42 protein-coding genes (1 of these 42 running past the window's edge) are annotated in these 50,128 nt (G+C 71.6%); 26 read left to right on the top strand and 16 right to left on the bottom strand.

The genetic code is table 11. The features are described 5' to 3' along the window. The first annotated feature begins 537 nt into the window (after positions 1-537). Both VF746_02875 and VF746_02870 read left to right on the top strand, forming a co-directional pair. Positions 538-1,131: a metalloregulator ArsR/SmtB family transcription factor gene (locus tag VF746_02875; GenBank protein ID HEX8691361.1), complete on the top strand. Its 594-nt coding sequence runs from the start codon at positions 538-540 to the stop codon at positions 1,129-1,131. Continuing rightward, a complete protein-coding gene (locus VF746_02870; GenBank protein HEX8691360.1) occupies positions 1,128-1,499 on the top strand; it encodes a GIY-YIG nuclease family protein in 372 nt (123 codons plus the stop codon). Before VF746_02875 ends, VF746_02870 begins: the two co-directional genes overlap by 4 nt. Positions 1,500-1,632: 133 nt before the next feature. Here the strand turns inward: VF746_02870 and VF746_02865 are convergent, their stop codons facing one another. Then, positions 1,633-2,889, bottom strand: a complete 1,257-nt coding sequence (locus VF746_02865; protein HEX8691359.1) for a M20/M25/M40 family metallo-hydrolase — start codon at positions 2,887-2,889, stop codon at positions 1,633-1,635. A gap of 137 nt (positions 2,890-3,026) precedes the next feature. After that, positions 3,027-4,049, bottom strand: coding sequence for a D-alanine--D-alanine ligase (locus VF746_02860; protein ID HEX8691358.1), 1,023 nt, complete (start codon positions 4,047-4,049; stop codon positions 3,027-3,029). A 129-nt stretch (positions 4,050-4,178) separates the two neighbouring features. On the opposite strand from VF746_02860, the gene VF746_02855 reads away from it, so the two are divergent. Then, a complete protein-coding gene (locus VF746_02855; protein ID HEX8691357.1) occupies positions 4,179-4,619 on the top strand; it encodes a nuclear transport factor 2 family protein in 441 nt (146 codons plus the stop codon). 65 nt (positions 4,620-4,684) lie between these two features. Continuing rightward, positions 4,685-5,029: a hypothetical protein gene (locus tag VF746_02850; protein ID HEX8691356.1), complete on the top strand. Its 345-nt coding sequence runs from the start codon at positions 4,685-4,687 to the stop codon at positions 5,027-5,029. Positions 5,030-5,356: 327 nt separating this feature from the next. Here the strand turns inward: VF746_02850 and VF746_02845 are convergent, their stop codons facing one another. Next, a complete protein-coding gene (locus VF746_02845) occupies positions 5,357-6,103 on the bottom strand; it encodes an SIMPL domain-containing protein (GenBank protein ID HEX8691355.1) in 747 nt (248 codons plus the stop codon). Positions 6,104-6,630: 527 nt separating this feature from the next. Between VF746_02845 and VF746_02840 the strand changes: the two genes are divergently transcribed. From VF746_02840 to VF746_02790, 11 genes are all read left to right on the top strand, one after another. Next, positions 6,631-7,695 carry a LacI family DNA-binding transcriptional regulator gene (locus tag VF746_02840; protein HEX8691354.1) on the top strand — a complete coding sequence of 355 codons (1,065 nt, stop codon included), beginning with the start codon at positions 6,631-6,633 and terminating at the stop codon, positions 7,693-7,695. A gap of 73 nt (positions 7,696-7,768) precedes the next feature. Continuing rightward, positions 7,769-8,779, top strand: a complete 1,011-nt coding sequence (locus VF746_02835; protein ID HEX8691353.1) for a ketoacyl-ACP synthase III — start codon at positions 7,769-7,771, stop codon at positions 8,777-8,779. Continuing rightward, the gene (locus tag VF746_02830) at positions 8,779-10,572 is read left to right on the top strand and encodes a long-chain fatty acid--CoA ligase (GenBank protein ID HEX8691352.1); all 1,794 of its coding nucleotides are present in this window, start codon (positions 8,779-8,781) and stop codon (positions 10,570-10,572) included. The genes VF746_02835 and VF746_02830 overlap by 1 nt, the downstream gene beginning before the upstream one ends. A gap of 7 nt (positions 10,573-10,579) precedes the next feature. After that, complete coding sequence (locus VF746_02825) at positions 10,580-11,080, top strand: hypothetical protein (protein ID HEX8691351.1); 501 nt, start codon at positions 10,580-10,582, stop codon at positions 11,078-11,080. Further along, entirely contained in the window at positions 11,077-12,582 is a 1,506-nt protein-coding gene (locus VF746_02820) for a hypothetical protein (protein ID HEX8691350.1), read from the top strand. Before VF746_02825 ends, VF746_02820 begins: the two co-directional genes overlap by 4 nt. Before the next feature lie 123 nt (positions 12,583-12,705). Beyond that, positions 12,706-13,110, top strand: a complete 405-nt coding sequence (locus VF746_02815) for a MaoC family dehydratase (GenBank protein HEX8691349.1) — start codon at positions 12,706-12,708, stop codon at positions 13,108-13,110. Between the two features lie 484 nt (positions 13,111-13,594). Next, positions 13,595-16,048 (top strand): TonB-dependent receptor, encoded by a 2,454-nt coding sequence (locus VF746_02810; protein HEX8691348.1) that lies wholly within the window; start codon positions 13,595-13,597, stop codon positions 16,046-16,048. 363 nt (positions 16,049-16,411) lie between these two features. Beyond that, a complete protein-coding gene (locus VF746_02805; protein HEX8691347.1) occupies positions 16,412-17,431 on the top strand; it encodes a PHB depolymerase family esterase in 1,020 nt (339 codons plus the stop codon). Positions 17,432-17,637: 206 nt separating this feature from the next. Beyond that, positions 17,638-18,576, top strand: a complete 939-nt coding sequence (locus tag VF746_02800; protein HEX8691346.1) for a PHB depolymerase family esterase — start codon at positions 17,638-17,640, stop codon at positions 18,574-18,576. Between the two features lie 2 nt (positions 18,577-18,578). After that, a complete protein-coding gene (locus VF746_02795) occupies positions 18,579-20,093 on the top strand; it encodes an AMP-binding protein (protein ID HEX8691345.1) in 1,515 nt (504 codons plus the stop codon). Beyond that, positions 20,090-20,671, top strand: a complete 582-nt coding sequence (locus tag VF746_02790; protein HEX8691344.1) for a hypothetical protein — start codon at positions 20,090-20,092, stop codon at positions 20,669-20,671. The genes VF746_02795 and VF746_02790 overlap by 4 nt, the downstream gene beginning before the upstream one ends. Before the next feature lie 255 nt (positions 20,672-20,926). Here the strand turns inward: VF746_02790 and VF746_02785 are convergent, their stop codons facing one another. The 7 genes from VF746_02785 to VF746_02755 form a co-directional block, all read right to left on the bottom strand. Continuing rightward, positions 20,927-21,631 (bottom strand): class I SAM-dependent methyltransferase, encoded by a 705-nt coding sequence (locus VF746_02785; protein HEX8691343.1) that lies wholly within the window; start codon positions 21,629-21,631, stop codon positions 20,927-20,929. 51 nt (positions 21,632-21,682) lie between these two features. Beyond that, positions 21,683-22,387 (bottom strand): class I SAM-dependent methyltransferase, encoded by a 705-nt coding sequence (locus VF746_02780; protein ID HEX8691342.1) that lies wholly within the window; start codon positions 22,385-22,387, stop codon positions 21,683-21,685. A gap of 85 nt (positions 22,388-22,472) precedes the next feature. Continuing rightward, a complete protein-coding gene (locus VF746_02775; protein ID HEX8691341.1) occupies positions 22,473-23,279 on the bottom strand; it encodes a DUF5995 family protein in 807 nt (268 codons plus the stop codon). Between the two features lie 112 nt (positions 23,280-23,391). Next, complete coding sequence (locus VF746_02770; protein HEX8691340.1) at positions 23,392-26,085, bottom strand: pentapeptide repeat-containing protein; 2,694 nt, start codon at positions 26,083-26,085, stop codon at positions 23,392-23,394. A 70-nt stretch (positions 26,086-26,155) separates the two neighbouring features. After that, on the bottom strand, positions 26,156-27,745 hold the full coding sequence (locus tag VF746_02765) for an ATP-dependent DNA ligase (GenBank protein HEX8691339.1): 1,590 nt from the start codon (positions 27,743-27,745) through the stop codon (positions 26,156-26,158). A 345-nt stretch (positions 27,746-28,090) separates the two neighbouring features. Beyond that, positions 28,091-29,134, bottom strand: a complete 1,044-nt coding sequence (locus VF746_02760; GenBank protein ID HEX8691338.1) for a ligase-associated DNA damage response exonuclease — start codon at positions 29,132-29,134, stop codon at positions 28,091-28,093. Positions 29,135-29,393: 259 nt separating this feature from the next. After that, positions 29,394-29,930, bottom strand: coding sequence for a hypothetical protein (locus VF746_02755; protein ID HEX8691337.1), 537 nt, complete (start codon positions 29,928-29,930; stop codon positions 29,394-29,396). A 409-nt stretch (positions 29,931-30,339) separates the two neighbouring features. Between VF746_02755 and VF746_02750 the strand changes: the two genes are divergently transcribed. Next, complete coding sequence (locus tag VF746_02750; GenBank protein HEX8691336.1) at positions 30,340-31,500, top strand: DUF4157 domain-containing protein; 1,161 nt, start codon at positions 30,340-30,342, stop codon at positions 31,498-31,500. Between the two features lie 91 nt (positions 31,501-31,591). Here VF746_02750 and deoC read toward each other — a convergent pair whose 3' ends face one another. Then, positions 31,592-32,611, bottom strand: coding sequence for a deoxyribose-phosphate aldolase (deoC, locus tag VF746_02745; protein ID HEX8691335.1), 1,020 nt, complete (start codon positions 32,609-32,611; stop codon positions 31,592-31,594). A 433-nt stretch (positions 32,612-33,044) separates the two neighbouring features. Here deoC and VF746_02740 point away from each other — a divergent pair, with 433 nt between their 5' ends. Both VF746_02740 and VF746_02735 read left to right on the top strand, forming a co-directional pair. After that, on the top strand, positions 33,045-33,482 hold the full coding sequence (locus VF746_02740) for a hypothetical protein (protein ID HEX8691334.1): 438 nt from the start codon (positions 33,045-33,047) through the stop codon (positions 33,480-33,482). Positions 33,483-34,172: 690 nt separating this feature from the next. Continuing rightward, positions 34,173-35,462, top strand: a complete 1,290-nt coding sequence (locus VF746_02735; protein ID HEX8691333.1) for a tetratricopeptide repeat protein — start codon at positions 34,173-34,175, stop codon at positions 35,460-35,462. 66 nt (positions 35,463-35,528) lie between these two features. Here the strand turns inward: VF746_02735 and VF746_02730 are convergent, their stop codons facing one another. Next, complete coding sequence (locus VF746_02730) at positions 35,529-35,792, bottom strand: hypothetical protein (protein ID HEX8691332.1); 264 nt, start codon at positions 35,790-35,792, stop codon at positions 35,529-35,531. A 340-nt stretch (positions 35,793-36,132) separates the two neighbouring features. Here VF746_02730 and VF746_02725 point away from each other — a divergent pair, with 340 nt between their 5' ends. The 4 genes from VF746_02725 (at position 36,133) to argR (ending at position 40,998) form a co-directional block, all read left to right on the top strand. Further along, entirely contained in the window at positions 36,133-36,855 is a 723-nt protein-coding gene (locus VF746_02725; GenBank protein HEX8691331.1) for a glycerophosphodiester phosphodiesterase family protein, read from the top strand. 257 nt (positions 36,856-37,112) lie between these two features. After that, positions 37,113-39,467, top strand: a complete 2,355-nt coding sequence (locus tag VF746_02720) for a hypothetical protein (protein HEX8691330.1) — start codon at positions 37,113-37,115, stop codon at positions 39,465-39,467. A gap of 411 nt (positions 39,468-39,878) precedes the next feature. Then, positions 39,879-40,292 (top strand): hypothetical protein, encoded by a 414-nt coding sequence (locus VF746_02715; protein HEX8691329.1) that lies wholly within the window; start codon positions 39,879-39,881, stop codon positions 40,290-40,292. A 241-nt stretch (positions 40,293-40,533) separates the two neighbouring features. Then, positions 40,534-40,998, top strand: coding sequence for an arginine repressor (argR, locus tag VF746_02710; GenBank protein ID HEX8691328.1), 465 nt, complete (start codon positions 40,534-40,536; stop codon positions 40,996-40,998). A gap of 144 nt (positions 40,999-41,142) precedes the next feature. On the opposite strand, the gene VF746_02705 is transcribed toward argR, so the two are convergent. Continuing rightward, the gene (locus VF746_02705) at positions 41,143-41,394 is read right to left on the bottom strand and encodes a hypothetical protein (GenBank protein HEX8691327.1); all 252 of its coding nucleotides are present in this window, start codon (positions 41,392-41,394) and stop codon (positions 41,143-41,145) included. A gap of 167 nt (positions 41,395-41,561) precedes the next feature. Here VF746_02705 and VF746_02700 point away from each other — a divergent pair, with 167 nt between their 5' ends. Together VF746_02700 and VF746_02695 are read left to right on the top strand one after the other, a co-directional pair. Further along, complete coding sequence (locus VF746_02700; GenBank protein HEX8691326.1) at positions 41,562-42,383, top strand: zinc ribbon domain-containing protein; 822 nt, start codon at positions 41,562-41,564, stop codon at positions 42,381-42,383. Positions 42,384-42,495: 112 nt separating this feature from the next. Further along, positions 42,496-42,978, top strand: coding sequence for a hypothetical protein (locus VF746_02695; protein ID HEX8691325.1), 483 nt, complete (start codon positions 42,496-42,498; stop codon positions 42,976-42,978). Between the two features lie 147 nt (positions 42,979-43,125). Here the strand turns inward: VF746_02695 and VF746_02690 are convergent, their stop codons facing one another. Next, positions 43,126-44,454 (bottom strand): DUF1501 domain-containing protein, encoded by a 1,329-nt coding sequence (locus VF746_02690; GenBank protein HEX8691324.1) that lies wholly within the window; start codon positions 44,452-44,454, stop codon positions 43,126-43,128. Positions 44,455-44,803: 349 nt separating this feature from the next. Next, the gene (locus VF746_02685; protein HEX8691323.1) at positions 44,804-46,699 is read right to left on the bottom strand and encodes a DUF1800 domain-containing protein; all 1,896 of its coding nucleotides are present in this window, start codon (positions 46,697-46,699) and stop codon (positions 44,804-44,806) included. A 365-nt stretch (positions 46,700-47,064) separates the two neighbouring features. On the opposite strand from VF746_02685, the gene VF746_02680 reads away from it, so the two are divergent. Together VF746_02680 and VF746_02675 are read left to right on the top strand one after the other, a co-directional pair. Next, a complete protein-coding gene (locus VF746_02680) occupies positions 47,065-49,320 on the top strand; it encodes a VIT and VWA domain-containing protein (GenBank protein ID HEX8691322.1) in 2,256 nt (751 codons plus the stop codon). Between the two features lie 174 nt (positions 49,321-49,494). Further along, positions 49,495-49,989 (top strand): MarR family transcriptional regulator, encoded by a 495-nt coding sequence (locus VF746_02675; protein HEX8691321.1) that lies wholly within the window; start codon positions 49,495-49,497, stop codon positions 49,987-49,989. Positions 49,990-50,066: 77 nt separating this feature from the next. Here VF746_02675 and VF746_02670 read toward each other — a convergent pair whose 3' ends face one another. Further along, positions 50,067-50,128 carry the end of an EamA family transporter gene (locus VF746_02670; GenBank protein HEX8691320.1) on the bottom strand. The gene runs 832 nt beyond the window's last position, so 62 of the gene's 894 nt are visible here — the last part of the coding sequence; the start codon falls outside the window, past its right edge — the gene reads right to left on this strand; it ends in the stop codon at positions 50,067-50,069.

Below are 50,128 nucleotides of genomic sequence, written 5' to 3'. Positions count from 1 at the left end.
CAGGGTGGAGAGCGCGTAGCGCGACGCCTGCAGCGGCGTCTGGAGAGGCTCGGCTACAAGGTGGAACTGCGGAAGGCCGCCTGAAGAGCGCGACCCCGGCTCCGTAGTTTCTATTCAGGGAGCCGCTGCGCCGAACCTGCCTTGCTAACGATGCCTGGCGGCGACCGAAGGATCTACTCACCCCAGAGCGAGGCCGGCTTCTGCACACTGCATCTGGCCACCAGACACGCGGAGTAGATCCTTCGGTCGCGTCCAACCATTGGCGCGGGGGCGAATTCCACGCGGACGCTCCCTCAGGATGACCACGTATGGCATGGGAATGCACAGCCGGTTTCGGAAGGTGGTATCACACAGAGGACACGGAGAACTTCATCTCTGATTTCTTTCCTCTGCGACCTCTGTGGCAACCTCTGTGGCCTCCGTTGAGGTCATCCCCGATCGCCTCCACCGCGACGACCACTGCACCATTGACGAGAATCGATTCCACATTTATCGTTTTATATCGATACGTGTCGAATTGAATCAGAGGTGATAGAAATGACGACCCAGCAGATCACCGAGCACCTGCTCGAGTTCTTCAAGGCGCTGGCGGACGCGAACCGGCTGCGGATCGTGGGCCTGCTGGCGCAGCGGCCGCACACCGTGGAGGAGCTGGCGGCAAACCTGGGGGTGGGCGCCTCGACCGTGTCGCACCACCTGTCGCGGCTCACGAAGGCAGGGCTCACCGAGGCGCGCGCGGAGGGCTACTACAGCGTCTACTCGCTGCGGCTGGACGAGCTGCAGGGGCTCTCGCGCCGGCTGCTGAGCCGCGAGGAGCTGAAGGCGCTGGCGCGTGACGTGGACCTGGACAGCTACGACCGCAAGGTGCTGGAGAGCTTCACCGACGAGCAGGGGCGCTTCCGGCAGTTCCCCGTGCAGGAGAAGAAGCTGCTGGTGCTGCTGCGCCACGCCGCCCGCGCGTTCGAGCCCGGCGTGCGCTACCCCGAGAAGCAGCTGAACGAGATCCTCTCGCGCTTCAGCGACGACACGGCCCGCCTGCGCCGCGAGCTGGTGGGCTACGGCTTCATGGAGCGCGAGGGCGGCGGCGGAGACTACTGGCTCGCCGCGGGCGGGGAAACGGGGGAACGATGAGCGAGCGGGCGAGCCGGAGCGAGATCCGGCGCCGGTACAGGGAGGAGGGCACGCCGATGGGTGTGTTCGCCATCCGCAACACGGCGAACGGGAAGGTGCTGGTGGGCTCGGCGAAGAACCTCCCGGGCGCGCTCAACAGCCACCGCTTCCAGCTGCGGCTGGGGAGCCACCGCAACCGCGAGCTGCAGCGCGAGTGGAACGAGCTGGGCGAGGCGTGCTTCGCCTTCGAGGTGCTGGACGAGCTGGAGCCGTCGAGGGGCGTGGGGGAGGACTACGCGGACGACCTGGCCGCGCTGGAGGCGCTCTGGCTGGAGAAGCTGCGGCCGTACGGAGACGCGGGGTACCACCGCGCGCCGCCCGGCGCGTGATACGGCGCCCGCCGTGACAAAGAAGGCCGGGAGCGACCGCCGCTCCCGGCCTTTTCGCCGTCGCCGTCGAAGCCTCGCGCAGCCTGCGAGGCTTTCTGCCGTGGTTGCCGCGGCTTCAGCCGCCCCTGCGGACCTACCCCACCCCCGCCAGGCTCACCGCCAGCAGCAGGAGCATCTTCGTCGCCGTGAGCGTGCTGGGGACGTCGGCCCACTCGGAGAGGGTGTGCTGGTTGCCGCCGCGCCCGCGCCCCACGGCGATGGCCGGGATGCCGCGGGTGACGGCCACGTTGGCGTCGGTGGAGCCCGACGCTTCGGCGCTGGCCTCCACGCCCACGAAGCGGTGCACGTCCAGCGCGGTCTGCACGATCGGGTGGGCGCGGCGCTCCCGCAGCATCTCGGCGGTGCCGCCCGCGCGCAGCCGCTGCACCTCCTCCTTGCTCCAGCGCACCCGGTGCGCCTCGGCCGCGCGCGCCACGCGGGCTTCGATCTCGGCGTTCAGCGAGTCCAGCAGCGCCGGGTTCACCGAGCGCAGGTCCATGGTGAACGACACGTTTTCGGGGATGGCGTTGAAGATCTTCCCGCCGGCCAGCATCCCCACGTTGTAGACCGCCCCGCCGCGCCCCTCGGGGACCTGGATCTCGTAGATGGAGCGCACCGCGTCGGCCAGGGCGCGCGCCGGGTGCGGCCTGCCGGCCGAGGTGTTGGTGTGGCTCCCCTCCCCGCTGAAGTGGTAGCGCGTCCAGTAGATCCCCAGCGCGCCGTAGTTGACCGGCCCCAGCCCGCCGTCGACGGCCACCACCAGGTCGGGGCGCGGGTTGTGGGCGAGCCAGTAGTCCATCCCCCTGAGGCCCAGCTCCTCCTGCACGGTGCCCACGATCACCAGGTCGCCGCGCGTGCGCACGCCGGCGGCGTTCAGCGCGCGGACCACGTTCAGCAGGTCCACCAGCCCCGCCGTGTCGTCGAAGACGCCCGGGGCGCGCAGGGTGTCGCCCTCGCGCCGCACCCGCACGTCGGTGTCGATCGGGTGCACCGTGTCCATGTGCCCGGCGAAGACCACGGTGGGCCCGCCGCCGGTGCCCCTGCGCCGCCCGGTGACGTTGCCGATGGAGTCGACCGTCACCTCCAGCCCGGCCTTCTCCATCTCCTGGCGCACGTACGCGCCGCGCCGCTGCTCCTGCGTGGAGGGCGCGGGGATCTCGGTCACGCGGATCCACTCCTCCACCTGCGCGGGGAAGTTGCGCTCCAGCCACGCGAGCGCGTCGCGCACCGCCGGCTGCGCGGCCAGGCGCGGCGTGAAGCTGCTCGGGTACTGCTGCTGCGCCGCGACGCCCGAGACGCAGGCGGCGAGCAGGAGCGCGGAGAGCGGGATCGTGCGGAGGATCGTGCGCATGGGCGGTTCGGAGTTGAGTTGGTTTCGAATGCGTATCGCCTGCCCTTACCAGCATCGACGCCGTTCTCCCTCCCACCGCGCAGCGGGGGGAGGGCCGGGGAGGGGGGCTCCCGGCAGCCACGACGGCGACCCGGGCCTCATCGCTCCTGCCTCCGCCGGTGCTTCTCCACCGCCAGGCGGCAGATGCGGTCGCACAGCTCGGGAAAGCTTATCCCGGCGGCGGCCGCGGACTGCGGGAGGAGGCTGGTCGACGTCATCCCCGGGAGCGTGTTGACCTCCAGGCACCAGAGGCCGCCGCCCTCGTCCATGCGGAAGTCGACGCGGCTGAAGCCCTCCAGCTTGAGCGCACGGTGCGCCTCGAGCCCCAGCTCCCGGACCGCGCGCGTCTGCTCCTCGGTCAGGTCGGCCGGGAAGATCTCCTCGGCGCCGCCCGCCTGGTACTTGCTCTCGTAGTCGAAGATCTCCGCCCGCTTGGGGATGATCTCGCCCACCGCAAGCGCCTGGTCTTCGAGGATCCCCACCGTCAGCTCGCGCCCGGGGACGAACGCCTCCAGCATCACCTCGTCGTCGTGACGGAACGCCTCCGCGACCGCCGCCTCCAGCTCTCCCGGTGCCCGGACGATGGTGAGCCCCACCGTGGAGCCCTGCTTGTTCGGCTTGACGACGACGGGCCAGCCGAGCGCCGCCTCCACCTCGGCCGCGCCGGCGGGCGCCATCAGCCAGTCGGGGGTGGGCACGCCCGCCGCGCGGAAGAGGCGCTTGGAGAAGTCCTTGTCCATGGCCACCGCGCTCGCCCGGTGCCCGCTGCCCACGTAGGGGATGCCGGTGAGGTCCAGCAGCGCCTGGATCGTCCCGTCCTCGCCCGTGCCGCCGTGCAGCACCAGGAACACCACGTCGATGTCCTTCAGCTCCGACGCCGCCGGCAGCGGCGACGACGCCCCGGCGCGGATCGCCGCCAGCTCCTCCTCGGGCGGCGGCGCGGGGGCCACGCCGGCGGTGAGCAGGCGCTGCTCCTCGGCGGGGGCCAGCACGCCCCGCGCGGTGTCGACCGGCACCACCTGGTGGCCGGCCTCGCGCAGCGCCTTCACCACCTGCGCGCCGCTGGCCACCGACACGTCGCGCTCCGCGCTGGTGCCGCCGAAGAGGACCGCCACTCGCATTCGAGGTCGTCCGTGGAAGGGGTCTCGTCCGTCCCGGGTGGACGCGCGCGCCGTGACGAGCGGCGCGCGCCGCGTTAGCTTGCGCGCCGGACGACGCGGAGGCAAGCGCCCGGGGAGACGGGATTCGAGATGACCGTGGAATTCAACCGGATCGGCCGCCCGCCCGAGGAGGAGCTGCGGGAGGCGACGGAGGCCCTGGCCCGCGCCGAGCTGGAGCGCGACGTGGCGGCGCTCGACCGCATCATCCACGACGAATTCCTGGGCGTGGACCCCAGCGGCGCGCCGCTCACCAAGGAGCAGGTGGTGGAGACCTACGGCTCGGGGCTCTTCGTGCTGCAGACGCTGGTGGTGGAGGAGCAGAACATCCGCGCCTGCGGCGACACCGGCGTGGTCACCGCCTCGTCCACCATGCGCGGCCGCACCCCCGAGGGCGAGTTCGAGCAGCGCTACCGCTTCACCGACGTATACACGCGCGTGGACGGCGAGTGGAAGCTCTTCGCCTCGCACGTCACCCCGCTGCGCCGCACCGCCGGCTTCCACTCCCTCACGCCCCCGGCGGACGAGGAGTGACGGCGCACGGACGGTCCCCGGCCGCACCCCAGCCATCGGATTCCCCCGGCAACGGAGACGAGCCAATGCAGACCCAGCGTGAACTGCTCGAAGATGCGAGGGAGAGGTTCGCGGCGAAGCTGGAGGGCCTCGCGGCGTACGCGGAGGAGCTGGCGGAGCGGGTCGAGGCGCACGACCCCGAGGAGGCCCACTTCGAGGACGACCTGATGAAGGCGAAGCACGACGCGCAGTTCTACGCGGACCAGGTCGCGTGGATCGATGAGCGGCTGGCCTCGGGTGACGTCGAGCCGCCGCTCGGGGTGGCGGACGCCGGGACGCGCCCCGCAGCGGAGGCGGGTACCGTGTCCCTGGCGTGGTTGCCGCTCGCTTTCCTGGCCGGGGCGCTGCTCGGCTCCCGCCTGAGGCGGTAGGAGACGTCCGGGGAAAATCGTAGAGCCGTGAGGCCCCAATGCTGTCATCCTGAGGAGCCGCCGCGTGGAATCCGCGGAGTGACGAAGACCAGGGCGGCGACGAAGGATCTATAGCCGGCCACACGCGACAGCCGGCTGTCGGCGCGGTCGCTGCCCATAGATCCTTCGGGCGCACAAGCCCTCGTGCGGACATGGCTTCGGTGTGCTGCGCCCTCAGGATGACAGCGTTTGGGGGGGTGGATAGAGGTGGTTTCTCCAGAAAACACGAGCGGCGGGCTCCGCCAGGAACCCACCGCTCGTTTCCATCTCACCCGCGGACCAGCCGTCTCAGTCCACCGCGAAGGTCACGCGGACGACGGCCGTGATGTCCTTCTCCAGCGAAGAGGTGTCGTTGATGCCGTAGTCGCTCACCTCGGTGGAGTTGCGCGGGGTGATCTGGAACACGCCCTGGCGCGCGCTGCGCACCGCGCCGATCCCCGCGCCCGCGCTCTTCGCCACCGCCTCGGCGCGGCGCCTGGCGTCCTCGGTGGCGGCGGCGAGCATCTCCGTGCGCACGTCGGCGAGCTTCGTGTACAGGTACTCGGGCGGCGACGACTGGAGCGGGACTCCCTGGTTGATGAGCCCGGTGGCGCCCTGCGACAGCGCGGTGACGCCGTTCACGTCCGAGGAGCGCACCTCGAACTGCTGCGAGAGGCGGTAGCCCAGCAGCTCGCTGGTCTGCATCCCGTTCTCGGCCACGCGGTAGATGCTCGACGCCTCCACCGGCTTCACGGTGACGAGCGAGTCGGCCACGCCGCTGCGCGACAGGAACTGCCGGAGCGCCTGCCCGTGCTGCGTGACCTCGGCGTAAGCGTCCTGCAGCGTGGGCGACTGCGCGCCGACGCTCACCCGCCACACCGCGTAGTCCGAGCGGATCGAGCGCTTGGCCGAGCCCGTCACCTCGATCTGGTCGTTGGCGCGCCGGGCGGACTTGAACGCCGCGCCGGCCACGATCGCCGAGAGCACCAGCCCCAGGGCGAGCGCCACCATCCCCAGCAGGAGCTGGGGGTACCGTTCCGATCGTACAATCTCCATGGGAGTTGAGGATAGGAGAAACGCCCGTTGGGGGCGTTCCGCGCGAGCCGAGGGAACCGGCCAGGCCCGCGAGAGGCGGTGATTGCACACCGAAGGTTGGACAAAGATCCGAAAGTTCGAAGCGCGAGAGTGCGTGAGTGCGTCAGCGAGACTGCTGGGGCCGCAGATGTCATCCCAAGGGGCGCGGTAGCGACCCGAGGGATCTACTCGATGCGACCGGGGGAGCCGGTAATCCGCGCGTGTGGCCGGCCACCAGCAACGCCGGCTAGATCCCTCAGGCGCCGCCGGACTCCGGTGCGAACGTGGGTCGGGTGCAGCGGCGCCTTCGGGATGACATTGTCTGGTTGACAATGAGAGACCGCATCCCACGTCGCGCGCTAGGCGCCAAGGCGGGGGCTGCCCGCTGCCGCGCCAGAATCTGCCAGGCAGACGAACCCCGATCCTCGTTCGCCCACCCTCTGAATGAAGTCCTTGACATCCACTTTGCCAATACGTATTAACTAATACGTCTTAACAACCCGCCCGGAATGAGCCCAGCGAACGCACCCCGCTCCGTCACCACCCACGACGTCGCCCGGAGGGCGGGGGTCTCGCAGGCCACGGTGTCGCTGGTGCTGGGCGGCAACCCGCGGGCGCGCGTGGCCCCGGCCACCCGCGAGCGGGTGATGCGGGCCGCCGACGAGCTGGGGTACCGCCCCAACATGCTGGCCCGCGGGCTGGTGCGGGGCCGCTCGTACGCGCTGGGGGTGGTGGTGCCGGACCTGTCCAACCCCTTCTTCCTGGACGTGGTGACCGGCGTGCAGCGCGTGGCCGCCGAGGCGGGGTACGCGGTGCTCCCCGGCGACACGCGCGACACCACGCCGGCCCGGCACCTGGAGGCGCTGCGGGCGCGGCTGGTGGACGGGGTGGTGATCGACGGCCTGGGCGCCGCCACGCTCCCCGAGGACTCGCTCGCCGACCTGAAGGTGGTGCTGGTGGACGAGCCGTCGGAGCGCTGGCCCGGGGTGGCGAGCGACGCGCTCTCCGCGGGGCGGCTGGCGGCGGAACACCTGCTGGGGCTGGGCCACCGCCGCATCGCCTTCGTGGGCCCCGCCACGGACGTGCACGGCTTCCGGATGCGCGAGCGCGGCTTCTTCCAGGCGCTCTCCGCCGCCGGAATCCCCCTCCCCACCGGCCTGCTGCGGCGCGTGCCGGCGACGGTGGCCGGGGGGCTGGCCGCGATGAAGCAGCTCCTCGCCGCGGGCGAGCGTCCGACCGCCGTCTTCTGCGCCAACGACCTGATCGCCCTCGGCGCGCTCAAGGCGGCCCTGGCGGCGGGAGTGGCGGTCCCGGGCGGGATGTCGATCGTCGGCTGCGACGACGTGGAGATGGCGCGGGTGGTGACGCCGGAACTGACCACGGTGGCGGTCCCCGCCCGCGAGCTGGGCGCCCGCGCCGCCCGCCTCCTGCTCCGCCTGCTCGACGGCCAGGAGGTCTCCGCCCGCCCCGCCAGGCCCCTCCCCGTGCGGTTGATCACCCGGGGGACGACGGGGAAACCCCAGGGGACAGGGGACAGGGAACAGGGGACATCCCGCGAGACCGGAAGCGCCTGATTCCTGGGCACTGGGCACTTGGGACTGGGCACTTCGCACTTCGCACTTCGCACTTAGGACTTCGCACTCGCAGTTGAGACACGCCACCATCACCGGAACCGGGTCGTTCGTCCCCGCGCGCGTCCTCGCCAACGCCGAGCTGTCGGCGATGCTGGGCGAGGACGTGGACGCGTTCGTGTCGGGGACGCTCGGCATCCGCGAGCGGCGCTGGTGCGGCGCGCACGAGTCCACCGCCGATCTGGCCGAGGAGGCCGCCCGCGCCGCGCTCGCCGACGCGGGCCTCGCGCCGGAGGACGTCGACCTCCTCATCGTCTCCACCGACACGCCCGAATACGTCTCCCCCGCCACCTCCTCGGTCCTGCACGGCCGCCTGGGGCTCCCCGGGCGCACGGGAACCTTCGACGTCAACTCGGCGTGCGCGGGGTTCGCCACGGCGCTCGACGCGGCGTGGAAGTACGTCCGCGCCGACGAGCGCTACGAGCGCGTGCTGGTGGTCGCCGTCTACGCCATGTCGAAGTTCCTCGACCCGAAGGACAAGAAGACGGTCACCATCTTCGCCGACGGGGCGGGAGCCGTGGTCCTCGAGCTGGCCGACGAGCCGGGGCTGCTCGCCTCGGAGCTGTACGCGGACGGGTCGCTTTCCTCCGGGATGGGCGTCTTCGCGGGTGGCACGGCCGAGCCGGTCACCGAGGCGGTGCTGCGCGACGGGGTGCGCAACCGGCTGCGCTTCGTCACCAAGTACCCGAAGGAAGTCAACGAGGAGGGGTGGCCGCGCATCGTCCGCTCCGTCCTCGGCCGCATCGGCAGGCAGGTCGAGGAGGTGGACCTCTGGCTGTGGACGCAGGTCAACCGCTCCACCATCGAGGTCGTGATGGAGAAGCTCGGGCAGCCGATGTCGAAGGCCCACACCATCATGGACAAGTGGGGCTACACCGGCTCGGCGTGCCTGCCGATGGCGCTGGACGACGCGGCGAAGGCGGGCCGCCTCCGGCCGGACGACCTGGTGGTGCTCACCGGCTCGGGGGCGGGGCTGTCGATGGGGTGCGTGGCGATGCGCTGGAACCCGAAGCGGAGCGCGCGCTGATGGACACCGCCGCCCGCCTCTTCCTCGCCCGCGCCGCGCGGCACCCCGAGCGGGCCGCCTACCGCCTGCTCGCCGCCGGCGGCGCGGAGCGCGACGAGACGCTCACCTGGAGCGAGTGGGCCGACGCCTCGCGCCGCTTCGCGGCGGCGCTGATCGCGCACGGGCACCGGCCGGGCGAGACGGTCGCCATCCTCGCCGGGAGCAGCTTCCTCTGGCCGGTCGCGGACCTGGGCGTGCTGCTGGCGGCCGGCGTCTCCGTGGGCCTGTACCCGACCAGCGCGCCCGCGCAGGTCAAGCAGATCCTGGCCGACTGCGGCGCCGCCACCGTCGTCGTCGACACGGTCGACCAGCTGGCGAAGGTCGAGGCGGTGCGCGCGGAGCTGCCGGCGCTGCGCATGGTGGTCGCCCGCGACGTGAACGGCGGCGGGTGCGCGGTGGCGTGGGACGCCTGGCTCGCGCGCGGCGCGGAGGCGCTCGCCTCCACCGGGATCGGCGCGGCGGTCGACGCGCGGGTGCTGCAGGCGCGGCCCGGCGACACGGCGATCCTCATCTACACGTCGGGCTCCACGGGCGAGCCGAAGGGCGCCGAGATCCCGCACCGCTACCTGCTGGCCTCGGCCGAGTCGATCCGCGCGGTGCTGGGGACGCGCGAGGACGACACCACGCTCTCCTTCCTCCCCTTCTGCCACGCCGCCGAGAGGATCTTCGGCCTCTACAGCCGTGTGCTCACCGGGATGGAGGCGGCGCTGGTGCCCGACCACGCGCGGCTGTGGGAGGCGGCGCGAGCGTACGGGCCCACGGTGTTCGGCGGGCTGCCGCGCTTCTACGAGAAGGCGTTCGAGACGCTGCGCGCCGAGCACGAGCGGGCCGCGGGCGGCGAGCGCGCACGCTGGGACCGCGTGGTCTCGCTCGGCGTCACCCGCTCGCGGCTCCGGCAGGCGGGCGAGCCAGTCCCGCCGCAGGTCGAGGCGGCGTGGCGCGAGGCCGGGGAGCCGCTCTTCGCCCGCGTGCGCGGCCTCTTCGGCGGGCGCATCCGGCTGGCGACCTCGGGCGGCGCCGCGCTCCCGGCCGACGTCGCCGAGTACCTCGACGCGCTCGGGCTCACCGTCCTCGGCGCGTACGGGCTCACCGAGCACCTCTGCGTCGCCTTCAACCGGCCCGACCGCTACCGCTTCGACGCCGCCGGCCCGCCGATGCCGGGGACCGAGCTCCGCATCGCCGCCGACGGGGAGATCCTGATCCGCCGCGGACCGCTCACCTTCGCCGGCTACCACGGCCGGCCGGGCGCCACCCGCGACGCGTTCACCCCCGACGGCGGGTGGGTGCTGACGGGCGACCTGGGCGAGCTGGTGGACGGGTCGCTCCGGGTGACGGGGCGCAAGAAGGAGCTGATCGCGCTCTCCACGGGGAAGAAGGTGGCGCCTCTGCCGATCGAGGCGCGCCTGGCCCAGGACCCCTGGATCGGGCAGGCGATGCTCTACGGCGAGGGGCAGAAGTTCGTCTCCGCCCTGCTGTCGCTGCGCCCCGAGATGCTGCGCGCCTGGGCCGCCGAGCGCGCCCTCCCCTGCGACGACCCCACCCTCCTGCGCCACCCCGAGCTGGTGCGGATGGTCCAGCGCGCCGTCGACCGCGTGAACGCCGACCTGTCGCGCACCGAGCAGATCCGCCGCTTCGTGCTGATCGGCCGCGAGCTGACGGCCGAGGACGGCGACCTGACGCCCACGATGAAGCTCCGCCGCGGCGTGGTCGCCGAGAAGTTCCGCGCCGAGCTGGACGCCCTCTACCAGGCCTGAGACCCTGATGGCACGACGCAGCGCCCTCCTCGCCCTCCTGGCCGGCACGCTCGCCATCGCGGCGGCGTACGGCTCCGCCTTCCTCCCCGGCGACCCGCCCGAGTGGTCGCCCTGGGCGATGGGGATCGGCACCGCCGTCGTGATGGTCGCCTCCATGGCGCTCGGCGCGGCCCGGCGCGGCGGGGGGATCGGCCGCCTCAAGCTCCCGTTCGCCTTCACCTTCCTGGTGCTGGCGGGCGGCTTCTGCGCCGTGCTGGCCCTGCCGCCCGAGGCGCCGGGCGCGCCGCTCTTCCTGGGGCTGCCGCTGCGCGCGGCGATCGTCCTGCTGGGGATCGGGCTGCTGCCGCTCCTGGTGCTCCCCGTGGCCTACGCGCTGACCTTCGACGAGATGACGCTCTCCGAGGAAGACCTGGAGCGGGTCCGCCGCGCCGCCCGCGAGCTGCGCCCGGCCGCCGCCCCCGCCGGCGCCGCCCCCCCGCCCGCCGTCGCCGAGGAGGTGGAGGTATGACCGTCCTCCTGCAGACAGGCGAGATGCCGCGCCTGGCGCAGCCCACCATCATCGCCGTCGCCGTCGCCTACTTCGCCGTGGTGGGGGCGATCGGCGCCTGGGCCACGCGGCGGACGAGGACGGCCAGCGACTTCTTCGTGGCCGGCGAGGGGATCGGGCTCTGGGCGCTGACGCTGGCGGCGATGAGCGCCACGCTCAGCGGCTTCGCCTTCATCGGCGGGCCCGGGCTGGTCTACCGCACCGGGCTGGGGGCGATGTTCCTCCTCCTCCCCGCGGCGGTCACGGCCTCGATGACGTCGTGGGTGCTCGCCAAGCGGATGCGGCTGCTGCACGAGGTGCGCGGCCTCATCACCGTCCCCGACGCCATCGGCGCGCGCTACCGCTCGCCCGCCGCGCAGGGGCTCTCGGCGGTGGCGATCATCATCGCCGTGATCGGCTACATGGCGACGAACATCCTGGCGCTGGGGCTGGTGATCGACGCCATCTTCGGCACCGGGCTGGCCGTGGGCGTGTGGGTGGGGATGGCGATCGTGCTGGCGTACTCGGTGGCCGGCGGCATCCTGGCGGGCGTGTACACGGACATGTTCCAGGGGAGCCTGATGGCGCTGGCCTCGGTCCTGGTCTTCCTCTACACGCTGAAGGTGGGCGGGGGGATGGGCGGGATCAGCCGCACCATCATGGCCGCCGACCGGACCTTCCTGGGGCCGTTCGGGGCGATGGGGCCCGTGGCCGCGCTCTCGCTCTTCTTCGTGTTCGGCGTGGGCTCGATGGGCCAGCCGCACGTGATCCACAAGTTCTACATGCTCAAGGACCCGCGGCGGCTCAAGTGGTACCCGCTGCTGGTCACGCTGGCCCTCCTCGTCACCATGCTGCTGTACTTCGGCGTGGGCGTGGCGGTGAAGGCGCTGGTGGTGGAGGGCCGCATGGCGCCGCTGGCGAGCCCCGACGACGCCACCCCGGCGTTCCTGCTGCGCTTCACCCCGGTGCTGCTGGCGGCGCTCGTCTTCTCCGGCGTGGCGGCGGCCATCATGAGCACCGTCAACAGCTTCATGAACATCGGCGCGGCCGCGATCACGCACGACATCCCCGTGGCGCTCGGCCGGCGCGTGAAGAACGAGCTGCTCTGGGGCCGCATCTCCACGGTGGCGATCTCGGTCGCCGCGGCGGCGCTGGCGCTGCTGCCGGGGGCGCTGGTGGCGTTCCTGGGGATCTTCGGCTGGGGGCTCTTCGCCTCCACGCTCGTCCCCGCGCTGGCGATCGGCCTCAACTGGGAGGGGGCGACGAAGGAGGGTGCGGTCGCCTCCATCTCCGTCGGCATCGTGGTGACGCTCCTGTTCGAGACGCTGGCCTACTTCAAGGTCTACGCGTTCCCCACCGGCGTCACCGTCTCCGGCCTCTCGCTCGTCCTGGCGATCCTGGTCTTCTTCGGCGTCTCCTGGCTCACGCGGCGGCGCGCGGGGGAGGAGATCGATGCGGACGTGCGGCTGGTGATGAGTGTTTGAACCGAAAGTGCCCAGTGCCCAGTGCCCAGTGCCCAGGAACGGCACCGGTCGACGGAGCACGATACCCCTGGGCACGCACGGAGCCACTGGGCACTTGGGACTGGGCACTGGGCACTGAAGTCGATGCGCTTCGAGGAGATCGCCGCCGGGCAGGCGGCCGAGTTCAGCAAGACGGTGACGGAGACCGACGTGGTGCTCTACGCCGGGATCACGGGCGACTTCAACCCCGCGCACGTCGACGCCGCCCAGGCCGAGGCGGGGAGGTTCGGCGGGCGGATCGCGCACGGGATGCTCTCGGCCGGCTTCATCTCCACCGTGCTGGCGATGAAGCTCCCCGGCCCCGGCACCATCTACCTCTCGCAGAGCCTGCGCTTCACCCGCCCCGTGCGCATCGGCGACACCGTGACGGCGCGCGTGGAGGTCCTCGAGGTGATCGCCGCCAGGCGCCGCGTGCGCCTGGCCACCACCGTCGCCAACCAGCGCGGCGAGACGGTGATCGAGGGCGAGGCGCTGGTGATGGTGCCGTGACGCCCCCTCCGGCGCCGCTACCGCGTCGCCACCTCCCCCGTGCCGGGAGGTCGCAGGGCCGGGATCGGCGCACGGGGTCGGATCGAGAGGCGAGAGACGCAAGTCTCCAGCGATACCCAACGCTGTCATCCTGAGGAGCCGCCGCGCCGGACCGGCGGAATGAGCGGAAGACCGGCGGCGACGAAGGATCTGCGGGCCGGGTGCGAGCGTGAGGCCGACAGACGTGCGATCCCCACCCGCAGATCCTTCGGGCGCATCGACTTACGTGCTGTCGCAAGGTCCGGTGCAGCGCCCTCAGGATGACAGCCTTGTGGGACGACGTCGAGGTGGTTCCGCCCGCGGATCGCGAGCGGGCGGCGGGTCGGGAGATAGATCGGGTGAAGTGGAAGGGCGGTCGCCGATTGAAAGGACCGCCGAGGGCAGTCCAACCGTGCGGGCGGATCCGCGCCCGCACAGAGAGTCCCCACAACATGGAGATCCTTCCATGAAGAGCAGCGGCACCCCGCGCCGACCGTGGCGCACCCTCCTCGCGGCCGCCGTGCTGGCGCTGTGCCCGGCGCTGGCCGCGGCGCAGACCGGCACCGTGCGGGGGACCGTCTCCGCCCCCGACGGCGACGCCATCCGCGCGGCCCAGGTGACGGTGACGGGCACTCGGCTCCTCACCAGCACCAACTCGCTGGGCCAGTTCACTTTGACCGGCGTGCCGGCGGGCACCCACCAGCTCCGCGTGTCGCGCGCGGGCTTCCTGGCGAAGTCGCAGGAGGTCACCGTGCGCGCCGGCGAGGAGACGCTGGTGGCCGTGGCCCTCGACGAGGCGCCCGTGGAGCTCGACGCCATGGTGGTCTCGGCCTCGCGCCGCGCCGAGCGGCAGTCCGAGGCGCCCGCCACCGTCACCCGCATCGGGCCGCAGGTGCTGGAGAACGTGGCCGGCAACTCGTTCGTCGGCGCCCTCAAGCAGGCCAACGGGCTCGACTACGTGCAGGTGGGGATGACGGCCGTGGCCATCAACGCCCGCGGCTTCAACTCCAGCTTCAACAACCGGATGCTCATGCTCGAGGACGGCCGCATCGCCGTCCTCCCCGAGAACGGGCTCCCGGTGGGCGCCTTCTCCCCGATCCCCAAGGTGGACCTGGCGGGGATCGAGGTGATCGTGGGCCCCGGCTCGGCGCTCTACGGCGCCGACGCCTCCAACGGCGTGCTCACGCTGCAGTCCAAGGACCCGCGCGAGTACCCCGGCACCACGGTGGAGGTGACGGGCGGCAACCGGCAGTACGCCGACGTGCAGTTCCGCCACGCGGGCGTGGCTGGCGGCTGGGGCTACAAGCTGTCCGGCGAGTACAACCGCTTCGACGACTGGGAGAACCGCATCCGCGCCACCGCGGCCGTCACCAGCCCGTGGGAGCGCACGGTGGGCGACACCGCCGGGCTCAACTGGGAGAGCGACGTCATCCGCGGGTACGGCGGCATCGTCCGCTACCTGGGCGAGGGGCAGATCGAGCTCACCGGCGGGTGGAGCCGCAGCAACGGCGTGGGCCAGACCAACGTGGGGCGCAACCAGCTGGTCGACTGGACCTACAACGTGGCCCAGCTGCGCGCCACCTTCCCCAACTTCTACGCCAGCGTCTACCGCACCGAGAGCGACGCGGGCGACAGCTACGCGGTGAACCGCTACACGCTGGCCCGCGTGGCCCCGGCCAACGCCGCCCTCGACGACGAGGCGGTGCGGCAGCTCTCCGACTGGCCCAGCAACGGGCAGCTCTACGCGGCCGAGTTCCAGAACAACTTCCGCCTGCGCCCGCTGCTGAACACGCAGTTCACCTGGGGCGCGCAGTACCGGCACGACGTGGTGAGCAGCGAGCGCGAGTGGCTCACCGACCGGCTGACCGGCGAGGACCTGGAGATCGACCAGTGGGGCGTGTACGGGCAGGCCGAGATCCCGCTGGCGCCGCAGTTCCGCCTGCTCCTGGCCGGCCGCTACGACGACCACGAGAACTACGACCCGCAGTTCAGCCCCAAGGCCGGCTTCCTGTTCACGCCGGTGCCGGGGCAGACGCTGCGCTTCTTCTACAACCGGGCGTTCAAGTCGCCCTCCACGCTGCAGACCAACTTCTACATCCCGAACTTCTCGCCCTTCATCGGCGTGTTCGGCAACCGCGACGGCTTCGAGGTGAGGAACGCCGCCGGCAACCCGGTGCGCACCTACGAGCCGCTGGTGCCCGAGGAGAACCAGACCTTCGAGCTGGGCTACAAGGGGCTCGTGCAGCAGCGCCTGTTCGTGGACGCGGCCGTGTACTACTCGCGCTACGAGCACTTCATGAGCCCGCTCACCGTGATCGCCAACCCGCTGGCCGGCGCCGCCGCCACCACGGCGTACGGGCCCGACGGGCTGCCGGTGACCAGCGAGAGCGGGCAGCCGCAGGTGGTGCTCACCTACTTCAACCTGGGCGAGGCCACCATCTACGGCACCGACCTGGCGGCCAGCTACGTGTTCTCGCCGCGGCTGGACGCCACGGTCACGCTCAGCCTGCTGAAGGTGGACGAGATCACGGGCGTGAACACCAACGTCCCGGGCGAGGTGGAGGCCACGGCCATCAACTCGCCGGTCACCAAGTTCTCGGTGGGCGTCAACGCCCGCGACATGGGGAACTGGCTGGGCGGGCTCACGATGCGCCACGTGATCGGCTACCGCTTCAACTCGGGGATCAACAAGGGGACGATCCCCACCTTCTCCACGGTGGACGTGAACGTGGGCTACCGGCTCCCGAACCTGCGCTCGCAGATCAACCTGGGCGTGGCCAACCTGTTCACCTGCCGCGCGCGGGACAACACGTTCGGCGACACCTCGGGGTGCGGCTTCGGGGTGAAGCACACCGAGATGATCAACATGCCGCGCATCGGCACCATGATCTTCCTCGGGATGCGCTACGACACCAGGTAGCGCGGCGGTCGGAGGGCGGGGTGCCGGCGAGGTCTGCCGGCGCCCCGCCGTCTTCACCGGGGACCTGGTCGCGGAGGGGCGAATGCCGGTGCGGCCGCGGGGGCCCTCACCCGCCGCCTTAGGGCGGCAACCCTCTCCCAGGTCTGGGAGAGGGTAGACTTTACGTGAATCGCGCGGGTGACAATCGCAAGCCGGTCCGGGAGCGGGTCACGATCATTCGGCACTTTGATGAGACGATCTGAGCAGTCGTGAAGTACCCTCTCCCGAAGTTGGGAGAGGGTGGCGACGCGGTAGCGGCGCCGGGTGAGGGCCACCCGCGGGCCGCGCGGGATCCACCGTCCACGCACGAGCCCGGAGTTCGCGATGCGCCGTCCCGCCGTCCTGCTCCTCGCCACGCTCGCCCCGCTGGCCGCCTGCGGCCGTGACGCGCCGACCGCCGCCGCGCCCCAGGCCCCGGCGCGCGCCGTGCTGGCCGCGGCGGGCACCTGGATCGACGGCGTCTACAACAGCGTGTACGGCGCGCGCTACTACCGCGTCTACGTCCCCTCGACGTACACCGGCGCCAGCGCCCGGCCGCTGATGGTGATGCTGCACGGCTGCCTGCAGGACGGCTACGACTTCGCGGCGGGGACGCGGATGAACGACTTCGCCGAGGCGCGGGGCTTCATCGTGCTGTACCCCGAGCAGGGGACCGCCTACAACGCCTCGGACTGCTGGAACTGGTTCTACACCTCCAACCAGGCCCGGGGGAGCGGCGAGCCGTACGTGATCGCGGGGATGATCGACTGGGTGAAGGCGAACTACCTGGTCGACTCCAACCGCGTGGGCGTGGCCGGCTTCTCGGCGGGCGCGGCGATGGCCACCATCATGGCCTGCACCTACCCGGACCGGGTGCGCAGGCTGGCCGAGGTCGCGGGCGTGATGTACAAGGCCGCCACCACCGCGGGCGGCGGCACCTCGGCGATGATGAGCGGGAGCGCCTACGACCCCAACACGCGGGGGACGGACTGCTGGAACGCCATGGCCACGGGCGGGCGGCGGGTGATCCCCGCGCTGGTCGTCCACGGCGGCTCCGACGGCACGGTGAACGTGGTCAACGCGCACCAGACCGCGCAGCAGTGGACGCAGACGCTCGACCTGGCCTCCGACGGCGCCGACAACGGCAACGTCGACAACACGGCCGACGCGACGGTGAGCGGCACCGCTTGCCGCTCGTACACGCAGTACGACTACCGCAACAGCGCGAACGCGCAGACGGTGGTGCGCAAGTACATCGTCAGCGGCCTGGGCCACCGCTGGCCGGGCGGCAGCAGCGCCGGCAGCTACACCGACGCCTGCGCCCCCGACGCCAGCCAGCTCATCGTCGACTTCTTCGGATTCTGAAGATGCGAGGTCCCGCGCCAAGCCGATGTCGTCCCGAGGGGCGCGGCAGCGACCCGAGGGATCTACTCGCCCTCGCTGGTGGGGTGCTCCCGGCGCCAGACCCCGCAAAGTACCCTCTCCCGGAGTTGGGAGAGGGTGGCGACGCGGTAGCGGCGCCGGGTGAGGGCCCCCGCGCCGAGGCCATACAGCAGTCGAATGAGAGGACGATGACCCGAGCCGCACTCCTGACCACCGCACTGGCCGTGACGCTGACCAACGCAGCCGCGCCCGCCGCCGCGCAGGACGGCACCTTTGAGTGGGCGACGTACTCCGGCGCCGAGGGAACGCGCCGCTACAAGCTCTTCGTCCCCGCCGGCCGCGACGCGTCGAAGCCCGCGCCGCTGGTGGTGATGCTGCACGGATGCACGCAGGACCCCGACGACTTCGCGCGCGGCACCCGCTTCAACCAGGCGGCGGCCGCGGCGGGGGTGCTGGTGGCCTGGCCCGAGCAGACCGGGACGCACCAGCCGCAGAAGTGCTGGACGTGGTACGACCCCGCCCACCAGGGCCGCGGCGGCGAGCCGGCCATCATCGCCGCCATCACGCGCGAGGTGATCGCCCGATACAACGCCGACCCCGCGCGCGTCTACATCGCCGGCGTCTCCGCGGGCGCGGCGATGGCGGTCAACACCGCCGCCGCGTACCCGGAGCTCTACGCGGCCGCCGGCGCGCACTCCGGCATCGCCTATCGCGCCGCGTCGAGCGTCGCGGACGCGCTCGGCGTGATGCGGTCCGGGCCATCCGGGGTCGACCGGCTGACGGAAGCGCTGCGGACGGCGCTCGGCCGGCGCGACCTGCCGCTCATCGTGATCCACGGCGGCGCGGACCCCGTCGTCAGCCCCTTCAACGCCGAGCAGCTCGCGCACCAGTTCGCCATCGTGGCCGACCTGAAGGGCCCGCACCTGGAGAGCGGCACCGCGGGAGGCTACGAGGTCGAGCGCCGCTGGTTCGACGACGGGGAGGGGAACACAATGCTGGACCTGGTGCTCGTGAAGGGGCTCGGGCACGCCTGGTCCGGCGGCTCGCCCGAGGGCACCTTCACCGACGCGAAGGGCCCCGACGCCACGCGCCTGATCCTCGACTTCCTCCTGCGGCACTCGCGCTGACGATGAGCGCCCCCGTCTTCCCCCGCCGCCCCGACCCGCTGCGCTTCTGGCGCCGCATCGCGCCGGACCGCTGCGCGCTGGTCGACCGGTCGCGCGGCGGACGGCTCACCTACGCCGAGCTGGACGCCGGCGCCGACCGCTGGGCCGCCGTGCTGCGCGCGCTCGGCATCGGCCGCGGCGACCTGGTGGCGGTGCTGGCCGGCAACCGCCGCGAGGTGGTGGAGGTCTTCTTCGCCTGCGGTCGGCTCGGCGCGGCGCTGCTGCCGCTCAACTGGCGGCTGGCGGCGGCGGAGCTCGCGCCGATCCTGGCCGACGCGCGCCCGGCGGTCGTCCTCGGCGAGGAGCGCTTCCGCGCGCGGGCGGAGGACGCGCTTCGGGGAGCGGACGAGGCGCCGCCCTGGATCGACCTGGACCTGGACGTCCCCGCCCTGCTGGCCCGCGGCGGCCCCTCCGCGCCGGACGTCGAGGTGGGGCCGGAGGATGCGGCGCTCGTCCTCTACACCTCCGGGAGCACGGGGAAGCCCAAGGGCGCCGTCCTCCCGCACCGGCAGCTCTTCTACAACGCCGTGGCGACCACGACCGCGTGGGAGCTGGGGCCGGCGGACGTGGCGCCCGTCTCCACCCCGTTCTTCCACACGGGCGGGTGGAACGTGTTCGCCACCCCGCTCTGGCACCGCGGCGGCACCATCGTACTCTTCGACGCCTTCGACGCCGACGGGTACCTGGACGCGGTGGCCGAGGAGGGGATCACGGTGGCGCTCACCGTCCCCACCATGCTGCTGATGCTCACCGAGAGCCCGCGCTGGGGGCGGGCGCTGCCGAGCCTTCGCTTCTTCATCTCCGGCGGCGCGCCATGCCCTCGGTCGCTCGCGGCGAAGGTGCGCGCGGCCGGCTACCGCTTCCGCGAGGGGTACGGGCTCACCGAGTGCGGCCCCAACTGCTTCGCCATCTCCGACCAGGAGGCGCTCCGGCGGCCGGGGAGCGTCGGCTGGCCGGTGCCGATGCTGGAGATGCGCCTGGAGGCGGCGGACGGCGGCGAGGCGGCCCCCGGCGAGCCGGGCGAGCTGCTGCTGCGCGGCCCGCAGGTCTTCGCCGGCTACCTGCGCAGTCCCGAGCGGACGGCCGAGGTGTTCACGGGCGATGGATGGCTGCGCACGGGCGACCTGGCGCGGCGCGACGAGGACGGCGTGTTCACCATCTGCGGGCGGCGCAAGGAGATGTTCATCTCCGGCGGCGAGAACGTCTTCCCCGGCGAGGTGGAGGCGGCGCTGGCGGACTGCCCCGGCGTGGCCGAGGTGGTGGTGGTCGGCGTGCGCGACGAGCGCTGGGGCGAGGTGGGGCGCGCCTTCGTGGTCCCCCGCGGCGAGGCGGCGCCGAGCGAGGCGGAGCTGATCGCGCACGCGCGCTCGCGGCTGGCGGGGTACAAGGTGCCGAAGCAGGTGGTCTTCCTCCCCGAGATCCCGCGCCTGGGCTCGGGGAAGCCGGACCGCCGCGCCCTGCAGGAGGCCGCCCCGTGAGCGCCGCCGTCGCCGCCCCGCACGCCAAGGGCTCCACGCTGCGCTCCACCCTGCGCTTCGTCGAGGCCGAGTTCGACGCCGCCACCGCCCGCGAGGTGCTGTCGCGCCTGGGCGAGGCCGAGCGCGCCCGCGTGGAGGCCGCCGCGCCCACCGACGAGGTGCCGATCGAGCTGCTGCGCGCGCTGTGGGACGCGGTGGAGGAGGTGGTCGGCGAGCGCGACCCGCGCTGGCCGGAGCGCTCGGGCGCCTTCTCCATCCAGTCCGGGGGCGTGGAGATGTACCGCGGCATCCTGCTCAAGAAGGAGCCGCTGGAGTTCCTCACCCAGCCGGTCTCCCTCTTCCAGCTCTACTACCGGCCGGGGAACATGGAGGTGGTGGAGGAGGAGGCGGGGCGCGCCGTGCTGCGCCTGGTGGGCTTCCCCGGCGACCCCGTCTTCTGCCGCCGGCAGACGGGCGGCCTGCTGCGCGCCATCGAGCTGGCCGGCGGCGTGCGCCCCTCCGTGCGCCACGTCCGCTGCTCCGTCGAGGGCGACGCCTTCTGCGAGTGGGAGCTGCGCTGGGAGCAGCCGCAGGGGTAAGTGTGGTTGGCCCAGCCAACCATTGATGTGAATGGAAGAAAGATGTCATCCTGAGGGCGCATGCACCTGACTTGCGATTGCGCAACAGGTTGTGCGCCCGAAGGATCTGCGGGCGGGGACTCGCGCGTCTGCCTGACTTACGCTCGAACCCGGCCCGTAGATCCTTCGTCGCCGCTCCGACATTCGCCCATTCCGCTGATTCCGCGCGGCGGCTCCTCAGGATGACAAATTGAGTTTGTAAGCCTGTAAACCCCTTCACCCCGCCAGAACCCCCACGTACAGACCCCGCCCCCTCGGCCCCTCCGCATCGTACTCCACGCGCAGGCCGCAATCCTCCAGCGCGGCCGTCAGCTGCTCGTGCGTGAAGAGACCCAGCTCGTGGCGCTCCTCGGCGCGGCGGATCTCGTCCGGGGTGCCGACCAGGTAGTGGAAGTCCAGCACCGAGACCCCATCTACGACCTGGGTCCGGTTCATTCGCACGATCTTCAGCTCGGGCTGGTCGACCGTGAGCATGTGGACTCTTCCGGGGATGAACACGCCCGGCCCGAACCACGGCTCGACGGCCAGTGCGCCGCCCGGCCGGACGTGCCGCGCCAGGTTCCCCACGGCCGCGCGCATCCCGCCTTCCGTACGCGTGTAGCCGATCGAGCTGCCCAGGCAGGCGACCACGTCGAAGCGCCGCCCCAGGTCGAAGGTGCGCATGTCGCCGTGGTGGAAGGCGGCGTCCGGGTGCTTGCGCCGGGCGACGGCGAGCAGCCCCTCGTCCAGGTCCAGCCCCTCCACGCGGTAGTGCGCCCGCAGGCCGCCGACGTGCCCGCCCGTTCCGCAGGCCACGTCCAGCAGCGCCCCCGCGCCGGGGCCGCCCGCGCGCACGACCAGCTCCCGCACGCGCTCGGCCTCGGCCGCGTAGTCCTTGAACGAATAGATGATGTCGTACAGCTCGGCGGTTTCACTGAACATCGTTCGCCCCCTGGTGATGGGATCCACCGGCCCGCCTCGTAGGCTGGCTCTTCACCCCGCCAGAATCCCCACGTACACCCCCCGCCCGGTCAGCCCCTCCGGATCGTGCTCCACGCGCAACCCGCACTCCTCCAGCGCGGCCAACGTCTGCTCGTGCGTGAAGAGCCCGATCTCGTGACGCTCGTGCGCACGGCGGATCTCGCCCGGCGTGCCGATCAGGTAGTGGAAGTCCAGCACCGAGACGCCGTCCACGATCTCGCTCCGGTTCATGCGCACCACCTTCAGCTCCGGCTGTTCCACCGCGATCATGTGGACCCTGCCGGGGAAGAACTGGCCGGGCGCGAACCAGGGCTCGACCACCAGCGCGCCGCCCGGGCGGAGGTGCCGCGCCAGGCTCGCCGTGGCCGCGCGCATCCCGTCCTCCGTGCGCGTGTAGCCGATGGAGCTGAAGAGGCAGGTGACCACGTCGAAGCGCCGCCCCAGGTCGAAGGTGCGCATGTCGCCGTGGTGGAAGACCACGTCCGGGTGCTTGCGCCGCGCGACGGCGAGCAGCCCCTCGTCCAGGTCCAGCCCCTCCACGCGGTAGTGCGCCCGCAGAGCGCCGACGTGCCCGCCCGTCCCGCAGGCCACGTCCAGCAGCGTCCCCGACCCAGGGCCGCCAGCGCGCACCACCAGCTCCCGCACGCGCCCGGCTTCGGCCGCGTAGTCCTTGAACGCATAGATGATGTCGTACAGGTCGGCGGTCTCGCTGAACATCGCTCGCACGTCGTGACAGGGGTGAAAAGAGAAGGGGGCCGCGGTGCGTCCCGCGGCCCCCGTGAGCGCTGCCCTCGCGGGCGCGTCAGGATGCGGGCGCGGGAACCGCCGCCGGGGCCGGGGGGGTGACGATGGCGGGGACGGCGACCGTGAATTCGCCCTGCGCCAGCGCGCGGATGTTCTCGGCCACGTCGGTGCTCTCCTTCGCGCGGATCAGCCGGACGACGAGCCCGTCGTTCAGGACGGCGTCGCCCAGCAGCGCCACCTCGTCGTCGCGGCAGGCCATGAGCGGCAGCTGCCGCGCGGGTGCGAGCGGCGCCAGCGCCTCGGCGAAGCTCCACGCCGCGGTGCGCGCGTCGTCCATCCCGAAGCCCACCAGCTTCAGGTCCAGCTTCGGCGTGAGGCTCGAGAGCTCCTTGAACTCGGGCGAGATCTCGTCGATCTCCTGCTCCACCACGGGCGTGAGCGCGGCCAGGACGGCGTTGATCCTGTCGAAGTCGCCCTCAAGCCCGGCCAGCTCGGCCCCCGGCGCGATGCGCGCGGCGGCGATCCCAAGGTCCAGCCCGATGTGCGCGTTCATCCCGATCAGCAGGTGCTGCAGGACGACGTAGTCGGGATTGAGCGCCGCCGTGAACGCCTTGAGCCACGAGCGGCTGGGGAGCTGCCCCGCCTGGTACGCATCGTACGCGGCGAGGTAGCGGTTGGCGAATTCCACGTCCAGCCGCTCCATGCGCGGCCCGTCGTCGAACTCGCCCTTCCGGATGCCTTCGCGCACGGCCAGCGTGACGCGGTTGTACAGCGCCGCGAAGTACCCCTTGCGGTCGCTGGTCGCGATGCTCTGCTCGATGATCGCCTCTAGCCGGGCGATCACTTCGTCGATGGTGCAAAGCATTTCTGGACTCCAATGTATTGACTTGCAAAACAGTACCATGTACGGATAGCAGATGGCGAACCGAAGCGCAAGGTAGACAGCCACAGTGTGCGAAGTAATCTGGTCATAGCGTTTATTTCAATTCTGCACGCAACAGCTCGCGGCCTTTGGTGATATGCCGTTGAACAGTGCGGGCAGAAATACCCTCCTGTTTTGCAATGTTTGAGATGGAATCCCCCAACACGAATCTTGACTGGAGAATGCGCCACGTCTGTGGGGCGAGAATCCTCGAGGCGATCTGGGATACTCTTTCGACTTCCTCGTCCAGCATAACTGCTGTTTCTTCTTCCGTCTCTGGGTCAAAGGAATAGCCGAGCTCCTCATCATCAAACTGATCAAGAGAAATGTCCGACGTCTGAGCACCTTGAGCCCGTGTCATCCGTCGCAACTCTTGAGAGAAAAATCGCGTACGTTGGACATCGTCCATCGACATGATTTGAGGAAGAAGACGCGACGCAGCCAGCGAAACAGCGGTTTCAGAGATAACATCATCCGCAGTCTTATATCCTGGTGTGGTTCCGCTACGGCGCACTATTTTAACAAAGAGCAACTGGTGACTGTATATCCATCCATAGAATTGAGCCAGCATATTGGTTTCATCATCAGCGCCTGAGCCAGCAGGTGCCCATAACGTTCCTAAAAAGACAGCATCATTGGTCAACGCGCCATCCATGTTTGCACCAGAGAGAATCGCTTCAGTAAAGTCGCATTTTTGCAAATCACAGGCTGCTAAAACCGCATAATGAAGATCAGCTTGTTCAAACCGAGCCTTCCGGAGACTGCTATTTGTGAAATCAACGTCACGGAATGAGCCCTTAGTGCAATTCGCGCCATTGAGGTTTGCGTGAATCAACTTTCCTCCATCTAGGATGGCGTGTGTTAGCGACGCATTTATCAGGTTAACTCCGTACATGCTAGCGCCCTCAAGTGAAACGTGGTCTAGACGAGCTCCCCCCAAGTTCATGAGATGTGGTAGCTCAATTATTGGCTGATCTGCGTCACGTTCATCGGCTACAATCCCATTTAGCATTTCGTGACGTTTAAGCCCATATAGAAGAAGAAGAGCGTTCTCAGAAACGCGGGGAGAGTAACCATACGTTACTACCCAAGACAGAAGTTCCTCAACCTCGTCTAATTTGAGCATGTGAGCTAAAAACCCTATGATTTCTGGCGAGAGAAGTCGCATGAAAAGAGCAGCATCTATTTCGCTGTGGTTTAACTTAGCGGCAACATCTCGGGCAACAAAATACTCCATATAGGATTTATGGGCAAAACCATAATTTCCTGTCTCCTCCCTTGTCAGGAAGCTGGCAGTCCGAATTTCGTTATCGATTTCAACGAATTGCTGCATATTCTCTATTTCGGAACCAAAAACAATTCTCAGATACTCGCCGAGTTGTGTATAATGAACTACTCGTGCGTCCTGATCCCATAGTCTAATTGCAAGTTCCGTCAGGAACGAGAGCTTGGCCGTTGGTGAGAGCACGTCGCGCCACTGATCTCGATGGACCCAGGCATCGGTGTAGACTGCATAGAGCGTAGCGGCATTGATTTCCGAACTTTGGAGCGATTCAATGGACTTGACAATCATTTCGAGTAGCATGGGTCGGTGAGAGAGTTCCATAAGATTATATGTCTCTCTGATCTTTCGGAGTGCTTCGCGACCGGTTTTCGGACGCGCACGCAACACGTATTCCTCAATTTGCGAGACTGTAAAGGGCCGAAGATAAGCAATTTTGAAGCCTTTTCTGGCAATTAGATCCCAATAGAGATCGCGTGCCAAGTCGGATCCGTATCGTTGGCCTCCGCCTAGTATAACTTCTTCCTCTTCGGTCCTGCTTTTGAAGTAATGCGTGCGACAAGTCAGCATTACTTTAGCTCTGTTCTTCACGCACCGTGCTAGTTCATGGAAGTTCCGTTGTGTAACGTTGGGTGTTACCCGGGCTGCCATCTCATCAAACCCATCAAGCAGCAAGACGATATTACCTTGGGATAAAGAATGAAGAAAAATTTCAAAAGACACTCTTGGAAGACCACAGTTAAATAAATGCGTTACGATGAGTCCTTCGAGACTAAACTGCCGATCCGCATTTCGTAAATCGATCAACACTGGTAATGGATTTTCAAATGGACTTTCCAGAAATGCCTTGGCCAACCGGTAGGCGGTCATTCTCGTTAGGAAGGACTTCCCGGTTCCGACATCCCCTAGTAACGTAAGCTGATTCCATTCACTATCTTTCAACCATTCGTTGATTACAGTCCAGCTAGCTTGCGCCTCACCGTCAATCGCGGTTCCGATATGAGGCTCTATGTACAGCTCCATTGGATATTGTCGATTCGCTTCGCACTCTCTGATTAAGTTGTTAGCGTATGCGTAGCCATCAATCAATTGTGCGGCTAAGTCCTTAAAGAGGGTTAATTGAATTCCCTCAGCTGCGGCATGTGCAGCAACGGCATCAGTGAAAGAAGCTCCGCTAACGATAGTGCCTTGTGCTGCCGGATAATCGCGGCGCACGAGCCTAAGCCGAGTCGAAAAGGCGTCGATGTGATCCGCTTTTACCTCACCTAATTTGCATTCTATAGCGCGGTGCACCGTTAGGTCGCCGAAGCGACCTGTAAGGAACAGATCGATCTGTCTTCCAGAGAACAGTCTTCCGTGCTCAACCTCGTAATTCAGTAGCCGGTAAACTTCGGCCACCCTCTCTTCGAAGGAAATCCCCGCTTGGTTATCGAGGCGACCCTGCAAAACTTTGTCTGGATTCTTCATGAGGCCTTTGGATTCTTCGAAGTGAACCGTTTCAGAAATGTTAAGCAGCGATTTCTACAAACGCCACCCGTCACGACACCTCCAGCATCGTCAGGATGGTCTCGAGCGAATCCGCGTCCTCCGGCTTCTTGTCAGTGCGCCAGCGGAGCATGCGGGGGAAGCGCACGGCCACGCCCGAGCGGTGGCGGGGGGAGCGCTGGATGCCCTCGAAGCCCAGCTCGAACACCAGCTCCGGCTTCACGGCGCGCACGGGGCCGAAGCGCTGGACGGTGTTGCGGCGGACGAACGAGTCCACGCGGCGGATCTCCTCGTCGGTGAGGCCGCTGTACGCCTTGGCGAAGGGGACCAGCTCGCCGTCCTTCCACACGGCGAAGGTGTAGTCGGTGTAGAGCGAGGCGCGCCGGCCGTGGCCGCGCTGCGCGTAGATCAGCACCGCGTCCACGCTGAACGGCTCCACCTTCCACTTCCACCAGTCCCCCCGCCGCCGCCCCACCCGGTACGGCGACTCCAGCCGCTTGAGCATCAGCCCCTCGGCCTGCACGGCCCGCGCGCCGCGGTAGGCCTCGCGCACCGCGTCCCAGTCGCCCGCCTCCACCACCGGCGAGGGGAGGAAGCGCCCCGCCGTCGGCACGCGCGCGAGCAGCTCCTCCAGCCGCGCGCGGCGCCAGGCGAGCGGCCGCTCGCGCACGTCCTCGCCGACCCACTCCAGCAGGTCGTAGGCGAGGAGGACCACGGGGACCTCGGCCAGGATCTTCGGCCCCAGCACCTTGCGCCCGATGCGCCGCTGCAGCTGCGCGAAGGGGAGCGGCCGGCCCTCGCGCCAGGGCATGACCTCGCCGTCCAGCACGGTGCCGTCCGGCAGCAGCGAGGCCGCGGCCGCCAGCTCGGGGAAGCGCTCGGTGATCAGCTCCTCGCCGCGCGACCAGACGAAGGTGGAGCCCGCGCGGCGGATCACCTGCGCGCGGATGCCGTCCCACTTCCACTCCACCTGCCACTCGCGCGCGTCGCCGAGCGCGTCCGGCTCCTCCTCCAGCGGGTAGGCCAGGAAGAAGGGGTAGGGCCGGCTCACGTCGGCGTCCCGCGTCTCGGCGCTCAGCAGGCGGGCGAAGAACTCGGGGCCGGGCTCCCACGCGCCCATCAGCCGGTGCGCGATCGCCGCCTCGTCCACCCCGCTCACCCGGGCCAGGGCGCGCACCACCAGGTTCTGCGAGACGCCCACGCGGAAGCTGCCGGTGATCAGCTTGTTCCAGACGTACGCCTGCGGCCCGTCCAGCTCGGCCCAGGCGCCGAGCACCTCGCGCCGCTGCGTCTCCTCGTCCTCCCCGCGCAGCGACAGCAGGCGCGCCACCCACTCGCGCAGCGGCAGGTCGCTGGAGGCGCCGGAGGGGGGCAGCAGCAGCGAGATCGCCTCCGCCAGGTCGCCCACCGCCTCGTAGCACTCGCCGAAGAGCCACTCCGGCACCCCCGTGGCCTCCATCGCCCACACGGCCAGCTTGCGCCCGCCCACCAGCCGCTTCGGCCGCCGCCCGATCAGGAAGTGCACCGCCCACGCCGCGTCCTCCGGCGGCACCGACGCGAAGTAGCGGGCGAGCGCGTCGACCTTCTCGCCCGTCTTGGTCGTCTCGTCGAGGGCCGCGTACAGCCCGGCGAACGCCTTCACGTCAGGAGACAGGGGATAGGGAACAGGGGACAGCCGGCGACGACTTTCGCCAGCGGAGCGGCAGTCCTCTAGGCCGCTGGAGCAACGGAGATCGGGGATGCAGCGTCGTCGGCATCTGTGCCGCTGCCGCGCCCGGTCCACCCGCCAGGGTGAGAAGATTCTTCGGCCCTGCGGCGGTCGGAGCTGAGGCAGGCCTGGAGTGGCCGGGCCTCAGAATGACGGCGTTGCCGATTCTCTGAAACAAGTAGTTGGCGATGCCAATTACCAGCTCGTCAGATCGCTCGGCGCGCTGACCTTGACGTGGGAGTCCGCGCAGGCGGACTTCGTGTGGTTGTTGCAGCGAATTCATTCGCCCCCACCCTCCTCCACCGCGGCTTGGTCCGGCGCCACCTCCACGTCGCTGCTGTCTTCTTCCCCCTCCCAGCGGCTGGCGACGGCGAGCGCTTCCAGGCCGTGCTCGCGCAGCCAGCGCACCACGGGCTCGCGGTAGCCGTGCGTCACCCACACGCACCCGGCGCCCGTGGCCTCGATGGCGGCCAGCAGCGAGGGCCAGTCCACGTGGTCGGAGAGCACGAAGCCGCGGTCCACCGAGCGGCGGCGGCGCTGGCCCCGCACGCGCATCCACCCCGAGGCGAACGCCGTCGACACCGCGCCGAAGCGGCGCATCCAGGGCGTGCCGTGCGCGGAGGGCGGCGCCAGGATCAGCGCGCGGCTCCAGTCGTGGCCGCGCCCCGGCGCGCCCGCGTACTCGGTGGGCGGGAGCGCGACGCCGGTCTCTCGGTAGTCGCGCGTGAGCCGGGCCACGGCGCCGTGCTCGAAGATCGGGCCGATGGAGGGGTCCACCCCCGCCAGCAGCCGCTGCGCCTTCCCCAGCGCGTAGCCGTAGAGGAGCGACGCGCGCCCCGCCTCCTGGTTGGCGCGCCACCACGCGTCGATCTGCGCGAAGACCTCGGCCTGCGGCGCCCAGCGGTAGATCGGCAGGCCGAAGGTGGACTCGGTGACGAAGGTGTGGCAGCGCACCGGCTCAAAGGGCGTGCAGGTGGGGTCGGGCTCCGTCTTGTAGTCGCCCGAGACCACCCACACCTCGCCGCGGTGCTCCACGCGCACCTGCGCCGAACCCAGGATGTGCCCCGCCGGGTGCAGCGAGATCCGCACGCCGTTCACGTCCACGCCCTCGCCCCAGTCGACGGAGCGGATGCCGGCGTCGGCGCCCAGGCGGGTGCGCAGCACGCGCTCGCCCTCGCGCGCGCCCAGGTAGCGGCGGCACCCCCAGCGCGCGTGGTCGCCGTGGCCGTGCGTGATCACCGCCGCGTCCACGGGGAGCCACGGGTCCACGTGGAAGTCGCCCGCCTCGCAGTACAGCCCGCGCTCGGTCACCCGCAGCAGCATCGGTCGGGATCGGCTCCGTTCAGGGGTGGATGCGCCGTCATCCCGTAGGGGCGAGGCATGCCTCGCGCGGCAGGTGCCAGTCCCATGCGCGAGAGGCGGCTACTGGCGCCGGGACCGCCTATCCTCGGACTCGCAGGCTCGCCCCTACGGCCGGACGCGGGTCTTGGTGCATTCGGCAGGCCTCGTCCTACGATGACGAAAGCGCGCGGAAGCCTGCGACAGGCTCCCGCGCGCTCCATCTTCTTCCCGAAAGAAAGAATCAGACGCCCACGGCGGCGGGCTCTTCGGCGGCCAGGAGGGCCGAGAGCTTCTCCAGGTGCTGAGGTGTGCAGTAGAGGCGGATCTCGCCGCGCTCTCCGGCGCGGACTCGGGGGCGGGTGAAGCAGACGACGCGGCGGGAGCTGCAGAGGTTGTCGAGGGCGCGGGCGGCGCGGGCGGTGTCGGGCATCCGGTCCTTGCTGCGGCGCCACCCCAGGTGCATCGCCACGGCTTCGGCGCTCACGGCGTCGTGGATGGTGGGGTTGAAGGCGTCTTCGTCGAGCGTCTCGATCACCAGCTCGCGGTCGCGCAAGTACCGGTAGGCCTTGTCGGCGTCGCGGGCGCACCCTTCGCCGTTGGGAACCTCGGAGGAGTTCATCCCCACCAGGTCGCAGCACTCGCTGCCGATGGCGTTGGCCTCGTCGCCTTCCTTCCACTGCTCCAGCGCCAGCTCCTCGGCCGCTTTCCGGTTGGGCGCGTCGACCGCGTACCGCACCGTCTGCTTGAAGGTGATCTCGACCTCGAAACGCTTCGACATCTCGCGACTCCCTGGCTTTGCTGCGCTGGACGCGCCCCGCCGGCGTGCGGAGCGCTTCGTGTGGGGGTGGATCATTGATCCCGGAAAAACGGCGCCGGAGCAAACGCCAGTTTCGTGCTAGCGCCCTCCCGGTGCCGACGCGCCTTGATAAGTAACTGAATTCTGTGGGAAGGGGGAGCCGGTCGTCAACTGCTACGTTGCTGCTACGGAAGATCTTCGGGAAAACGGCCGGCGTACGCGGCGCGGCGACGGGCAGGCAGGGAGCGGAGGACGACGCACGGCGGCGGCCGAGCCACTGCGGCCCGTGGTAGCACCCCACCACGCCCGCAGCGCACGGGAATCTGGTGCGACCCGGGCCCGGACACACATCTTGCAAGGCCCCTGCACCGGACGCCCGCCAGGAGGACCGATGCACGCTTTCCAGTCCCGCCCCACCGAGCCGGCACGCGCTCCCGCTCCCTCCGCCGCCCGCCGCGCCCCCGCGCAGGTGCACGGCAGACCGTCGATCCCGCTGCGCCCGGCGACGGACGCGGCGGCGCCCCCGCGCGACTGGTACTTCGCGCCGCTCCCGCTGCAGACCCGGCTGGCCGTGGGGCGCGCCGACGACCCGGCCGAGCGCGCCGCCGACCAGGCGGCCGAGACGGTGATGGGGACGCCGGGCGCCGCGGGCGGGACGCTCCGCCGCAAGTGCGCCTGCGGCGGCGACGCGGGGGCGGGCGGGGAGTGCGCGGCGTGCCGCGCGCGCCGGCTGGAGCTGCAGCGCCTCTCCGCCGGCCCCGCGCCGGCCGCGCGGGCGGCGCCCCCGGCGGTGCACCGGGCGCTGGCCGCGCCGGGCCGGCCGCTGGAGGGGGGCGACCGCGCGTTCATGGAGACGCGCTTCGGGCGCGACTTCGGCGCGGTGCGCGTGCACGACGACGCCCCGGCGGCCGAGTCGGCGCGCGCGGTGAACGCGCTGGCCTACACGGTGGGGCGCGACGTGGTGTTCGGCGCGGGACGCTACGCGCCGGGAACGGCGGAGGGGCGCCGGCTCCTGGCCCACGAGCTGGCCCACGTGGTCCAGCAGGGCGGCTCCCCCGGCGCGGCCCTCCAGCGCGCCGTGGACCCGGCGGCGGAGGAAACCGCGGAAGCGGCCCCCGCCGAGCCCGCCGCGGCCCCGGCCGCCGCGGCGCCGGACGCCGGGGCCGAGCCACCGGCGGAGGGGATCGAGAAGGGCGGCGGCTGCGGAGGCACCATCGGCGTGCCGCGGCTGCCGATCAGCAACCTCTATCCCCCGGTCCTGTTCTTCATCAGGTCGCCGTGCACCCGGATCCGGGTGACGCTGACCGCGCGCTGGATGGGCGGCGGGTGCGAGGGCGCGGGTCCGTACCCGGTCAGCGTGGACGACCAGGCTCCGATCAAGCAGTTCCCGGCGGGGGCACAGGGGATCGCGGAGGAGTGCCCCGGGACTCCCGAGCAGACCTCCACCCAGACCTTCACGAACATCCCTGCGGGGAGGCATCACCTCTACATCCGTACCGGCGGCGGGAACGTGGGCCGGCTCGACGTCCGCGGCCACGGCGTGGTGAGCTGAGCCTCGCCACGCCTGGCGAGAGATGAGAACGACCCTCCCCAGGCAGCCGGGGAGGGTCGTTCGCGCTCGTGATCGGGGCGGAACCGGGAGGCTACCCCATCGGGTGGCGGTGGGCGGCGGAGTAGCGGCCGGTGGCGTGGTGCTCCAGCTGGCGCTCGATGTCGGTGAGCAGCGAGCTGGCGCCGAAGCGGAAGCGGTCGGGCTGCACCCAGCGCGTCCCCAGCTCCTCCTTCATCATCAGCATCCAGACCAGGGCGTCCTTGGCGGCGCGGATGCCGCCCGCGGGCTTGAGCCCCACCTCGTGCCCCGTGCGCTCGCGGTACTCGCGGATGCAGCGCGCCATCACCAGCCCCACGGGGAGCTCGGCGTTGCGGCTCTCCTTCCCCGTGGAGGTCTTGATGAAGTCGGCGCCGGCCATCATGCACACCAGCGACGCGCGCGCCACGTTGCGCAGCGTGGCCAGCTCGCCCGTGGCCAGGATCGTCTTCAGGTGCGCCGGGCCGCACGCCTCGCGGAAGGCGCGCACCTCGTCGTAGAGCGCCTCCCACTGCGCGGTGAGCACCAGCTCGCGGGTGATCACCACGTCGATCTCCCCGGCGCCGGCGTCGACCGAGGCGTGGATCTCCTCCACCCGCTGGCGGAACGGCGAGAGCCCGGCGGGGAAGCCGGTCGACACCGCGGCCACGGGGATGCCGGAGCCGGCCAGCGCCTCGACGGCCACCTCCACGAAGCGGTGGTAGACACAGACGGCGGCGCAGCGCACCGGGAGGTCCGCCGCGCCCAGCGCCTCCAGCACGTCGTCGCGCACGGGCTGGCGGGCCTTGGCGCAGAGGCGGCGCACGGTGCCGGCGGTGTCGTCGCCCGAGAGCGTGGTGAGGTCCATCAGGGTGACGGCCTTCAGCAGCCAGGCCGCCTGCCACTCCTTCTTGACCGTGCGCCGGGTGCCGACGGTGGCCGCGCGCCGCTCGATGGCGCTGCGGTTGGCCCGCGCCTGCGCCACCCAGTCCAGGTCGAGCGGGGTGCCGGGGTTGCGGTCTTCGTGCAGGGGCTCGGGCTCGGCGGGCGCGCCCGCCGGGACCGCCCGGAGCTGGTTGGGAGCCGTGGTCGCCATGGTGGCCTGTCGGGGAATCGGTGCCGCGCGCGGGAAGCGGGCCTCGCCCCCGCGGGCCGAACAAGATACGCCCCGCGCCCGGCGCCGCCAATCCCGTACCGCGGGAGGTGAGGGGACAGAGGACAGGGGACTGGGGACTGGGGACAGGGGACAGGGGACAGGGGGACAGGGGACAGGGGGACAGGGGGACAGGGGACAGCCTGCAACTCCCGGGCACTCGCGCACTCACGCACTCACGCACTTTCGCACTTTCCACGGAACACGGAACCTGTCGGAATGGATGATCCCATTGACAGCAACGGCGTTGCGTAGCAGCTTTACTCTCCAGCCTCGCGCCGCCCACCACCCCGGGCGGCCCGTTCGCCCCCCGTCGTTCTGTCACCCCGCACGGGTTGAACCCCTCCCCTCACCTCTCAGACCGGGAAGAACTGCCATGAAGCGCATCGTGCTCTCCGCCGCCTGTCTGGCCGTCGTCGTCTCCACCGCCGCCTTCGCCACCCAGGACGAGTGGGTGCGCCAGGTCCGCCGCCAACTGGTGGGGTACGGCGAGCAGCTCGCCAACCGCGGCTACGAGCTGACGCACAACATCTACACCGGCTCGCTCGACGAGGGCGAGACCGCCGACGTGACGATGCGGCTGGAGCTGGGCACCCAGTACGCCGTCATGGGCGTGTGCGACAACGACTGCAGCGACCTCGACCTGACGCTGTACGACGCCGCCGGCAACCAGATCGACCAGGACATCGCGGCGGACGACTACCCGCTGGTGGAGGTGACGCCGCGCCGCACGGCCACCTTCCGCGTGCGCGTGACCATGGCCGACTGCTCGGCCGAGCCCTGCCGCTACGGCCTCGGCACCTTCGGCAAGTAAGCCGCCCCGCGCGGCCGGCGCCGACGAAGCGGAAGGACCCTCTCCCGGCACGCCCGGGAGAGGGTCCTTCGCTTTGCGGCGGGCCTCCCATACAAAATCTCCAGGGATAGTTCTGGATGGATTCTGATCCCTCCGGCGAACGGCGAAAGCCTCACACGGAGTTAACGGAGTCAACAGAGAACCCCGCAGTCCTCTGTTAACTCCGTTTCCTCCGTGTGAGACATTCGGTTATGGATCTCGATCCCGAACGAACGATCCTCTGCAAATGGTATCATCTGCTGCGTTGCACACGATGAAACCCGGTGCGGGAGGCGGTTGAAGCCTCGCGGGTTCTGCAAGGCTTTCCGTGGTTCCAGCGAGTGTCTTCCGGCACTCGCGCCGCCGCCGCCCGGTGATCCCCCCGAGCCACTCCCCTGAAGACTTCCTGTAACGCCCGCCGCCGCCTCTCCGGAATCGCCCCCGCGGCCCTCCCGGTTCGCGACCGACTGTGGAGCACTTGTACGGATTGTGCACGCTCTGCTACCCTCATACCCCAGCCGACAGCTATCCAGCGGAACACGCCGATGACCGCCCCTATGTAGCCACCGGCAGAACTTGTTCACTTCGTCCAATTGCGGGCCGAATGTACTTGAATTATCGTGTGTTTTTGGCCTTGATGTGCTGCACAGGAACGTCCCCCTGGAGAGCCCGATGAGCGACCCCCGAGACGAGAGCAACCGCCGTTCTCCCCGCCGCTGGGTGGTCCCCCCCCCGCTCATGCAGCACGACGAGCCGTTCGACGGCTGGCACGTGGTCGACGAGCTGCGCACCGGGCTGGGCGTGGTGCTCTGGCAGACGCTGCGCGACGTGGAGATGTGGGCGGCCTCCGCGCCCGAGGCGCGGGCGCGGCTCTTCGCCTACGGCACGCTGGGGCGCCGGCGCGAGTGGATCCAGTCCGTCGGCGCGCCGAAGCCGCTCAGGGAGCCGCTGGAGACGCTCACCCGGGTGCTCGACGCCCGCCATCCGCCCGACCCCGAGGAGATCACCGCGGCGGCCACCGCCGTCTCGCGCTGGGCCGCGGAGAGCGGGCTGCCGCGGGTGGCGCTGGCCCTGGCGCAGACGGCGGCGCTCGCCTCGCCCGAGCGGGCCGACGCGGCGTACCTGGTGGGGCTCCTGGCCCGGCGGAGCGCGCAGTACCGGCGGGCGGAGACCTGGTTCCGGCGCGCGCTGGCGCTGGGCCGCCGCACGCGCGACTGGAACGACTACGGGCTCGCCTGCATCGGGCTCGGCGTCCTGTACCGCCAGCGCGGCGACTACCCGGCCGCGCGCACCTGGTTCTACAAGGCGCTCCGGGTGGCGCGGCGGAACGGGCTGTGGTCGGTGCGCCCGATGGCGCTGCACGACCTGTTCTGCGTGGCCGCCAACGGCGCGCAGGTGGAGGAGGCCGAGACCTGGGCGCGCCGCGCCTTCCGGGCCTACGGGCGCCGGCACCCGCGGCTGGTGGTCCTGGCGCACGACGTCGCGCGCTTCTGGCTGCTGCGGGGGAAGTACGCCGACGCGCTCAGGGTCTTCCGGGCGGCGCTGCCGCACATCACGCGGCTGGCGGAGCGGCGGCTGGCGGTGTCGAACCTGGCCCGGGCCGCCGCGGGGCTCGGCGACCGCATGACCTTCGCGGAGATGTGGTCCGACACCTGGCGCCTGGTGGACGACTACGAGGACACCGAGAGCGTCCCCGAGGCGCTGATCACCCTGGCCCAGGGCGCGGCGGCGCTGGGCGACCCCGACCGGGGGCAGCTCGCCGCCAGCCACGCGCTCAAGGTGGCCATCCAGCGCAACGAGGCGGAGCAGCGGCTCGCGGCCGAAGACCTGCTGGAGTCGCTGCGCCGCACCCGCGTGGCGCCGGCCCCGCGGCTCCCGGCCCCGGCCGGGCCGGAGCCCGAGATCCACCCGTTCGCGGCCGACCTGGTGGAGGCGCTCACGCTGGACTACGCGGAGTTCTAGGCGGCCCGGAGGGGAGGCGGGGGCCGCCCGGCCGTTCCGGGCAGCCTCCGCCGCGCGGGAAGCGGCTCAGCCGCCGGACCCGATGAAGCCGCCGCGGGTGCCGTTCTGGGTGGTGTCGGTCTGCACCGTGGTGGTCGTCGTCGTGCCCCCGCTCTCCTCCTGCGTGGTGGCGGTGCCGCCGCCGGTGCGGCCGCCGCCGGAGGTCCCCGCCCCGCCGCTGGAGAAGCGCGCCTGCAGGCCGGCGTCGCTGGCGGTGGGGCCGGCGCCGCCGCCGCACGCGGAGAGGGCGAACAGGGCGAGCGCGGTGGGGACGATTCGCTTGCGAGACATGGGATGCTCCTTGGTTTGAAGGCGATGCGGCGGGACCGCTGTCCCGCCCGCTCCAACCTAGGGGCGTCATGTTCACTTCGTACACTTTCGTCCCGTCAGATTGCGCTCTCTTCCTGTCAACGTGCGTACATCCGGATGGCCGGAAACGCACGCTCCGCCGCCGGAACGGTGCCTGTCCGCCCCCATTGCATCACCTGGCGAACGCTCCGCCTCCGCGATGTCGCGTCGACTCTCCGCCCGCTCCCGCCGGGTCCGCCCTTGCGGCCGCGTCCCGGATCGGCTCACGTGTCGGGCCTTCGCCCGCCCGATCCCGGTCCCGATCCGCCGCCGGAGCGCCGCCGTGCCGTTCTCCCCGCCCCGCCCGCTGGTCCTCGGCCACCGCGGCGCCCCCGCCGGGGCGCCGGAGAACACCCTGGCCGCCTTCCGCCTGGCGCTGGAGCAGGGCGCCGACGGCGTGGAGCTCGACGTGCAGCCCTCGGCCGACGGCGTCCCCGTGGTCATCCACGACGATACGCTCCACCGCACGACCGACTCGGCCGGCGCGGTCGCCGCGCTGCCGTGGGAGCGGATCGCCCGCGCTCGCTCGCGCGGGGAGCCGGTGCCGCGGCTGGAGGAGGTGGCGGAGTGGGCGGCCGCGGCGGGCGCCTGGCTCAACGTGGAGCTCAAGCGCGCGGGCGCCGAGGCCGCGTCGCTCGCGGTGATCGGGGAGGCGGGGCTGCTGGAGAGGACGGTCTTCTCCTCCTTCCTCCCCGAGGTGGTGGCCGAGGTGGGCCGGCTGGAGCGGCGCGCCGCGCGCTATTTCCTCACCGAGCGCTGGGACGACCCCGTGCGGCGCGTGGTGCGCGGGCTGGGCGCGCACGGCGTCTGCCTCAAGCACCCGCTCGCCACGGCGCCGGTCCTGGCCGAGCTGCGCGCCGCCGGCCTCCCCGCCGTGGTGTGGACGGTGGACCGGCCGGCCCGCGTCCGCGAGCTGCTCCGGGCCGGCGTCCAGGCGCTCATCACCAACCACCCCGCCCGCGGCGCCGCCATCCTGCGCGAGGTCGTCTCACCCCCCGGCCCCTGAACTGCCTGGAACTCACACAGAGACACGGAGAAACAGAGGACCGGCAAATACATCACACGGAGTCAACGGAGTTATCGGAGAACGGCAAAGGCAGAACTCGTCCCTGGCCGTGGTTTTTCTCCGTGTCTCTGTGCCTCCGTGTGAGAAAGGCGGTTGCCGTTAATCGGTCGAGGCTTAGCCCTGGCGCGGCGCTTGCCGGCTCAGCCGGGCTTGCGCGCGCACCGGGCGCGCGCAGGGCACCCGAGCCGGGCCGGACCATGACCGTGCTGACGCTTGCCGCCGCGCTCCTCGTGCACACGGGCGCGGCTTCTTCCACCGCGCGCGCCGCCGTGCTCCAGGACACGGTGCCGCGCCCGCGCGCCGACACCATCTACCTCGGCCGGCGCGACACCGCGCGGGCCGCCCCCCGCGACACCGCGCGCGGGCAGCCCCCCGCGCCTCCCGCGCGCCGCGACACCGTGCCCCGGCCCCGGCGCGACACGCTGTACATCGGCCGCATGCCGCCCGCGCGCGCCGACACCGCCCCTCCGGCCGCGCTCACCGACAGCGCCGCCGCCATCTTCGACGCGCCCGCCACGCGCGCCCTGGTGGAGCGGGTGATCCGCGCCGGCGTCACCGTCCCCGCGGGGCTCACCGACTACCGGGCCACCCTGCACTCGGCCGTCTACCTGTCGCTGCGCGCCGACAGCGCGCAGGGCGGCGAGCTGCCGGTGACGGTGGACGAGTTCGCGGGCCAGGTGCAGTGGGAGCGCGGCGGCGGGCTGCTGCAGACGGTGCGCGGGCACCGGGTGCGGATGCTGACGCCCGCGCCGTACACGGTGGGCACCATGCTCGAGGCGCCCTGGGTGGTGCCCCACCTCTACGGCAACACCATCGACGTCTTCACCCTCTCGGCCACCCCCGGCGCGCGCGCCCGCGTCTCGCGCGCCGTGCACCCCTTCTCGTGGCGGGGGATCGACTTCTACCGCTACACCTCGGGCGACACGGTGCGGGTGCGCACCCGCGAGGGCGTCACCGCGCTGGTGCCCGTCGAGGTGCGGCCGCGCGTGGCCGGCACCGAGCGCGAGCAGACGGTGGCCGGCACCTTCTGGGTCGACCTGGACCGCGCGGCGATCGCCCGGGCGCGCTTCGGCTTCACCGAGCGCGAGGGGCGCCTGGTGACGCTGGCCGAGACCGGCGTGTTCTTCGAGATGGAGAACGGGCTGGTGGAGGGGCGCTACTGGCTGCCGTACCGCCAGCGGCGCGAGCTGCAGATCTCCTCGCCGCTCTTCGGCGGGGCGGCGGCGATCCGCATCGTCACCGCGCTGTCGGACTTCGACCTGAACACCGGGTGGCGGCCCGAGCAGCCCGGCGCCCGCATCACCCGCGCGCTGGTCCCGGGCGACAGCGTCTTCCAGGGGTTCGCGCAGGCGGTGGGCGAGCCCGCCGCCGAGGCCGACATCGCCGACTTCGCCGACCTGGCGGCCGCCGTGGCGCCCCCCGCCCCCGACGCCGGGCCGCTGCGCCTGTCGCTGCGCTACGAGCGCGGCGACCACCTCTTCCGCTACAACCGGGTGGAGGGCGCCTATCTGGGGCTGGGGATGCGCCTGCAGCCGCGCGACCCCGACCGGCGCACCTGGAACGTGTACGGCACCGCCGGCTACGCGTTTTCCGAGGGCGCCGTGCGCGGCGAGCTCTCGGCCCGCTACGCGCCGCGGCCGGCCTTCCCCGGGGCGCCGCAGTGGATCGCGGCCGCCACCGGCTACCGGCGGCTCCTGTGGATGCAGCCCTTCCGCCCCTCGCTCTCGTGGGACCTGGGGTACTCGCTGGGCGCCGCGCTGGCCGGCTACGACGTGCGCGACTACTACGACGCCGCGGGGGGCGAGCTGCAGGTCACCCGCCGCGCGGGGCGCTTCCTGGCGCGCCTGGGAGGCCGCTGGGAGCGGCACGACTCGGTGGGCGTGAACACCGGGAGCACCCTGTTCGGCACCAGCGCCAACGACTTCCCCCTCGTGGCCCCGGCCGAGCCGGGGACGCACGCGGCGGTGGAGGGCGAGCTGGGGTGGGGGCGCGGCTCGGGCGCCTTCTCGATCGGCAACTCGCTGGTGGCCTCGCTGCGCGGGCAGGTGGGCTTCGGCGACTTCCGCGTCCAGCAGCTCACCGGGCTCCTCTCCTTCCGCCGCACCGGGCGCTACGTGAGCCTGCTGGGGCGGGGCGACGGGGGCGTGGTGATGGGGGCCGCGCCGCCGCAGTTCCTCTACCGCTTCGGCGGGGTGGAGGGGCTGCGCGGCTACGACCGCAACGAGTTCGGGGGATCGACGGCGCTGCTCGGGCGGGGGCGGCTGCTGCTGCACCTGCCGCCGTACGGCAACCAGCCGCTCCTGCGCTCGGGGTTCTTCGTGGTCCCGCCCCTGCGCCCGGCCATCGCGCTCTCGGCGGACGCGGGGTGGAGCGAGGTGAGCGACGAGTCGGCGCCGGCGCTCCTCCTGCTCGGCTCCAGCGTGACCGACGGCGTGCGCTGGTCGTACGGCGCGGGCCTGAGCTTCTTCGAGGACGCCGTGGCGGTGGAGTACGTCTGGCCGGGCGACGGCGGCGAGGGGCGCTGGTACGTGGGCTTCACGAGCTGGTTCTGAGCGCGCGGGGCCCTCTCCCCCGCGCGGCCCCGGTCGTTCGTTCCTCACGACCAGGGGCCGCGCTCCCCTCTCCCAGACTGCGGGAGAGGGGGAAACACCTCGGCGCTGCGCGCGACGAAACCCGCATGAGGGATGCGCGCCCGGAGGGCCGGGACACGGGCGCGCCGGGGGTTTGGCACGACCGGGGCCCGGCGCCGTTGGGCCACGTTGTTTGTGGCCCTACGGCGCGCGCAGCCCGGCCCGGAGCGCAGCGGAGGGACATGCCCAGGACTGCAGTGCGTTAGTGCGTTAGTGCGAAAACGGCAGCACGGAGCGGACTCCGCCGTTGCCACCACCGCACGCGGTCCCGACCTTGCAAGCCGGGGGCGGCGCGCGCCGCGCGAAGACCCAACACGCAGACCGGAGCCGGAGATGTCGTCGCTGAACCGCCCCCTCGCGGGGCCCTCGATGGTGTTCGACCTCGCCGCCCAGCTCGCCGAGCTGCGCCGCGAGGAGGCGTACCGCCGCAGCGGCCGCGCGGGGCGGACGCTGGCCAAGTCGGGCCGCTTCCGCCTGGTGCTGCTGGCGGTGGGCTCGGGCGTGCAGATCGGCACGCACCAGGCCGACAGCCCCATGACGCTGCAGGTGCTGGAGGGCGGCCTGCACTACCGCGACGAGGGCGGCCAGTACGAGCTGAAGCAGGGCGACCTCCTCTTCTTCGGCCCCGGCAACGCCGAGGACATCCGCTCCACGGGCGATAGCGCGCTCCTGCTCACCATCTCCGCGGTCGGCGACGACTTCCGCCCCGAGGAGTCCGACGCCTCCGCCGCTGGCTCCGGCTTCTAGCCTTCGCCGCCGAGGGCGCGGGACGTCACCCGGTCCGCACCGCTCCGGCGCCGCCCGCGAAGTACCCTCTCCCGCAGTCGGGAGAGGGTGGCGACGCGGTAGCGGCGCCGGGTGAGGGCCCCGCCTTGCGCCGCCCCGCGCCCGGAAGTAGTGTTTCGAAGCGGCTTTCCGGCCGCCCTCCCCGTCAATCCCCGTACTCCGTCCACCGCGGACGCCCGATCCCGTTCCCGCCGGAGCCCCCGTGAAGCCCCAGCGCCACGCCGTGATCCTCGAGCTCGTCCGCGACAGCCGCATCTCGTCGCAGGAGGTGCTGCGCGAGCGGCTGGCCGAGCGGGGCATCGAGGTGGCGCAGGCCACGCTCTCGCGCGACATCCGCGAGCTGGGGCTGGTGAAGGTCCCCGACGAGAACGGCGGCTCCGTCTACCAGGTCCCCCCCGGCGTCACCGACCCCACGCCCACCCTCACCCGGCTGATGCCCTCGCTGTACGTGGGCGCCGACGGCGTGGGAAACCTGCTGGTGGTGAAGACGCTGGTGGGCGGCGCGCAGACCATCGCCGTGGGGATCGACTGGGAGGAGTGGCCCGAGGTGGTGGGCACCATCGCCGGCGACGACACCGTGCTCATCATCCTGCGCAGCGACGCGTACCGCGAAGACATCGTCCGCCGCCTGGAAGACCTCGCTGGCATCGAGCCCCCCGGCCGCTGACGGTGACCCCGGGCGCGGTGTCCGGCTCGGAAAACGCACTCACGCACTTCCGCACTCACGCACTAAAAAACGCCCGGCGATCCGCTCGCCGGGCGTTTCCGTGACCGGTGTTTGCCCGCACCAACGCGGACGGCCGTCCCCCGCTCAGCGGGTGCGCAGGGGGAGCAGGTCCCCGTGCAGGCGCTCGATCTCGGCGGTCTCCACGCCGTACATCCGGGCCACGTAGGCCACCGTGACCCCGTCGTCGCGCAGGTCGCGCAGGCGGTCGGCCGCCAGGCGGCGGACGAGCTGCTCCCGCGCCTCGCGCCCGGCGTCGTCCACCGGGAGCGGAAGGATGCGCGTGCCGGTGGAGGGCATCGGGGATTCAAGCGGGACGGGCTCGGCTGCGTGCTTCATCGTCGGGTCTGGGCGGCGAATGGTCCGGGACGCCTTGGGGCCACCCTGAAAAGCATTTCGCGTGCCGACCGGCGGACAGCGCGAACCGGCATCCTTGAGCGAAGTACGCGGGCCGCTTAGGTTTGGGACGCTCGCAACCGTGGTACGTCCTCTTCTGCGGGAAGCGCATGGCCACCCAGACCTGTCCCGCGTGCGGAGCCGAGGGCTCCGGACGCTTCTGCAACCAGTGCGGCGCCCCGCTGAGCGGCGCCTGCCCCAGCTGCGGCGCCCCCCTGCCGAAGGGCGCGCGCTTCTGCAACGAGTGCGGCGCCTCCGTCTCCGCGGCCGAGGGGGCGCGGACCGCCGCCGCGGGGCCGCGCGACTGGCGCCAGTGGCTCCCCTGGGGCGTGGCCGGCGCCGCCTTCCTGGCGCTGCTGCTGGTGCTGGTGATCCCCCGCGGCCGCTCCCGCCCCGAGCAGACGGTACAGGCCGCCCCCCAGCCGGCGCCGTTCGCGCAGCCCGCGCCCGGAGCGGCGGCGGCCCCCGCACCCGTCGGCGACCCGTCGGGCGTCGACCTCTCGTCGATGACCCCGCGCGAGGCCGCCGATCGCCTCTTCAACCGGGTGATGACCGCCGCCGCGCAGGGCGACACCGCCCAGGCACGCCAGTTCCTCCCCATGGCGGTGGCCGCCTACACCCGCGCGGCCCCGCTCGACGCCGACGGGCACTACCACGTGGCGCTGCTGCATCTCTTCGCGGGCAACTACCCGGCGGTGCGCCAGGAGGCGACCGTGCTGCTGACCTCGAGCGGCAGCCACCTCTTCGGCCTCTACACCGCCGCCCAGGCCGCCGAGGGCGAGGGGAAGCGCGACGAAGCCGTCACCCTCTACCGCCGCTTCCTGGCCGCCTACGACTCCGAGCGCGCGAAGGAGCTCCCCGAGTACGAAGAGCACGCCCAGGGCTTCGACGCCATGCGCCAGCACGCCGTCCAAGCCACCGGCGGCATCTGAGGCGCCCGCGCCCCGGCGGCCTGACAGAACGAGCGCCGCGCTGCCTCCCTGGCAGGCGGCGCCCGTGCGCTCCAAGATGCGGCCCGGAGCTCCGGCCGGCGTACCACGCGGGATGAGCGTGATGTGGGAGAAGATCCTCGTCTTTCTGCTGATGACCGTGCCGAACGCGCTGGGGATCGCGGGCATGGTGTGGGCGATGCGGCACGTCTTCAGCTACCGCGTGACCGAATCGGGGATCGACACCTACGTCTTCGGGGCCCTGCGGATCAGCCGCCTGCCGTTCGACGACGTCGAGGAGCCCGGGGACGTGCGCGTCGCCACGACGAAGGAGCTGCTCCGCACGGGCGAGTACTGGCGCGCCAACCGCATGGGGAAGCGCGGCTTCGGCAACCCGCTGAGCGGGACCGTGGTCGCAATCCGCCGCAGGGGCGGCCACATGTTCCTCATCACGCCCCCACGTCCCTACCTCTTCGTCGAGGAGGTACGAAAGCGGATGGCCGCGCCCCTCCTCCTTGCCCCGGAGCCGGCCGAACGGATGCACCCGACCCGCCCGGAACCAGTGGAGGCCGCCGTCCGGCCGGGTGAGTGGAAATGAATCGCCGCGCTGCTTGCCTGGCAGCGCGGCGCCCATCGTCGATTGAATGTGGAGCCTCGCGCGGTTTGCGAGGCTTTCTGCCGTTGTTGCCGCGGCTTCAGCCGCCCTGCAACACCCCGCGACACCCTGCGACACCCTGGAGCACCCTCACCCCAGCACCCCCCGGAACCGCGCCGCGTCCACCCGGTGCCCGGGGAAGACGCGCTCCAGCCCGGCCGCCCCCAGGTGCCGCTGCGCGACCTCGGCGAACACGTCGCGGAAGTCGGTGGTGACGGCCAGGTCGCGCCCCTCGTAGAGCTGCTCGCGCTCCAGCCCCGGCCACTCGCCGTAGACCTTCCCGCCCGCCACGGCGCCGCCCAGGACCAGCATGCAGTTGGCGTGGCCGTGGTCGGTGCCGCCCGAGCCGTTCTCGGCCACCGTGCGCCCGAACTCGCTCATGGTGAGGATCACCACGTCGCGCATGCGCTCGCCCAGGTCGTCGTGCAGCGCGCGCACCCCCTGCGACAGCTCGGCCAGGCGCCGGGCGAGCTGCCCCTGCTCGCCGCCCTGCGCCACGTGCGTGTCCCACCCGCCCAGGTCCGCGAAGGCGATCTCCACCCCCACGTCCGCCTTCACCAGCTGCGCGATCTGCCGGAGCGACCGCCCGAACTCGCCCGCCGGGTAGCGCACCCCCGGCGCCGGCTCGTAGCGCGTCGGGTCGATGCGCTTGAGCAGCGCCGCCGCCTCCAGCCCCTCGTCCGCCGCCCCGGCCACCGCGTCGCCGCCCTCGGTGCGGTACATCCGCCCGAACGTCTCCGCCAGCGAGTCGTCGCGCCCGCCCGCCACCCCGAAGCGCTCCAGGTCGCCGATGGCCAGCGACGGGTGCGCGCCGCGCAGCGCCAGGGGCAGCTCCGCCCCCATCGCGATCCCCCGCAGCGCCGCCGTGCCCGAGGCCAGGTGCGCCTGCCCCGCCGCGTGGTCGGCCGCGTGCGCCGCCGGGTCGGCCAGCGTGCGCCCGGCGCACTCCGCGCACCCCGTCTCCCGCAGCACGCGGTTCAGCCACCCGTCGCGCGCGTGGCCGTCCGTGGCCGCCGCCTCCATGATGTCCTGCGCCTCGAAGTGCGATCTAGTGGGGTGCGGCGACCCCGCCGCGTGCACCACGGCCAGCTCGCGGCGCCCGTACAGCTCGAAGAGCGGCCGGAGCGCCGGGTGCATCCCGAAGAAGCCGTCCAGGTCCAGCGCCCCGCCCCCCGAGCGCCCCGGCCGCGCCACCGCGATCGAGCGGCGGGAGCGGTAGTAGGCCGCGTCGCCGAAGGGCACCACCATGCTGAGCCCGTCCGCCGCCCCGCGCTGGAAGATGCAGATCAGCGTCTTCTTGCGGGCCGCCGCGCGCGACTCCGCCAGCAGCGAGCGCGCCAGGAACTCGGGCGGCAGCCCCATCGCCAGCAGGGCCAGCGCCCCGCTCTTCACGAACACCCGCCGGTTGATCGGCTGCATCTTCCTCTCCCCGTTCGGCAACTGGAACAGCGGAAACTTCTTCGGGTTTGGGCGTGTCCCCCTGAAGGGGGCCGGGCTGCGCGCGCCGTAGGGCACGATACCGCCGTGCCCAACGGCGCCGGGCCCCCGGCGCGCCGACCCTCTTCACGTTACCTGAACTATCGTGCATGCGCGCCGGTGTCCCGGCCCTCCGGGCGCGCATCCCTCACGCGGTTCTCGTCGCGGGTGAAGTTCCGTAGGGGCGAGCATGCGAGTCCGCGCGATGGTAGCCCCGGCACATCACTCGCCTATCACGCATGGGCCGGCATCCGCCGGGCGAGGCATGCCTCGCCCCTACGACCGTCCTACCCTACCGCCGCTGGAACGCCGGCGAGCCGATCAGGAGCCCCAGCGCGCGCGCCGCCCGCTGCCGCGGCCCCAGCTCCGCGTGCCCGCCCAGGTCGTCGACGATCGTCCTCACCAGCTGCTCGTCGCGGCGGCCGGGGAGCACCCTCGCCGCCAGCGTCTCCACCGTCGCGCGCACGTCGCCGGAAGGCACGAAGCCCGACTCGTCCAGCCGCACCCCGTCCAGCCGCCCGGCGGCCAGCGCCAGCCCCAGGTTCATCCGGTTGAGCATGGCCCCGCTGTTGGTCCACTCCTCCGACGTGTGCGGGTAGCCCGTGGGCGCCGTGGCCGCGTACGGCACCTGCCCCAGCTGCCGGAGCGCCTGCAGCAGCCCGCGCGACGGCCCCGCGTCCGCCCCTGTCGCCCGGAGCGCGCTGGCCACGAACTCGAACGGCGTCTTCACCTTGGTCCCGCGGTAGCGCGGGTCGTCGAACTCGGGCGAGGTGAAGAGCGCCCGCGTCACCTCGCGCAGGTCGCCGTCCGTGCGCAGGAAGACCTCCGCCAGCCGGTCCACCAGCGCCGGCGGCGGCTCGTCGGCCACGAAGCGCTGCGCCAGCTTCGTCGCGACGTGGCGCGCCGTCGCCGGGTGGCGGGCGAGCAGGTCCAGCACCTCGCGCCCGTCCTCGATCCCCCGCCCCGCCGGCAGCCGGCGGCCGAGCACCGTCTTCTCCCCCGCGTCGTGCATCGCCGGGCGGAAGACGAAGCCGCCGTCCCAGCGCGGCCCCATCCCCTCGTCCCCCCCGCGGCGGGCGCCGCCCGTCCCCCCGCGCACGCGCCGCGCGTCGATCGTCCACCCCGTAAACGCGCGAGCGACCTCGATCACGTCACCCTGCGTGTAGCCGCCGTTCACGCCCAGCGTGTGCAGCTCCATCAGCTCGCGGGCGTAGTTCTCGTTGATCCCCCGCGCGCGCCGCCGCCCGGCGGGGAGCGAGTCGCCCTCCAGCATCGCGACGCGCTCGGCCGGGACACGGCCGCTCTCCACCGCCGCCCTGCGCTGCGCGGGCGTCATCGCGCGCCAGCGCCGCCGCGCCTGCTCGATCCGCTCGGCCGCCGGGTCCGCCGCGTTCGGCGCCGCGCTGGTCCAGTTGTCCAGGTACACGAGCATGGCCGGATGGCTCGCCGTCGCCTCCAGCAGGTCGCGGAACCTGCCGAAGACGTGCGGGCGGATGGCGCGCCGCTCGTAGTCGCCCGTGAGGTAGCGGTCCTGGTTCTTGCCGAAGAAGACGTTGAAGTGGTTGAACCAGAAGTCGGTCATCACCTCCTGCAGCTGCCGCTCGGAATAGACCGCGCGCTGCAGCCTGGCCCCCGCCAGGTCGAAGAGGATCGCCTGCGGCCCCCGCGGCCGCCCCTGCCCCTCGCCGCGCCGCCGCTCGCGCCCGGGCCGCCCGTCGTCCGCATTGCCCGCCGCCGCGTCGGGACGCATCGTCATCTGCATCGAGTCCCGCCGGGCCCGCTCGGCGCGCTGGGCCGGGTTCGGCGGCGGGAAGGCGGCGAACAGCTCCCCCGGCTCCATCGCCGCCGCGGGGAACGCCGCCAGCCGCTCCTCCAGCGCACCGTCGGGGATGCGCTCGGGGTGGAGCTGCCGCTCCAGCCACGCCTCCGGCCCCGTCCTGAGCACCTCCGCCAGGTCCCCGGGCCGCGCGCCGAACGTCGCCCGCTGGAGCAGGTGCAGCGCCCGCGCGGTGTCCGCGGCCGTCGGCGCCGCTGCCTGGCGGCGGGCGAGCGTGGGCGCCTGGCGCTGCGGCCGTCCCTCGTCCGCGGGCACCAGCCCCAGGAAGACGAGCGTGCTCGCGAGCACCGCCGCCGACGAAGCGGCGCGGTGCAGCCGCGGGAACCGGGAAGAGGGTCTGATTCCGCGCATGGCGTTGCGGCAGAAGGAGGTAGGCTGGCGGGCGCCGGCTCGTCCCCGGCGCGAGTGCGGTTGAACTACATCCCCCGCGCCCGGAGCGTTGGGGCCCCGAACGGAATCCGCGGCCGCGAGCGGTCGAAGCCTCGCGCGCACCGAACCCGCGACTGCACCGATGCCCGTCCGGCGAGGCTTTCTGCAGTCGTTGCCGCGGCTTCAGCCGCCCTTCCCGCCAGATTCCCGGGCCGCCGGACGTTCTACTGCTACGACGCCGATCTCGCGGGAGCCGCACGAGCCCCGGCACCGCCCGCGGAACCCCCGGGCGCGCGGGCCGGGTACAACGGCGGCCCACCCCTTCACCCATCCCGGAGAAGCATTCCATGAACCCCCGACGTTTGCTCCCCACGCTCCTGCTCCTGCTGGCGGCCGTGCCGCTCGCGGCGCAGGGGATCATCGTCCCGGAGTGCCGGGACTGCCGCCGGCCGTGGGTCCCCGAGGGCGGCCGCATCACCTCGCTCCCGATCGAGTCCGTCGTGATCGACACGAAGATCGAGGGGCAGGTGGCCACCACGCACGTCACCCAGGTCTTCCGCAACGAGACCGGCGCCACGCTCGAGGGCACCTACTTCTTCCCGATCCCCGAGGGCGCCAGCGTCAGTGAGTTCGCCATCTGGGACGGCGACCGGCGCCTGGTGGGCGAGGTGCGCCCCCGCGAGGAGGCGCGCCGCATCTACGACGCCATCGTCCGCCGCGTGCGCGACCCCGGGCTGCTGGAGTACGCGGGCGAGAACCTCTTCCAGGCCAGCATCTTCCCCATCCTCCCGCGCTCCACCAAGAAGCTGGAGCTCACCTACACGCAGGTGCTGCGCGCCGAGAGCGGCACCGTGGGCTACCGCTACCCCCTGGGCACCGGGCGCAACGCCGCCCCGGTCGAGCGCTTCTCGGGGCGCGTGGAGCTCAGGGCCGGCGAGCCCGTGCGCACCGTCTACTCGCCGAGCCACCAGGTGGACGTGCGCCGCCGCGACGGCGACCGGCAGGTGTCGGTGAGCTTCGAGGGCGACCGGCGGGCCGAGCGGCGCGACTTCCAGCTCTTCTACGCCCCGTCCGCGCGCGAGGTGGGGATGAGCCTCTTCACCTACCGCGAGCCGGGGAAGGACGGCTACTTCCTCCTCCTCCTCTCGCCGAAGAGCACCATCGACGAGCGCGAGTACCCGGCCAAGGACGTGGTCTTCGTGCTCGACGTGTCGGGGTCGATGAACGAGGAGGGGAAGATCGAGAAGGCCCGGCGCGCCCTCGCCTACGGCGTGCGGGGGCTGCGCGCCACCGACCGCTACAACGTGATCGCCTTCTCGGGTGAGACGCGGCTGATGGAGAGCGGGTTGATCCGCGCCGACGAGGCCGGCCGGCGGCGGGGCGTGCAGTTCGTCGAAGGATTGCGCGCGGTGGGCGGCACCAACATCAACGACGCGCTGGTGGAGGCGCTCGGCCAGTTCCCGCGCGAGGGAGACCGCCCGCGGCTGCTGGTCTTCGTCACCGACGGCATCCCCACCGTGGGGGAGACGAACGTCGAGCGCATCCTGGCCAACGTGGACCGGGCGCGGAGGGCGGGGATGCGGCTCTTCACCTTCGGGGTGGGCTACGACGTGAACACGCGGCTGCTGGACCGCGTGGCGGCCGAGAACGGCGGCGTGGCCGACTACGTGGCGCCGCAGGAAGACCTGGAGGTGAAGGTCTCCGGCTTCTTCGACAAGGTGAACCACCCGGTGCTCACCAACCTGCGGCTGGACCTGGGCCCGGTGCGCTCCGACCTGGTGTACCCGCGCCGGCTCCCCGACCTGTTCAAGGGGACGCAGCTGGCGCTGGTGGGCCGCTACCGCAACGAGCGCGACCTGGCGGGCGTCACGCTGCGCCTGTCGGGGAACGCCTCGCCCACGCAGACCTTCGTCTACCCCAACCAGCGCTTCCCCCTGCGCGACGAGCGGCACGAGTGGCTGCCGCGGCTGTGGGCGGTGCGGCGCGTGGGGTGGCTGATGGAGCAGATCCGCACCCACGGCGAGGCCCGCGAGCTGCGCGACGAGGTGGTGGACCTGGGCACCCGCTACGGGATCGTCACGCCGTACACGTCGTACCTGGCGCTGGAGCCCGGCGCGGAGGCCAACCTGGAGCGGCCGCGGGACTTCGCCGGCCAGGGCCAGGTCGGCGGCGCGGTGCGCGACAGGGACGGCGGACGCGTGCGCCGCGACGGGGCGGTCCCGCCGCCGCCTCCCCCTCCGCCGCCTCCCCCGCCGGCGATGATGCCGTCGCAGGTGCAGGCGCAGACGGGCGAGGCGGCCGTGGCGCAGAGCCGGGCCGCGCGCACCATGCAGGACGCCGTCTCGCTGGAAGGGGTCGTGGTGACGGGCGGCGGCGTGCAGCGCGTAGGCGACAAGACCTTCCACCTGCGCGACGGCGTGTGGACCGACGCGGAGATCAAGGCCGACACCCGGCTGCCGGAGACGGCGGTGACCTTCGGCACCGAGGAGTACTTCGAGCTGGTGCGGCGCGTCCCCGCACTGGCCCGCTACTTCGCCCTCGGCGAGCAGGTGGCGGTGATCCACGACGGCCGCGTCTACCGCACCCGCGCCGCGACCCCGTAGCGGCCCGCGGACGGTGAGCGGACGGGACGGCCCGCGGAGGTGACTCCGCGGGCCGTTCCGCTTGCCGGAATCTCCCGCTGTCGTCTATCCGTACGAGTGACTCCCTTGACACCTCTGTTTGCAGGACTAGCCTTCTCGCAGGGGATTCAAAGCGTGCACACTCGGGAGGCGGGGATGCCGGGGAAGATCCAGGCGCAGATCAGGCAGAGCAAGCCGTTTCCCAGCCTCGAAGAAGAGGCCTTCCTGAACGTGCTGCGCACGGCCAACACGCTGTCGCAGGGAGCGTCGGAGCTGCTCAAGCAGCACGACCTGACGCTGACGCAGTACAACGTGCTGCGCATCCTGCGCGGCGCGGGTGAGCAGGGGCTCACCGCCGGCGAGATCGGCGAGCGGATGATCACCCGCGACCCCGACGTCACCCGCCTGCTGGACCGGCTGGAGAAGCGCGGCCTGGCCGAGCGCTGGCGATGCACCGAGGACCGCCGCGTGGTGTGGACGCGCATCACCCCCGCGGGCCTCGCGGCGATCGCCCCGCTCGACCACCAGATCACGGAGCTGCACTGCCGCCAGCTCGGCCACCTGGGCCGCGACCGGCTGGAGACGCTGATCGAGCTGCTGGAGTCCGCGCGCGACAACGCCGAGGCGCTGGAGGCGGTCGAGACCGGCTGAGTCCGTTCCGGGCCGACGCTGGTCCTGAAAGTTCCAGAGACCCCGGTTCCGCGATGCCCGCGGAGCCGGGTTTCGCTTCACGGGTGCACGTCCAGCCCCTCCGTCGCGGAAGGAGGGTCCGTCGCGCCGGAGCGGCCGC

The sequence above is a fragment of the Longimicrobium sp. genome, from assembly GCA_036389795.1.
Lineage (GTDB): Bacteria > Gemmatimonadota > Gemmatimonadetes > Longimicrobiales > Longimicrobiaceae > Longimicrobium.
Note: the sequence above shows the minus strand (reverse complement) of the source record. Positions and strands in the feature narration are given on the sequence as shown.

Coding starts and splice junctions, on each gene's coding strand:
- VF746_02675 (HEX8691321.1), top strand. CDS start 49,495: ATGCCGGGGAAGATCCAGGCGCAGATCAGGCAGAGCAAGCCGTTTCCC.
- VF746_02760 (HEX8691338.1), bottom strand. CDS start 29,134: ATGCTGCTGCGGGTGACCGAGCGCGGGCTGTACTGCGAGGCGGGCGAC.
- VF746_02775 (HEX8691341.1), bottom strand. CDS start 23,279: ATGCTTTGCACCATCGACGAAGTGATCGCCCGGCTAGAGGCGATCATC.
- VF746_02825 (HEX8691351.1), top strand. CDS start 10,580: ATGGCACGACGCAGCGCCCTCCTCGCCCTCCTGGCCGGCACGCTCGCC.
- VF746_02715 (HEX8691329.1), top strand. CDS start 39,879: ATGTCGTCGCTGAACCGCCCCCTCGCGGGGCCCTCGATGGTGTTCGAC.
- VF746_02800 (HEX8691346.1), top strand. CDS start 17,638: ATGACCCGAGCCGCACTCCTGACCACCGCACTGGCCGTGACGCTGACC.
- VF746_02770 (HEX8691340.1), bottom strand. CDS start 26,085: ATGAAGAATCCAGACAAAGTTTTGCAGGGTCGCCTCGATAACCAAGCG.
- VF746_02850 (HEX8691356.1), top strand. CDS start 4,685: ATGCAGACCCAGCGTGAACTGCTCGAAGATGCGAGGGAGAGGTTCGCG.
- VF746_02870 (HEX8691360.1), top strand. CDS start 1,128: ATGAGCGAGCGGGCGAGCCGGAGCGAGATCCGGCGCCGGTACAGGGAG.
- VF746_02735 (HEX8691333.1), top strand. CDS start 34,173: ATGAGCGACCCCCGAGACGAGAGCAACCGCCGTTCTCCCCGCCGCTGG.
- VF746_02875 (HEX8691361.1), top strand. CDS start 538: ATGACGACCCAGCAGATCACCGAGCACCTGCTCGAGTTCTTCAAGGCG.
- VF746_02855 (HEX8691357.1), top strand. CDS start 4,179: ATGACCGTGGAATTCAACCGGATCGGCCGCCCGCCCGAGGAGGAGCTG.
- VF746_02750 (HEX8691336.1), top strand. CDS start 30,340: ATGCACGCTTTCCAGTCCCGCCCCACCGAGCCGGCACGCGCTCCCGCT.
- VF746_02730 (HEX8691332.1), bottom strand. CDS start 35,792: ATGTCTCGCAAGCGAATCGTCCCCACCGCGCTCGCCCTGTTCGCCCTC.
- VF746_02815 (HEX8691349.1), top strand. CDS start 12,706: ATGCGCTTCGAGGAGATCGCCGCCGGGCAGGCGGCCGAGTTCAGCAAG.
- VF746_02840 (HEX8691354.1), top strand. CDS start 6,631: ATGAGCCCAGCGAACGCACCCCGCTCCGTCACCACCCACGACGTCGCC.
- VF746_02785 (HEX8691343.1), bottom strand. CDS start 21,631: ATGTTCAGTGAAACCGCCGAGCTGTACGACATCATCTATTCGTTCAAG.
- VF746_02695 (HEX8691325.1), top strand. CDS start 42,496: ATGAGCGTGATGTGGGAGAAGATCCTCGTCTTTCTGCTGATGACCGTG.
- deoC (HEX8691335.1), bottom strand. CDS start 32,611: ATGGCGACCACGGCTCCCAACCAGCTCCGGGCGGTCCCGGCGGGCGCG.
- VF746_02690 (HEX8691324.1), bottom strand. CDS start 44,454: ATGCAGCCGATCAACCGGCGGGTGTTCGTGAAGAGCGGGGCGCTGGCC.
- VF746_02700 (HEX8691326.1), top strand. CDS start 41,562: ATGGCCACCCAGACCTGTCCCGCGTGCGGAGCCGAGGGCTCCGGACGC.
- VF746_02680 (HEX8691322.1), top strand. CDS start 47,065: ATGAACCCCCGACGTTTGCTCCCCACGCTCCTGCTCCTGCTGGCGGCC.
- VF746_02865 (HEX8691359.1), bottom strand. CDS start 2,889: ATGCGCACGATCCTCCGCACGATCCCGCTCTCCGCGCTCCTGCTCGCC.
- VF746_02685 (HEX8691323.1), bottom strand. CDS start 46,699: ATGCGCGGAATCAGACCCTCTTCCCGGTTCCCGCGGCTGCACCGCGCC.
- VF746_02705 (HEX8691327.1), bottom strand. CDS start 41,394: ATGAAGCACGCAGCCGAGCCCGTCCCGCTTGAATCCCCGATGCCCTCC.
- VF746_02755 (HEX8691337.1), bottom strand. CDS start 29,930: ATGTCGAAGCGTTTCGAGGTCGAGATCACCTTCAAGCAGACGGTGCGG.
- VF746_02805 (HEX8691347.1), top strand. CDS start 16,412: ATGCGCCGTCCCGCCGTCCTGCTCCTCGCCACGCTCGCCCCGCTGGCC.
- VF746_02820 (HEX8691350.1), top strand. CDS start 11,077: ATGACCGTCCTCCTGCAGACAGGCGAGATGCCGCGCCTGGCGCAGCCC.
- VF746_02845 (HEX8691355.1), bottom strand. CDS start 6,103: ATGGAGATTGTACGATCGGAACGGTACCCCCAGCTCCTGCTGGGGATG.
- VF746_02720 (HEX8691330.1), top strand. CDS start 37,113: ATGACCGTGCTGACGCTTGCCGCCGCGCTCCTCGTGCACACGGGCGCG.
- VF746_02780 (HEX8691342.1), bottom strand. CDS start 22,387: ATGTTCAGCGAGACCGCCGACCTGTACGACATCATCTATGCGTTCAAG.
- VF746_02810 (HEX8691348.1), top strand. CDS start 13,595: ATGAAGAGCAGCGGCACCCCGCGCCGACCGTGGCGCACCCTCCTCGCG.
- VF746_02740 (HEX8691334.1), top strand. CDS start 33,045: ATGAAGCGCATCGTGCTCTCCGCCGCCTGTCTGGCCGTCGTCGTCTCC.
- VF746_02860 (HEX8691358.1), bottom strand. CDS start 4,049: ATGCGAGTGGCGGTCCTCTTCGGCGGCACCAGCGCGGAGCGCGACGTG.
- VF746_02795 (HEX8691345.1), top strand. CDS start 18,579: ATGAGCGCCCCCGTCTTCCCCCGCCGCCCCGACCCGCTGCGCTTCTGG.
- VF746_02830 (HEX8691352.1), top strand. CDS start 8,779: ATGGACACCGCCGCCCGCCTCTTCCTCGCCCGCGCCGCGCGGCACCCC.